This window comes from Vibrio sp. 10N.286.51.C3 (assembly GCF_003050065.1).
Classification (GTDB): Bacteria; Pseudomonadota; Gammaproteobacteria; order Enterobacterales; family Vibrionaceae; genus Vibrio; species Vibrio crassostreae.
This window is the reverse complement of sequence record NZ_PIGC01000018.1, coordinates 54,615-112,285: the sequence shown is the minus strand read 5'-3', so window position 1 is coordinate 112,285 and position 57,671 is coordinate 54,615. Positions and strand designations below refer to the sequence as shown.

Below are 57,671 nucleotides of genomic sequence, written 5' to 3'. Positions count from 1 at the left end.
GTACTGCGGAACTCTTCAATGTCGCGGTAAAGGTGATCGTAGATTTCTTGGCTTAGTTGAGAAAGGTTCATTTTCCTATCCATTCTGTTTCGTTAATGGATTATTTTATCCAAGCTCGGAATAGGGTGCTAACGCAAAGTCGAAGAAGTCGACTTTTATTCATTGGACCAATGAGGTATTTTGCATACAAACCGATTGATTATTATGTTTTCTGCCCTTTATTAGTAATAACCTCAATATTGGTGTTGTCATTTATCTCGTCAGCAGTGGGATCTCCGTTATGTACCAAGCCAGTGAAAGCGAAATTGTTATACGCCGTTTGTATCAAATCACCAATGATTATCGAAAGGGCTTCGATATTCAGATCGCTCAGCTGCTTATTATGGGGCTTGAACGCTTCAACCTTGATATTGGTATCTTATCGAAAGTCGATGGTAATTCTTATTTAGTTGAGCACTGCGTTACACCTGAAGGGGTAGAACTCAATAGCGGTGACACCTTCGATTATCGTTCGACTTATTGCGAAATTACTTGTAAATCGATTGGTCCTATCTGCATTGAGCATTGTGGTAAACACGATAAGTATGCGACTCATCCTGCCTATCAGTCTTTTGGTTTGGAGTCATACATTGGTATTCCCATTTTCGTTAATGATGAGCTTTATGGCACCTTAAACTTTTCAAGCCCAGAGCCTTATCATCGTGAGTTCAAAGAGTTCGATATCGACGTGATGAGGTTAATGGCCTCATGGATCGAAGTAGAGCTGGTTAGAAGACAACAAGAACGAAAACTCAAAGAGCTCAATGAGAAGTTAGAGTACCAAGCTATGTACGATCCTTTGACACATTTACCAAATAGACGTTGCTTGTTCAAAACGTTGAATGCGGAAGTCGAGCAGTTAAAAGGCTCTTTAGGAAAAGGAACCTTGGCAGTTGTCGACATCGATTTCTTTAAACAGGTCAATGACACTTATGGCCACCAAATGGGTGATGTTGTCTTAAAGAAAGTGGCGAACGTGCTAAGTAATAACACTCAAGAGGGTGAGTTTGTGGCGCGTTTTGGTGGTGAAGAGTTTATTCTTTGGTACCCAAATAAAACACCAAGTTGTATAGAAGATAAGTTCATGACTCTTTTGCAAGAGATGAAGAAAATCACGCTGGATAGAAAGCCTGTTACTATATCAATCGGTGCGTGTCATTTTGAGTTGAGTACAGGGGATACCAAAGGGGAAAGGATGTCGGCGTTAGATAAGCTAATCAAAGTTGCCGATGAATGTCTGTACATTGCGAAACAAAATGGACGAGATCAGTTTCTTTCTCGTCCATATCATCAAGAGCGCTCAGGAATATGAGCCAGCATGTTAGAGATTAACTGAACAGGTAAGGGAATAGCTTACGACGTTCTTCCGGCGTTAAAGACTCAACTCTCGCGATGTTGGTATCAGGAATCGCTTCAGGGTTAGGGTAGTGCTTCAACACCTTTTCCATACTCGCTTCACGAATCAAATGGTAAACCGGATACGGAGAACGGTTCGTTAGGTTTTCATCGTCTTCTGGATCTGCACCGCCAAAGCAATAGTCTGGGTGGAAGGTTGCCACTTGGTAAACGCCTTCCCAATCTTCTTGCTTGATCAGCGCTTCAATCCAATCAATGAACATGTTGTAATCGAAGAAATCTTGCAGCATGTTAGGAACCACAACCAGAGTCGTCTCTAGTTCAGCGACTGGTGTGTTATCTAACTCTACGAAATGCGTCATGATGTCTTCCAACAACGCTTCTTCCGTATTCGCTTCACTCACAAAGATCTTAATCTGTTTATTACGTTGTGGCTTGGCTGCAAATGGACACAGGTTTAGGCCAATAACGACATCGTCTAACCACTGTTTTACTTGGTCGTGGATGGTTTGAAGATCTGTGCTTTGAGTGTTCGACATAACAGGTTCCGAAATGAAATTTTGCGTAGGATATCAGAACGGACGTTAATCAAAAGCAATAATTGAGTTACAACCTCAGTCGTACTTATGCTTGTGCGAGTTTGGACGCCGATACTTGGCGCTGTTTTAACTGGTAGACCCAAGCAAATATCGCGACATAGAAGATCGAGCCACCTGCAATCACGCCATTCCAACCGAACAGTTGCCAGCAATATAGGAGTAAGAAGCCTCCTAAACTGCCACCTATGTAGTAGTGGACTAAGTAAAGTGCCGTTGCTGTCGCTTTGGCGCTCGGTGCTTTTTGGCTCACCCAAGAGTAGGCAAGAGTGTGGGCGAAGAATGCACCGCCACTAATCAATAACAAGCCAGCTAACATGAACGGGACTTTATCGACGGCAGAGATTAGCATCCCAATCAGGCTAATACATACGCCCATCAATATACCGTTTAACGGATCAAAGCGAAGTGTCCATTTGTTGGAGAGCTTAGAGCTTACCGTTCCGGCCAAGTAACATAGGAATATAAGCGAAGCTAAACCCACTGGCACAGAGTGAGGCGCAGATACTAGCCTAAAGCCCATTACCGAATACAGGTTAACGAACAACGCGAAGTTAGCACCACCAATCAACATCGCGAGCCACAAGGTACGGTTTCTTAAGTGCATCACAACCGAGCGGTTATGATGAAAGAACAACCCTTTCTGTGGTTTGAAGTTTTGTTGTTCAGGCAATCTAAAGGCGATATAGAGCGCGCCAAGCAAAGATCCGACAACGAAAAACAAAACCGTTGCGTGCCAGTCGAAATAATCCGTAATCAAGCCACCCAATACACGCCCGAAGATGCCACCTAAAGAATTAGCCGCAATATATCCTCCAATCGCGACTGCGAATGCTTTGGGTGATAACTCTTCGACCATATAGGCAACCGCCACGCCCGCAAAAGCAGCGACTGCGATTCCCATGAATGCTCGGGCAATAACAAGTTGCAGTAGAGTGGTTGTGAACACCATGCTCAGCCCGATTAGCGGGATAGCAAATAAGCTGAACAGAATGATGGGTTTTCGACCGAAGGTTTCAGAAGCGATCGCCCAAGGCACCAAGCTGATGGAAAGCCCAAGTGTTGTCGCGGCAAACAGCCAGTTGATTTGAGTTTCAGATACTTGGAAGTGCTCCGCCATGTGCGGCAAGATTGGCTGAAAGAGGTAAAGGTTACAGAAAATGATAAACGAGCCAATCGCCAATGATTGGGTGATGCGTTTGTATTGAGGACTGCCTTTATCAAACATTTACGTTGTGCCTGCACGAGTTAGTAAGCTATTTGTGAACAAGTTATCAGTACAAGTGCAATTAAAGAAATATATTAAAAATATCACCTCTATATATTTAATATATCGCCATGCTTGAATCAAAACCACTTCGACATTTTCTGGCTGTTGCGCAGTTTGGTAACTTCACCCAGGCCGCCAAAGCGCTGCATATCGCACAGCCTGCATTGAGTATTTCTATTAAAAAACTCGAACAGACGCTTGAGTTGATTCTCTTCCGTCGAGGAGATAAATCCGTAACATTAACGGAAGAGGGAAAAGTATTGTTCGAACACGCCAAGAGGATTGCTCAACAGTTCGATGATGCTCAACTCGCAATGGACGAGTTAAAGGGGTTGGAGAAAGGAGAAGTGCGGTTAGGCGCTCCAAGCATGATGGGGAGTTACTTTTTCCCACAGGTGGTGATGGCATTCAAGAGCCAATACCCGAACCTAAAACTGACGATTATAGATGCTGGTACTGCTTCGATTCGTGAAATGTTATTAAACGGTGAGCTTGATATCGGCGTGATTAATCATGAAAACGTGCCTGACGACCTCGAAACTGATCATCTATTGAGTTCTGAAATGTTAGCCGTCGTTGGTAAAGATCACCCATTGGCAACGCAAGCATCCATCACCTTTGAAGAGTTTTTCGCTCAAGAACTCATCATGTTCAAGTCGGGTTATTTCCACCGTGACTTTATCGATGCGACCTGCAAAAAGTACAACCTAGACATGACCATCGCGTTCGAAACCAACTTGCTCCCGATGATTCTTTCTATAGTGAAGCGAGAGTTCGCCATTACCGCACTACTCAGCTTAGTGACAGAGTACGAGGAAGATGTTGTCGGCGTGCCATTCAAAGACCCTGTGAAACTGAACCTCTCTTTGGCTTGGAGAAAGGAAGGATATCTTTCGAAGGCAGACAGAACCTTTATTGATTTCGTGAAGCGCTATGTGTGATTAAGTCAGATATAAATAAACAAAGCCCGAACATCCTTGGTTGGACATTCGGGCTTTGTTTGTAGAAATATAAGTCTCTAAACCACGTTATGTGTTCTTTGAGTTATACATCTTATCGAAGTTCTTCTGATTCCAACCGACCATCACTTGATCGCCGATCTTAAGCACTGGGATAGAGCGAGCACCCATCGCCTGTAACTCTTTACGGCCACGCTGCATCTTTGCATTCGTCAGGCGGTAAACAATTTTCTTAGAGTCTAAATACCTTTGGGCATCCTTACAGTGCGGGCATTTGTCTGCGACGTACAATACAACACGTTTCATTTTTTCATTCTCTTGGTGAATCTCGTTAAAGTGTAACGAATCCTAGGTGATTAGAAAAGTGTGATCAGTTACACTATGCGGCTCAATTTTCAAGACCACAACGTATTGTCGTGGTGTAACTTGTACGGTCTTTCAGCATGCATCCTTCTTTACGCTATATTCAAGGCTATCCTAAGCACATTCTTGATCCTGTGACTCAACTTGTCGAGTCGGGTAAATTGGTGCCTTGGTTTGAAGCTCGCTACCCAAAGAATCATGAAATAAAAAGCGAGAAAGCCCTGTTTGACTATGCGATTGAGATAAAAAATCGCTACATGAAAAAAACACCACCGATCAGCAAAGTGATTTACGACGGCAAGATACACCTAATCAATAATGCGTTAGGTCTTCATTCTTACGTTGCGAAGAATCACGGTGGAAAGATCAAATCAAAGAATGAAATTCGTATTGCCAGTGTTTTTAAAAATGCACCAGAACCTTTACTTAGAATGCTGGTGGTACACGAACTGGCGCATATCAAAGAGAAAGAGCACGACAAAGCCTTTTACCAACTATGCTGTCACATGGAACCGGAATATCATCAACTTGAGTTGGATGCCCGTTTATTCATGATGTATTTAGATTTAAAGAAGTAGCCCAATGAGCCAATCACAAAATAGAAAGACGCTAAGCCTGTCGAAAAACAGTACTTCATCAGCAAAAACAAAAGACAATCAAGCTGATGTTAAGCCAAGTACAGCTAAGCCAAGCAGCGACAAGCGTATTTCTACAAAGAACACATCAGATAAAAGCCGCAAGAGTAGTGCACCGAAAGGTACGGGCAATAACAAAGCAAAGCGACCTTTTGCAAAAGATAGCAAAGGGAAGCAGGGCGCGAATAAAGGATCATCAAATAAGGGTTCTTTTAATAAAACGGCTTTTAACAAGAACGCAGCTCAGAAAAGACGTTCTTCTGAAAAACCTCAAGGTGGATTACACCCAAGAAACCAGCACACTGGTCGTTATGACTTTGAGTTGTTGGTTGCCTCGTTGCCTGAGCTAAAAGAGCACCTGATCAAGAACCCAGTAGGAGAAGACACCATTAACTTCTCTGATCCATTGGCCGTTAAGCTGCTCAACAAAGCTTTGTTAGCACACCACTACGGCGTTAAACATTGGGATATTCCTGCTGGTTACTTGTGCCCGCCAATTCCTGGGCGTGCAGACTACATTCACAGAGTGGCCGACATCCTTAATAGCGATGGCCAAGGCGAACCATATAACCACGCGTCTGTGAAAGCATTAGATATTGGTGTTGGTGCAAACTGTATCTACCCAATCATTGGCACCACGGAATACAAATGGCGTTGCACAGGTACAGATGTTGATCCTGTTTCCATCAAAACAGCGAACTTCATTGCGGAAAGCAACGTTAATCTAAAAGGTAAGATCCGAGCTCGCCTACAAGCTGACTCTGAATCTATCTTTAAGGGCGTGATTAAGGATAATGAACGTTACGATGTCACTATTTGTAACCCTCCATTCCACAGCTCCCTTGAAGAAGCGGAAAAGGGGTCACAACGTAAACTGGATAACCTAGCGGCGAACCGTGCTAAGAAGGCAGGTCAGTCATTTAAGCCAGAAACGAATAAGAAGCCAGTTAAGTTAGATAAATCAACTAAGCAAGATAAACCAACCTTAAACTTTGGTGGTCAAAAAGCCGAGCTTTGGTGCCCGGGTGGCGAAGCTGCTTTCATCATGAAAATGGCGAGAGAGAGCCAGCTTTTTGCTACTCAAGTTTTGTGGTTTACGACATTGATCTCTAAGAAAGATAACGTCGATATGGTTCGTTCAGAGCTGGGTAAGCTACGAGCTAAACAAGTGAAAGTTGTCGAGATGTCGCAAGGCCAGAAGGTGAGTCGTTTTATCGCATGGACCTTTATGGACGATGAACAAAGACAAGAGTGGATCGCGCTTAAGTAACGACTGCACTTAATTAAGATATTAAGTCGAAATTATGAACGGGCTTGTTGTTAACGCAACAAGCCCGTTTTTTGTGTTTTGCATATTCGCTAAGCAGAAAGCAACTCATCTAACTTACTCTGATATTTCTGCTCTAGGGCTCTGTTCCCGGCTTTGTTTTCGAGATCGACCAAGATTTGAAGTGATGGAATTTGATAGCCATAACGCTGGTGGAATTTGAATAAACGAAGTCGAGCCTCATTGTAATCGGCTTCACTTACTTCGATTTTAGAAAGCTGTAATATCGACTTTACTCGATTTGGGTCATGGTCAATGGCGCGAGTGAAGTAGTACTTCGCTTGGTCAGTATTGCCAGCCTTAAATGCGCAAAATGCCGCGTTTTCATAACTTGCAGACACCAAGTAGTAGTAGGGTTGGTCGATGGCTCGATTGAAGTACTTGTCGGCTTGTTCGTATTCGCCCTGTTTACACAAAAATGTACCGTAGTTGTTCAATACATTACCGTTTCTAGAATCGAGACTGAGTGCTTTGCGGTAAGTGGTTCTCGCTTCGTCTACTTCGCCCACTTGTTCGTAGTAATGCGCCATTGAAAGTCGAGCACGGTAGTAGCTAGGTGCGTGCTTGATAGCCAGCTCAAGATTTTCACGCGCTCTTACCATATTGCCTTGTCCCATATAGCCCAAACCTAATTCGATTCGAGATTCAGACATCGCAATAGGATCGCTTTCAATTTTTGGTGGTCCTTCAGTGACAGAGACGCAACCGACCAACGAAAGCGAGGTGAGTAGTACCAAACTTGATAACGAAAGGGGGCGGTGCAACGAAATCGGATTTGAGAATGACGGCTTGGCAGGCATGTGAAGCTCCTTATGAACACCAACCCATCATATGAAATCAAACCCATTGAAGTGGTAAATCTATTATGGAATGCGACTCAACCACCATAAAAAAACCGCGTCCAATTTGGAGTCTTATCAACAACCTATTGAACACGGCTTTATGTGTTTGTGAATCGGAAGAGAGAACTTAATCGTCTTTGGTAAAGTTGTCTTCGCTGAAATGCTCCAGATCATAAGGCGTTTGTTGGTAAACGCAGTAGTTTAGCCAGTTAGAGAATAACAAGTGGCCATGACTACGCCAGCTTGCAACAGGCTTGTTGTCTGGATTGTTGTTCGGGTAATAGTTGATTGGAATAACAGGCTCCATGCCTTCACCTAAATCACGAATGTATTCATTGTGAAGTGTATGGGAGTCGTATTCAGGGTGGCCCGTTACAAACACGTTTCGTTTATCTTTGGTCGCTGCTAGATATACACCCGCAACATCAGAAGTCGCAAGAACATCAAGGTCGGTATGTTCAGCTAAGTACTCTTGAGAGAAGTCCGCATAGCGAGAGTGCGGTGCCAAAAATGTATCGTCGAAGCCACGCAGAATAGGATGGTATGGGTTATGTATCTCGTGGTTATAAACACCAGACAGCTTCTCTTTACGAGTGCGTTTTGGCAAATCATACAATAACTTCAAACCAGCCTGAGCCGCCCAACATACGTATAGCGTTGAAGTAACGTGCTTGTTTGCCCATTCCATGATGGTTTTCAGGTGATCCCAGTAGATAACATCTTCAAATTGAACCAAGCCAAGCGGCGCGCCAGTGATGATCAATCCATCAAAGTTTCTTCCTTTGACCATTTCAAATTGGCGGTAGAAGTTATCAAGGTGTTCAGTCGGTGTGTTTTTGCTCGGTCGGTCATCAATGCGCAGCAGCTCTACGTCCACTTGCAATGGGCTGTTTGATAGTAGGCGTAAGAATTGAGTTTCGGTTTCAATCTTCTTCGGCATTAGGTTGAGGATCAAGACTCGAAGTGGACGAATTTCCTGTGTCGATGCTCTTGATAACGGCATAACGAAGATGTTTTCTTCACGAAGAACATCGGATGCTGGCAATTGGTCTGGAATGCGAATAGGCACAGCTTTCTCCCTAAGCTAGATATGTAGACGTCTATACATCTAAATCTATAGTAGTTTGATACGCTTGTCGATATGCAAAATGGATAGATGTAAATTATTTGTGTTTTCTATCAGAAGCAATCCACGGGCACAGAGGGGAGTCTCATAGCATTCAGTGGTTGTCTGAGTCGAGTGTAAGTACTTGGTTTTCGGATATTGAGCAAAGGCAGTTATCAGAGAAACTCGTTAGTATTTGAGATAAACTTGAGCTTTCGAATTAGCCTGTAAAGTGACAGATGAAGTTAATACTCATTCGAGGGTTGCCTGGTTCGGGCAAGTCAACAAAAGCCAAAACCTACGATGCGTTACACGTTGAAGCCGATATGTATTATGTGAATGAGCAAGGTGAATATCACTTTGACCCTAGACAGCTGCAACAGGCACATGAGTGGTGCCAAAACACGGCTGAAAATGGTCTAAAGCAAGGTTTTGATGTCGTGGTCTCAAATACCTTTATTAAGCACTGGGAAATGAAGGCTTACCGCCAACTAGCACGCAAATATAAAGCAGAATTGATTATCGAAGTCTGCCGAGAGCAATATGGCACTATTCACGACATCGAACCATCGGTGATTAAGCGTATGGCGAAAGATTGGCAAGAATAGCCTCGTTTTTCCTCTGCTTGCATGGCTGTATGGTAAATAGAATTAAATTAATAGAACAACTCCAAGGTAACGATTGAAATGGCAAAGCGCTCTGTTGTGGTCGACATGACTTCTTATGGTATCTATTCCACATGGGATTCCAAATCTAAAGATCTTCCAAAAATCCAAGAGTTCACCACCATCGTTGATGCTGAAATCGACGTGGAGTTTGGCTATATCCTGAATATAAAAAAAGCCAAAGGTGAGAAGATTCGTTACTGCATTTATCACCCGAACATCACCACAGACAAAGGTGAAGTGCTCGAACCGTTCGATGGTGAAGAGTATGTCGGCAACAATGATTGGGATTTCTACTTAGGTGACACTATCTGGGCACCTGTCTCGAACAAACTAGGAAAATGGCGTATGACGGTTGAGCTAAAAGGCAACATCATCGCCGACAAGACATTCGACCTAGTAGCAAAAGACGAAGGCCAATTCTGGAAGCGTAGGGGGTTTTAGGTTCGACCTTCCATGTTCACCTAAACAGCAAAAAGCCGAGCATCGTGATGATGTCTCGGCTTTTTTCATTGTGCTAGATAGAAGTGACTACCTAACTAATGGATTCGATTATTGCGTTACATAAGCCACAACAAACTCAGTTATAGCGACCATGTCTTTCACTGCAATGTACTCTTCAGTGGTGTGAACTTTCGCCATACCAGTAGAAAGGTTAACTGTTGTTAGGCCTTTCGCGTTGAAGTTGTTTGCATCACTACCGCCGCCAGTGCGTTTAGTGTTCGCTGTTACGCCAAGCTTCTCAAATGCTGATTTGATAGAAAGAATATGCGGGTGATCATCTGCAATAACGAATGCGTCGTAAGCACGAGTCGATTCGATTTCTACTTCAGCGCCGAACTGTTTCGCGCTTTCTTCGAATGTCGAGATCATGTGTTCAACTTGTGCTGTTAGTTTTTCACCGTTTAGAGAGCGAGCCTCAGCCACGACTTTAAGCTCTGGCATTACGATGTTAGTTGCTTGACCGCCTTCAACAATACCCACGTTTGCTGTTGTTTCTTCATCGATACGAAGCAGGTTCATCTTAGTGATAGCGTCTGCTGCCACTTGAATCGCACTGATGCCTTCTTCTGGTGCTAAACCAGCGTGAGCAGGGCGACCTTTGATCTTCGCAACGATTTTTTGTTGGCCAGGTGCTGCATTTACGATAGTACCGATCGGACCGCCTGTATCTAGCACAATAGCGTGCTCAGATTGGATGTAAGACATATCGAAGTTCAGAGAACCGAATAGACCGCCTTCTTCGAATACGGTGAATGCGATTTCAATCGTTTTGTGTGCTTGGCCTTCAGCTTGGATTACGCGAACCGCTTCCATGATAGCCGCAATACCAGACTTATCGTCACCGCCTAGGATCGTGTTGCCTTTTGAACGGATGATACCGTCTTCGATGATTGGCTCAATGCCGATACCTGGCGTTACTGTGTCCATGTGGCAGCTGAATACTGTGCTACCTGGAAGTGTGCCATCTAAACGTGCGTAGATGTTGAAACCGTTCGATACTTCTTCCGGAACTGCCAGTTTGTGTACGTCAAAGCCTAGTTCGCCTAGCTGCTCAGCCAGCGCTTCAGCGATGGCTTTTTCGTTGCGTGATTCACTATCGATTTTCACAAGATCACAGAAATGGTCGACTAGACGTTGTTCATTAATTTGGGTCATTGTTAATTCTCATTATGTTTCCGCTCGTTCGTCAGAAGTCACGGCTATAGGAACAGGAAAATCACTATAACGCCAATGTGCGAGATGAATGCCTGTGTTAAATCAAGAAAGTTGCCTGATTATGCTATTTAATTAGAAAAATCTTATTTATATCGTCGAGCTGGCAACATTTTAATCTGTCTAGGGCTCGGGTATAATGCGTTTCTAATATAGATAAACAGCAGTGATATGAGAATTCAATTTGGAACGGCCTTGATACATGAATAAAAACAACGTTTTAGGATCCTTTCTACTCGTTGTGACAATGAGTGCCGTACTCGGGCTTTATTTGTTGTACCCATTGCAGGACGACGACCTAAGTCATGCGCAATCAACGAACACTGCTGCTTACACCCCAGAAAACGAATTGGCTAAGTCCGCATATGGGCTCCAGTTAATCAAACTGCTTGAGCTATCTCGCGGTGATCCACTTCTCGCGCAACAAAAGCTTACTGAGCTTGCAGAAACTTCACCTGCAAAACCTTCAGCTATTTACCAAGCTTACCGTCTGATGATTCTGTCAAATGTCGCCCATCATCAGCAAGATACAGAAGCCGTCATGAGATACATTCAACAGCTTAAAGAATTGGCTGACCACAAAGATTTGTTGTGGTTGAAAGCCCAGTCGCTTGTTGAATTATCCATCGAGAATTTGAAAGAAGGTGAACTCGCTGCCTCTGAAGTTCAAATTCGTTCCGCAATCGATATAGCTGAGTCCATAAGATACGAAGAACTGTTGGTCAAAGCCTATAATACGGCGGGCGCCATCAATAACGTTCGTAACGACCTACAAGATGCTCAATACTTTTTCCATCAAGGGATACAACTTGGGAAAAAGTACCCAAAGCATATTTATAACAGCAAGCTCATGTCTAACATGGCATTGCTTTACATCTATTTGGAAGATTGGCCGAAAGCACTCAAGATCATTGAGAAAGCCAAAAAACTCTATTATCAAAGCGGATTACTCGAAGATGAGGCCATTGGTATCCTCTACATTAACGAAGCCTTCACCTATTTAAGCAGTGGCGATCTCGTAAAAGGTCGTATTGCTTATAACAAAGCGAAGCAGCTGAATAGTGAGAGAGTAAGTACGCGATACAAGGTTCTATTGCTCAGAACATACAGTGATGTATTGCTTGCGGAAGGGGAATTCCAATCAGCACTCAATGTGACGAATCGATGCATTCATTATCCTGGGGTCGAGAAATACACGCTTCAACATGGGCAGTGTTACCTCAACCGAGCGTTGGCGAAAGTCGGACTGAATAAAGATGATGATACCCTGGCAGATTTTCAACGCGCGTTCGACATTTTTGAAGTTGTGGGCAGCCGAAATTGGAAGGTACTCGGATTAAAAAGGCTGGCTCAATATTACGAATCAAAAGGTAATCTTGATAAGGCATTACACTATTACAAGCTATATTATAAAGCTAATAAAGCGCTGCTTTTTGACAAGCGCCAGAGTGATATCTTTCTTTTAGAACAAGACTTTGCGACTGCGACACTCGCGAAAGAAAACGAATTACTCAACACGGAAAAAGACCTGAATGAGTTGTTACTGCAGAAGCAGCAGCTTAGGAATCGAATCGTTGTCGCATTGATCATTATGGTGGGTATTAGCGCACTGTTATTGATGATTCGATTGCGTTCAATCCAAAAAAAGAACAGCGCCTTGTTAACCCAATCAACGACTTGTGAGCTTACCGGCTTGTTCAATAGGCGTTATCTCGAACAATTACTAGCTCAACCTATGCCATTCGGTCACACCCAATTTGGAATGAGTTTGGCGATTCTAGACCTCGATTTCTTTAAGAAAGTGAATGACACCTACGGGCATGATGTTGGTGATCAAGTGCTGGTGGAAGTGGCTAAGCGTTTAGGTCAGGTAGTACTTAAAAATGATGTTGTTGCACGTTGGGGCGGGGAAGAGTTCGTTCTGTTATTTTCAGGCTCTCAAGATCCAGAACAACAACTAGAAACCATCAGGCTAGCCATCGCCCAGCATCCCATTGATACTCATGCTGGAACGTTGAGTCTTACCTGTTCAATTGGTGCCACTATTAACATCGCTCAAGAGCAAGTTAACAATGGAACCTATAAGAAGTCGCTTAAAGCTGCTGACGATGCTCTGTATCAAGCCAAAGAGGCAGGTAGAAACCGCGTGGTTATCGCTGAAAGTTAATCTCTAATCTGGGAATAAAAAGCCATTCTGATCGTGGTTAGATAAGAATGACTTCTAGGCGATAATTTTGGTATCAGTGATAGATGAACGTATTAACTTACTTTGCGACGCCTTGCAGCATTTCAACCAGTTCGCCCTCTGTAGAAGGTTCTCTTGCTAGTTCAATAACAGCGGAAGCGCCACCTTTTAACATGTAAGCTCGAGTTCCGCAGTGGTCATAGTGGAACCACTTACCGTCTACACATACATCGGTATAACATCTTGGGTCTTGTTTGAGTTCCATATCAATTTCCCTATTAACATTTGCCTAACGTTTTTCAGACTAGTTGATCACAAGTTAAGGTAAATTGATCTAAATCAATCTAGAGTGTAATTGATGATTTGAATATCAAATAGGAGAGATGTGTCTAGCGTGGGAGCGAGCTCTCGGTGATTGCAGCGCTCAAAGGTCGTGATTCTGGTTGGTAACTCTCGCTCTTTTGCTTGCCAGGTGATGCTTTTCTACATACGCTAGCCACTCTCTTAATCCCTATACAGACTTGATTGTGTTGGAAAATGACTAATATCTTTATCGTTGTAATTGTTCTGGTTGTATTCTTTTACTTTATTCAAAAGTATGTGGTGAAACATGATGACACCAAAGACCATGCTTATCAGAAGAAAGGGGCGTTGATGTCGGCGCAACAGGCGACATTCTATAATGCGCTTAAATCCGCTGTGGGTAACCATGGGGAAGTGTTTGCCAAAGTCAGCATGTCGAACGTACTTGTTCCTGCTAAGACGAACAACAAGAAGAATTGGTTTATCGCCAACAACAAGATCTCTCGTAGTTACTTTGATTTTGTCGTCTGCGACCCACGAACGTTAGAACCCCGTGTGATCATCGAACTCGATAACGGTAAAGAGCTCAATAAAGGGAAGGTCGACCGCGAAAAGCTACTGATTCACGTCTGTAAATCGGCAGGTTTACCTTTGATTGGTGCTTCGATTAAACACAGCTACCAAGTAAGTCGTTTGAAGAGGTTACTTGCAGCGCACATTGATTTAATCGAACCATCCAAAGAAGTTCGATTTTGTAAGAAATGTGGTAGCCCGATGATCATTAAACTGGCAAGCCAAGGCGATTACAAAGGCCGACGATTCTTCACTTGTAGCCGCCAGCCTAACTGTACCTATACCGAAAACTACAACGTTGTATTCGATGTAGATGAGGAATAACGTAAAGCAACACTCAATACTTAGTGTGATGTAACTCAACTTTATTTACGTTTCACGTCTAAAAATTCAACGTATTGGTGCGAATAAGAGCAAACGGTTGATTCAAGTGTAATTTCTACTTGCGCCGCAATAAATCAGTCGTTAATATCTTCCTCGTTCTAAAGGAATGCGTCCGTAGCTCAGTTGGTTAGAGTACCGCCTTGACATGGCGGGGGTCGGTGATTCGAGTTCACTCGGACGCACCATTCCTTGTTTAGTTGTTATTGCATAACTATTGAGTTTGTCACAATGGTAGTAATAAGAAATTAGAACATCGCCCGCTTAGCTCAGTTGGTTAGAGTACTTGCATGACATGCAAGGTGTCACTGGTTCGAGTCCAGTAGCGGGCACCAAATTCGTTCTTTATGAACAAGCAGAAAGCCCACCTAGTGTGGGCTTTTTTGTGCCTGTAATTCCTCTCATAACTCCTATACAATCTGCCAGCTCTTATAAGCCCTGTATGTCTTGCCAGCCGGCGTTGTAGACTTAATGAGACTTCGTGTGTCTCTGCAATTTGGGGGTGAGTGTAGTCACCATCATCAGCCTTTCTTCTACTCATCAACATCGTTTGTATGAGGTTAACCGAAAGCTAAGTCGCCCCAGAGTGGCAAGATGCGGGTATTACCCTAAATAACCCCGTAGTGAGCTTGTAGACGACCGCTCGACAATCACTCTCGTAGATTTACTACCAAGCACTTAAATCTAGATTTCGCGATCAACAAATGACGAGTAAAGCGATAAATACTCTGAAGTTGTTTCTATCAATTAAATCGAAGCAATGAAAGGTTATAGCTGTCGTTAAGTTTTGATTGATGAGCTATAGAATAAACAAAATATAACGACGTCAATTATATTTATTATCTATGGATTGTTTCGGAACTATATCAAGATGTATGGCTTTACTCGTATTAACTCCGAAGCTGGCTAATGTACCAGAATGTGATTTCCAGATTTTAAGAGAACGTTATTGAGCTAAATCAGCAACAAATGTTTGTTTATATTGAGTACTGGTTTGTAGCTCCTTTTTGATCCACTGATTAAACAAGCTAAAGTCAGAATGTATTTGCCAGAAAAGTGATGCAATAACTCGTTTACCAAAAAAGTCAGGGTGATCGGTAATAACCTTAAGTTTATGTTCTTTGATATTACCTTCAATAAGAAACCCTGGTACAAAAGCGATGCCTTTTTGAGCTTTACATAAATCGATGATGGTTCCTAAATCATCCAGCCGCCATAGGTTATATGCTGCGATGTTAGACAAGTTAAGCAGCTCTTCACACCCGTCCATTAATAGCACTCGCTGTGACGATGCTTGAGACTTTAAGGTGACTAAGTCTTCATGAGCCACCCACCAGCAGTTAACGTGGAATAGCTCCTCGATATTGAAGTCGTAATTGGTCTTGTGGTACGGGTTACCCAACGCTAGGTCTATCTTCCCTTCGTTTATATAGTTACCTAACACAAAGCTGGGTTTCGTCACTACAAGTAAGTCGACATTCGGGAATGCTTCCGAGAATGCTAGTAGTGTCTTCTTTACGTTTTTATTGAACACCAATGGATCGATACCCACGCGGTAAACTATCTGGTCAGATATATTCATCTGCTGGGCAACGGTGATTAATTCCCGATATTTTGATACCACAGGTAAAGATAATTGGAATAGGCGTTCCCCTTTCTCTGTTAACCAGACTTTAGAGTGCTCTCTATTAAATACGTTGAAACCTAAGTCTGACTCAAGATTTTGAACAGCTGTGCTAACTGTTGACTGTGATTTTCCAAGCTTGCGTGCAGCAGAGCTAAATGAACCTTCTTCAACTACTGCTATGAACGAAACAATATTTTCGAAATGTAGTTTCATGATTCGACTAACCTTTGACACAAAGAAATTATATTTATTATTGTTTGTTGATTCGAAGAACAATAGCGTGATGATACTTGTATTTCAACAGGTTTTATAATGAATAATAAAGCCTAATAAATTATCAATTGGGTTATATCTAAAGGTTATATAAGTTGTATATAACAAAAAAGATTGAGCTGCATCTTACTTTTTCAAGTTTATAAATTTAAATTAATATAGATTTCCGACAGTGATTTTAACTGTAACTCATTGTTGATAAAAGATTTGTTACGTTTTCTTTTAATTTTAGTGTTTTTATTTTGATCAATTTTCGCTCTACCTATTGATAAAGTCGATAGGGGGTATTTTCCCCAGAGTGGGTGGGCTAATTATAATGGCGACGAATTTTCAACAGCCCTTATAGGAACAAATAATGATTACTAAGCTATACGTGAAAACAAGCATGTTTTTATCACAATTCAAGAACGATGAGCGCGGCGTAACTGCGATCGAATATGGTCTTATTGCTGTTGCAATGGCTGTGCTAGTAACTACAGCGGTAGGTGCTGATGGCTTCATTGGTAAGCTAGAAGGTGCTTTTGAAGATGTAGCTACGGCTATTGATACTGCTAGCAGCTAACATCAAGCCTTATTGGCTAATGTAGAAGATATCGAGAGATATTCATGCCAGACCTGTGTTTACATTGGTCTGGCTTGGTTAATTTACGATGTAAAATAAGATTTGTTTTAACCAAACTTAGGTGGTATTTCCAATTTTTAGTCATGAATTGTATTTAGTGACTTTGGCAATATTGAGTATATATGTGTCGGCTACTGATTTTCTCTATCGTAAGATACAAAATTACGCCTTGCTCGTACTACTCTTCTTGCAGTGTTTCATATCCCCATTAGATATCCAAATTATGAGTTTTTTACTGATGTTAGGTGGAGGACTTATTCTTTATAAGCTGATTTGGATTGGAGCGGGTGATATTAAATACGTCGTTATTTTGTCTCTTGCCATCCCTGTTGATGACTTATTATTGGCGTATATTCTGACGGCTTTTGCTGGTGGTATTTTAGCGCTTACTTATCTAATAAGTAAAAAATTAATAAGAGGAAATGCCCATAACCAAGAGGGTATTCCATATGGAATAGCAATTAGCATTGGATTTTACTTAGTAATTTTAACTCAATCTACGCCACATATATGAACCTCCAAAAAATGAGCACATTATGAGATCCCGACTGGTATTACTTGTGGCCATTGCTGCCTTAATCGTGGGTGCGCTAGGCGTTATCGACCTGTTCAAGAGTGAGCCCCAACCGAAAGTAGCGGCTGAAACGATCATTGAAAAAAATGAAGAACATGTTGCCGTTTGGATGACCACCAAAGCCTACGAAAAAGGGCGTGCAATCGACGCACAAGGTGTCGTCAAACAACAGCTTCCTTTAAGTGAAGCTTTAACGCTGGGTGTTAGAGAAGACGCTCAAATCAGCTTTGCTCCTTCCACTTTGTTAAATCGCGACCTTAACGCCAGTGAGGTGGTACTGCCTGAATATCAAGTGACACCAGGACAGCCAGGATATGTAGATCTTTTGATAACAGAAGGCATGACGTTATACCCACTTAAAGTCAGTGATAAAAACCTAATCAACGATTACATCCGACCAGGTTCGTACATCGATATTCTCACAGTGAGTTCTCCTAATGCCAACTTGGCTGGAAATATCGATAAACCAAAGCGCTTTCGAGGGGTGAAGGCCTCGATGTTTCTTAAAAATGTCAAAGTCCTCAACATCGGAAATGACGAAACTGGCGACAGTTCAATTACCGCTCGAGCGCCGAGTAAAGAGGACGGTTTGACTACGGTGGTCATCGAAGTTAAGCCTGATGAATTACCAAAACTCGCGCTAGCACAACGCACAATGCACATCGAAATTTATCGAAGCCAAACCTATACGCAACCTGAGGTCGCGGAGGTACGCAACATTATCGATAACTATACCGGTATTGCTGAGCTACGTGGTAATGAGAATAACTCTAGAGAGGCGTTGTAATGATGATCCATCACCGAATCAAACAAGCACTGCGTGTTTCCATCTTAGCAGCGTTGATTGGCTTACTTTCTATAACAAACACTTTTGCTGCCGATCGTTCCATTACGCTCAACGATGGTCAGCACATCAAATTCAAAAGCCCGATTGGTCAAGTGTTCATCAATAACCCTGATATCGTTGACTACAAAGTGATCAACGACAACACCTTGGTAGTCTTCGCCAATAGCATTGGGCAATCACGTTTAATTGTCTATGGAATTGACGATGAGGTGTTGCTGTCCGATCGTATTATTGTCGATTTGGATCTGACGGATATTAGACGCCAACTCAAATTTCATTTCCCTGACGCTAAGGTCAAGGTTCAGTCTGTAGGAGAGCAAGTCGCTGTCAGTGGCCTTGTTGATTCCGAAGCGACTCGTGACGACATCTATCGTTTGGTAGCGACTCTATTGGGACGAGAAAAAACCGAGAAATGGGAAAAAACTCAGAAGCTAGAATTTAAATCTGACAGCTCAAATTACGAAGAACCCGAAAGCATGGTATTTGCCCGCAATATGACGTGGGAAGGGATCATCGAACGTATTGAAGTTGCGACCACTCAACAGGTGAACGTCAAAATCTCAGTTGCTCAGGTAACGGAATCGTTTGGACAAACCGTTGGTGTTGATTGGAGTTCTGTGGGCTCAAGTGTTGGTGAATTTGTTTTCGACCAGTTCGATGCGGCAAACCTGAGCACGTTAATCACAGCGTTAGGCAATGATCAGATTGCTGAAGTTCTGGCTGAACCTAACTTAACCGTGTTATCCGGTGAGTCTGCAAGTTTCCTTGTGGGAGGCGAAGTGCCCGTTATCGTTACTACCAGTAACAATGTGAACATTTCCTTCAAAGAGTTCGGCATCAAACTCGACCTAACGGCGAAAGTGCTTAGTCAAGACAAGATCCGCATGCAATTAGCGCCTGAAGTGAGCGAAGTCGAAGGTTATGTTGAAGCGGCAGGAATCAAAGTCCCACAATTGGCTTCACGACGTGCCATGACAACCGTTGAACTTGCCGATGGCGACAGCTTCGTTCTTGGTGGCTTGATGAGCAGTGCTGATTTGGAAAAAATGCAAAAAATCCCTTTCGTTGGCGATATTCCTGTACTTGGTGCTGCATTCAGAAAAGCAACCACAGAAAGAAAGCGAACTGAGCTGATCATCGTTGCTACCGTGAATCTCGTCGAGCCAATTAAGCCGAAAGACATTCAGCTGCCTTACATCAAAAAGACCTCTACATTGGCGCGTTGGCTTAACGTCGAATGGGATGGCAAGTCGGTGACGTCATCTGATGCAACGATTCGCCTGTTGTCGCAAGGAGGGTTTATCCAATGAAGAAATTATTATTGATGGCGTTATTTACCACGTCACTTTTCGGCTGCGCCTCTGAGCAATACTTTGTCGGACAGGGTTCTGAAGCCTTGGTGTACAAAGAGCACCACAGTTTTGAGTTTGCGATGAAAAACCGCGCTGAAACGACCAAACAGATTACTGCTTTAATTCAAGATATTGAGTCGATGGACAAAGAAGCGACCTATGTCGTGGATTACAAATCTCCCCGCACCAAACAGATGTTGCAGGCGATCTTTAAACAATATCCTTCACACCTTATCGCGCCACAAAGAGTGACGTATCGAAGCGCTCAATTGTTGCCTACTGATCTCAATATTCAGGTGACGTTAACGCGTTTGAAGACTCAAGAATGCAAACCAGCGCAGATTCACGTTCGGTTGAGGCAGCAAGATTGCTTTGCTGAATCGATGCGTTTGAAGCAAGTGGCTTACAAGTCTCGTTTGGTAGGAGAGCAATAATGTTTGACCTAACGAAAGCATTAACAACCAAGGCCAAGCCAGTTCAGACCGGAGCGACAGGTGTTGCCGGATGTACATTGTTCTATCAATCTCAAGAGTGTTTAGACCTTGTTCAAGAAGTCTTTCGATTTGAAGGATGGAATGATCCTGCTTGTGTCAAAGCCAAAGCCGGTTTAACCAAACTGACAGAGCAACAAAGCAGCCACATTGTGATTCTAGAGCTTAATGAATCGACCAATGTGGTTGAAGACGCTAAATCTTTTGCCAGCAAACTACCCACGCATAAAGGGGTGGTTGTGATTGGTAAAGAGGATGCGATTTCTACGCTTCGTTCGCTTAAAGATATGGGTTTTTACTACGTGTTCTGGCCAGTGAATAAGCAGGAATTTGCTGACTTCTTGAACCACGTTAGTAAGAACCTTAAGACTTTCTCTGGTGTGAGCCAAAAACGTAAAGCAAAACGAGTCGCGATTGTCGGTTCAAAAGGCGGCGTGGGTGCATCGTTTCTATCAACCGAGTTGAGCTCACTATTATCGACACAAGGCTCGGACACGATTCTCGTCGATCATCAATATGCGGATACCAACCTTGATGTCTTGCTCGGCCTAAAAGACTTTAAGCCGAGAACCATTGACGAGTTCACCGCACCATTGCATGAAATGGATGAAGAAGGGGCGTTGAGTTACCTAATCAACGCTCGTAAGAATTTACGTCTGTTAGCGATTGATGGCGACATGAGTCAAACCGATGTTCTTAATTACAACCAAACCTTGTGTGACCTGTTAGCGCGTAACACCAATTTCATTATTGAAGACTTTTCGGGTTGCGTGGATTTCAAAGTTGAACCTCAACTCTTGGTAGAAAACTTTGATGTGGTTGTGTTGGTGTTGGATGCGTCAGTGTCTTCAGTAAGAAGTGCAAAACGACTGTTTGAAAAAGTCTCCAACTTGCAGCTTTCGTTATCATCGCGTACTCGTGTGATTACCGTGGTGAACTACCATCGTCCGGAAAACGCTTACGTTTTACAAAAGCCCGATCTGACTAAGTATTTAGGCGCAGAGGTTGATCTCGAAGTCGACTACTGTAAAGCGTTAGCGCACATCATTATTGATGGTAAACGCGGGCACAAGCATGACCGCCATATCAGTCGTTCTATGGAGCAATTGGTGAAGCTGATTAATGGTCAACCTATGGATCAGAAGGGCATGAATTCTTGGTTGAAAAAGGTGCGTGCTAAATGAGTTCTAACAAAGACTTATACCTCGCATTTCGTGGTCAGATATTTGAAGCCCTAGATGCAGAAGCGGTTCAGAAAATGAGCCGTCGAGACCTTGAATCTCAGATACAAGCGGCCGTTGACCTGTTAGCTAATAGCTACCAAAGACCGATCACGTCGATGATGAAGTCAGGCTTGGTGAAAAGCTTAATCGATGAACTGTTTGGTTTGGGGCCTTTGCAGCCTTTGGTCGAAGATCAATCCATTTCCGACATCATGGTGAATGGGCCAAACAACATCTTTTTCGAACGACACGGCAAGGTCAAAAAATCCGAAGTTTCGTTTGTGAATGAAGAGCAGTTGTTAGCCATAGCAAAGCGTATTGCTTCACGTGTTGGAAGACGAGTGGATGAGCTTTCTCCAACAGTCGATGCCAGGCTTGAAGATGGTAGTCGTGTGAATATTGTGATTCCGCCTATTTCATTGGATGGCACATCTATCTCTATTCGTAAGTTCAGAGAGCAGAAGATTGGCTTTGAAGATTTGATTGGTTTCGGGTCGATGTCTCCAGACATGGCGCGAGTGCTGATGATTGCTTCGCGCTGTCGAATTAATGTATTGATCTCTGGCGGTACCGGTTCAGGTAAAACCACGTTGCTCAACGCGCTGTCTCAATACATTGCTGAAGATGAACGCATCGTCACCATTGAAGATGCGGCTGAATTGCGCCTGCAACAACCTAACTTGGTTCGACTGGAAACACGTACCTCAAGCGTTGAACAAACCGGAGCAGTAACGCAGCGAGAGTTGGTTATCAATGCGCTTCGTATGCGTCCAGACCGCATCATTCTTGGTGAGTGCAGGGGCTCTGAAGCGTTTGAAATGCTGCAAGCCATGAATACGGGTCACGATGGTTCGATGTCTACATTGCACGCCAACACGCCGCGCGATGCGATTGCTCGTGTTGAGTCTATGGTGATGATGGCGAACTTAAATCAGCCTCTGGATGCGATTCGAAGAACGATCGTCAGTGCCGTTCAGATGATTGTTCAGGTTAACAGGCTACGCGATGGGTCTCGTAAGATCACGAGCATCTCTGAAATCGTGGGCCTTGAAGGTGAGAGCGTGGTGATGGAAGAGATTTATCGCTTTCGTTATGACGATGCGCATTACGGAGAAACTGTTAAAGGCGAATTCGTCACCGACGGCATTATGCAACGATCTGAGCTTGTGAAAAAAGCGCAATTTTTCGGGCTCTATGATGAGCTGATCGCCGCGTTTAAGGGGGCATAGTATGCTTTGGATTTCATTAATCCTATTTGCGTTTGTGCTGCTTTTGATCCGAGATTCAAAGGTCAAAAAGGTCTACCAATTTTTCAATATCGAAGAAGCGGAAGCTGAAAACTTTAATGCGATTAACGTGAAGTCATTGGTGCGCAAGCAAGGCTGGCAAAAATTCAAAGATTCCATCTCACCAACATTAATGGTGTTGGGCCCGAGATCGTCGTTGTACATCGCCTTATATATAACGGGCAGTCTTATCGCGTCTTGGTACATCGTTACTGATCTACTATCAATCACCAATTCTTGGCTGGTACTGGGTTCATCTTTGATGTTTACCTTTTTCGGCTATCGTTTTCTGGTCACAAGAAGGCGTCGAGACTTTGAGAATACGTTCCCTGATGCGTTGAATATCCTAATGAGTGCCGTCACTGCGGGTGACAGTTTAATGCAAGCCATCAGTTATGTGGGTGATGTGATGCACAACCCCATTGGACGCGAGTTCAAGCTAATGGGAGAGCGACTGAAGCTAGGTGAGTCTCCAGAAGTGGTGCTTCAACGCTCATGCAAAAACTACCCGTACCCAGAGTTTCTGTTCTTTACCGTGACGATCAGGGCAAACATCGCTCGCGGGGGGCAACTAAAGGGCGTGTTAGCTCGTCTGATTAGGGTTTTGGTTGACTCTCGAACACTTGAGAAAAAGAAGATGGCGATGACGTCGGAAGCCCGAATTTCAGCCAAAATCGTTGCAGCCATTCCTTTGATTTTTATGATTATTCTCAACTACGTTAATCCCGCTAATGTGGATTTTGTTCTCTATGACCCAGAGGGAAGAATCATATTGTTTTACGTGTTGGGTAGTGAGCTTTTTGGTTTGTTCATTGTTTGGTTATTAGTAAGAGGAGTACGCGCATGATGTTACTGGCCTCCCTTATTGTGCTGTTCTTTTCGTTACTCTTTCTAATTGTCGATTCGATTCGTAAAGAGCAACGACATAAGAAAGTTGCGCTCTATATTGGAGACGATGCTGTTCGTGCACCTTCGCGTGTAAACCGATTTTTTGTTCGTTTTGGTAAAGAGCATCGACACGAGCTCGAGCAAAAGATGATCGAGGCGGGCTATTACAACACCGAATGGGCGAAATTTTATTTCCCTGCCAAGTTATTGGTATTGGCGTTGATTTCAGGGTTGGTGCTGTTGGGGGATATGACATCAACTAACAAGTTGCTCATCGTTATTTTCTCGCTGATTGCCGTCATCGTCGTGCCAGATACCTTGCTTCAAATGCGACGCAAGATGTTGATCAGTAGAACCTCAGCTCAACTGCCGTATTTACTCGACATGATGTCGGTATGTGTGCAAACCGGTATGACGATTGAAGCCGCATTGGTCTATTTGGGAATAGAGTTGGCTGAGTTTGACTCAGACCTTTGTTACCAAATTAAGCGCACATCGGACTCGGCGAAAATACACGGGCTGGAAAAGGCGCTCAATGATCTGAGTGAACGCATCCCAACGCCACCAGTACGAAGCTTTGTGTTGACGATTATCCAAAACCTGCAATACGGAACATCTGTGGCGAGTGTGTTAAGTGATCTCGCTGAAGACATGCGAAAAGTCCAGATTCTTACGGTCGAGGAAAAGGTGGGTAAGCTCTCTGCCAAGATGAGTGTGCCTTTGATCCTCTTCATCATGTTCCCGATCGTTATCCTGATTCTCGCGCCGAGCATCATGCAAATGACATTGAGCATCTAGGGAGAATTACTAATGATTGGAAAACGTATCGGTTTCATTTTGCTCACGTTGAGTGTGTTGGCGGGGTGTCAATCGGCACCGTCACAACAAGACTTGCAGCTCGCTGACGTCACTAGCATGGAAAAAGTGAAGAACTATGATGGCTTGATTAGTTATTACAAATCCCAGCTAGAGCAAGGCTTCGAAGATCCAGAGGTGAAAGAGAAACTGGCTTGGGCATATTTCCACAAAGGAGATATCGAATCGGCTGACTTCTATGTTCAACACTTGCAAAAAGAGGGGGTTAAAAATCCCAACTTGTATCAGTTAGAAGGGCAAGTGTTTGATGCAAAAAATGACATTGAAAGTGCGATTGCTGCGTATGTAACTTCTATCGAGGCAGGAAATAGAACAGGGCAAATTCACGTCTTGCTTGGTGTGTCTTACACCAAAGTTGGGAAATACGATGAAGCACAACAAGAGCTCAACCAAGCACGTTTACGCGGTTATGACGATGTCGTCGTTAAGAACAACATCGCAATGATTCAAATGGCTAATGGCGAGTACCAACAAGCGATTCAAACATTGGATCCGGTTTTAAAAGAAGACCCAGCGAATAAAACCGTTAAAGCTAATCTGGCTATTGCTCTGATGAAAACTCAGCAAATTGACTCGGCCAAAAAGTTGCTCAAAGGTGACTTCTCAGCAGAAGAGATTCAGAACATCGCTGCTGAATTGACTCAATTGGGAGTTAATGATGAAGCGTCTTAACAAGCAGAAGGGCGTGACGGCGATTGAGTTTGTATTAGGTGCGCTTGTTCTGTTTTTTGCCACCTTTGCGATCTTCGAATCGAGTTACCAAATCTACGTTGTGAACATGACCGAGTATTCGCTGAGAGAAACTATCAGGAATACCAAAATCTATGAAGGTAAAGGGATCAACGAACAGTACGAGAATAAGTTTAGGTCGTTAATTGAAGACGATGACAACCTGTGGAGTTTCTTAATTGATAGCTCTCGTTTTTCTATCGCGGGTCAGTACTTCAAAACCTATGACGACTTTATCGCGAACAGGGGACACTCAGATCAAGGCTTGAACTTCAACTATGACTTGGCAGAAATTACAGTGACTTACCGCTACACACCCGTAATTAAACTGACCGGTGCCGTTGACAGAGATATCTCACGCACCATGGTTTTGAACTTAGAGCACGAGGGGTGGAAAGATGATGCTCCGTAAGCAATGCGTGCTTTCCAAAAGACGCCAGCAAGGCTCGTACACCATTGAGTTAGTTTTCATTCTTGTGGCCTTATGGGGCGTTTATCTCTTTGGGGCTGACTTGAGCTATCAATTGCTCGCACGTGCCAAGCTTGATCGATCCAGCTTTGCCTTAGTCAATGTTATCAAAGAGCGTACTCGTTATTTTGAAGCCGATGTGTTGGCAGGAACGAACCTATCTGTGACCAACGCAGAGTTAGAAGACATGACGAAAGTAGCAAGCCGAATGCTCAATACACCAGTAGACAATGTGGCCATCAAGATTGAAGCGTTGACCAATAAAACGAATGTCGCTGAATTCTCAACCAGCAAGTATCGAAGCTTAAATTGCCAAACCGATTCGATTCTCGAGCATGCGGATCTAGCGCCTGTAGAAAAGGGGGTTGTGTATCCATTGTACCGAATCAGTCTTTGTGAAGAGGAAAGCTCTTGGTTCAAACCCTTCTTCAACGGTGGTAGCAGTACCACGGTTAAGATTGGCTCTTCTTCAATAATGCCAGGGAGATAATGAAATGAAAATGCAGCATGGGCGTCAAATCAATCGCCAGCATATCAGTCTCCAAAGACAACAAGGGGTTGCCGCGGTGTGGATGGGCTTATTGCTTGTTCCAATCATGGGCATGACCTTTTGGGCGGTTGAAGGCACACGTTATGTTCAAGAGACCAGTCGATTACGAGATTCCGCAGAGGCTGCAGCCATAGCAGTGACTATTGAAGATCAACCGGATCAGGCCCGTGGATTGGCGACCAAGTATGTCGAAAACTATGTTCGAGACATCAAATCAACCAACCTTTCTGCAGACCGTTTCCACCAAGCGGAAGACGAGGGTGCTGGGGTTCTTGAATACATCCAATACACAGTGAATGCCAAGACGACACACGACTCTTGGTTTGCGAGTAGCTTTATCCCGTCTTTTGATGAGCAGCAAGACCTGGCGGGCCGTTCGTTAGCGAGAAAGTACCCGGTGTATCTTGGTGATAACAACATCGACATTGTTTTTGTGTCGGACTTTTCCGGTTCAATGAACGACAGATGGGGTTCAAATCGAAACAGAAAAATCGACGATTTGAAAACCGCCATCGATGAAATATCAAACAAGATCCTTTGTACGTCGATTAACCAAGACTATGTCGATGGAGAGTGGAAATACGTTTGTGATGAGCCCGGAGAAGATACCACCGGAGACAAGCTGCTTAACCGAGTTGGCTTTGTGCCATTTAACGTTCGAACGAGGGAAATCGTCTCGGGTAATAGAGCCAACGCGACAAGCCAATTGAGCTACAAAGATAACTATAAAACCAACGTATCGCCTTATTCTTACAACGATGTTAACTGGGATTACTGGCGTACCTATTCGCAAGATTATGTGCTTGATTGTGCGTACTGGAAATCATATTGCCCAAACCCAAAATCGGACAATCAAAAGTACGCCAAACGTATCAAGGATGTGATTAATCAAGATAATTACTTGGTTGCAGATGTCTACAACTACGTTGATTTCCCGAGTTCAGTCTCGACGATGTTTACTGATAAGTCGGGGTTACAGCCTGATTTCTATGGTGTGAGTGGAACTCGTCTATTTAACGCGCATGGTTCTTCCGATTCATCGCAGTTTTCCAACATTCGCCTATCGAACAAGCTTTCAGACTTGAATCCGATTAATTCGATGTGGGCAGATGGTGGTACGGCTGCTTTTCAAGGCATTTTGAGAGGTTCTCAAGTTCTCCATGACGGTGACCCGAACAGTTCCGATCAAGACGAACAGCAGGCTTATAACAAAAAAATCAAGATGCTGCTCATTTTAAGTGATGGGCAGGAAAGTCCTGATAACGGCATCCTCAGAGGGTTAGTCGACAGAGGTATGTGTGACAAAGCAAGAGAAGAGATACCGGGCTTATACATAGGTGTTATTGGTATCGATTTTCGAGCGTCCCAACAGAGTGGATTTCAAGACTGTGTTGTCGATCCAAATGAAGACATTATCGATGTATCTAACCTAGATGAATTGATTGAAAAGATAGAAGAACTCATCCGTAAAGGCTCAAAAACAAGCGGAATCACTAAGTTGTACTAGAGGAAAATATGAAAAAGTTAATGATCAGTTCAATCGTCCTATCGACATTGCAACTTAGTTTTATCGCTAATGCGGAAGAAGGTATCAACGTTTATTGCGACACGGCATCCAGTGAATATCAGCATAGTGTAAGAGTTGATGATGTCGTCGGCATCGCACAGCATAGACAGAGCTTTCTACAAATAGAGCAGCCTTCTGATAGCAACGAGTTGAAGCAAACTTTGGCCAGTCAATCTAATCTGGGGATGAATCAATCGGGATGTAAGACTTGGATCAGTAATCAAGAGCGTCAAGGGTTGTTGGCCCGTCTTCATTTTGGTTTTGATCAACACAACTTAACGCCGATGGGCAGCAAAGCATTGAGTCAATTAGCTGGTGAGTTAAAGACTAACGGCAGTTCAATTACGGTGGATGGCCACACCGACAGTACAGGCGAAGAAGGTTATAACCAAGCGCTCGGCCTACAAAGAGCGCTTACGACGTCGGATGGCTTAATGGCCGATGGTGTCGAGAAAAACCGTCTTGTTATTCGTTCATTTGGTGAAAGTGAACCTATTGCCTCTAACTCAACCGCAGAGGGTAGAGCCAAGAATCGACGCTCAGAAATTTGGGCCTCTGCGAACGATGCCACTGAACTAGAAAATTGAGATGCACGATTGGGGTTGGTTGTTACTTAGTGCTTGGTTGCAGCTTAGTACTAGGTAATAACCGCCCTAGAACATCGCTCTTGGGGTTTTTGTTACAACGTATACTAATGAATATTCGATTAAGTTTAACCGTCTGATACTAAGTAAATATTAATGCTTTTTGATAAGTTCTCTTCTGAAGGGATGCAAAGAAATATCGATGTCGATACTTGGGTATCTATATTGGATAACATACGAGACATAATGGACGCATCGAATGCGGGCATCATCATGATCTCTGATTTGAGTTGCTCTGGTTCTGAGAGTGTGTGGAGCTCCTCAAACATATCGTGTAACCAACATAAGAGCAGAATTAGCTGTTTTTGTGAGTATGTGCATAACGAAAATCGCACGGTCTATTTGAGTGGTTATGCTGGTGGCGAATCCGCCTCTGCAACAGGAATAGATGCCTATAAGTCTTTTTGCGGCGTTCCTGTTAGGGATATAGATGAAGAAGTGTTTGCGGTGCTCTTAGTGTTTGATTTAAGCCCAACAACATATACCGAAAGCCAAGTTAACTTGATTGAGAACATATCGACTCTATTGCGTTCTGAAATCCTATTAAAAGAAGAGAGCAGGATTTTATACAAAAACAGTCACTTTGATATCATGACGACGCTGCTTAATCGAAGGGGCTTTTTCCATGAATTCAACAAAGCAAACATCAGCGATGGAGAGGTTGTTTGTTTGTATTTCGACTTGGATAATTTGAAGTACATCAATGATACGTATGGTCACTTCAAAGGTGATGATTACATATCTGGATTTGCGTCATGCATTAAAAACAATTCAAAGTACAACACTATATCGGCGAGAGTCGGCGGTGATGAATTCATCGTCGTCATACACTCAGAAGAGCCGGGTTTTGCTCGTGAGTTGGTCAAAAAAATTCACACTGAATTCCATGATTTCATTGAAGGCTTTCATTGTGATGATGAGGTTTCACTCGGCTTTTCATATGGTTGTGGTATTGCTGATTCTCGAAGCTTCAATATTATTAATCTAATAAAGTCGTCCGATGAAAACATGTACCTTAATAAGAAAAACAAGATTTAGATGTTTGTGCAGACGTTAAAAAGCCCACTAAATGTGGGCTTTGATGTAGATGCTGATCGTAGCTTTCTAACCTAAGCTCGAATGATCATTTGCTCGCGTTCAGGACCTACCGATACCATCACGATTGGCACGCCCATCAACTCTTCGATGCGAGTTACGTAATCTTGTGCGGCTTGAGGAAGGCTCTCAAACGTGCGGCAACCCGTGATGTCTTCGTCCCAGCCTGCCATATCTTCATAAACAGGCTTTAGCTCAGCCGTTTGTGGCCAAATTGGGTTCTCAGTATGTTCACCTGAGTATGCGGTACAGATCTTAAGTTCAGATAGACCAGACAGGCAATCGATCTTAGTCAGTGCGATTTCCGTTGCGGCTTGAAGGTCAACACCGTTGCGAGTTGCTACCGCGTCGAAGTAACCCATATCACGTGGGCGACCCGTCGTTGCACCATATTCGTTAGAGCTTTCGCGGAAGCTGTCTTGCTCTTCCATTGCGGTTACAAGCGTACCAGTACCAACAGACGAGCTGAAAGATTTAGCAACAGCAATAACACGCTCAGGGCGAAGGGCAGGTAGGCCACTACCGATACCCGCGTAAGCTGCGGTTACATTAGAAGAAGTCGTCCAAGGGTATTCACCGTAGACAAGGTCGCGACCTGCGCCTAACTGAGCTTCAAACAGTAGGTTCGCGTCTTGCGATTGCAGTGCTTTTAGCGGCTCAGTTACGTTGCAGATGAACGGGCGCCAAGCTTTAGTCACTTCAAGTAGCCATTCTGTCATTTCAGAAGCGCTCTGAGAGAAGTCACATTGAGGGTATAGCGCTTTAAGTTGAGGCATCTTCCAATCAAGCATGAATTGAATGCGCTGCTCTAAAATCTCAGGCTGATTCAGCCAGCCCACAAGAATTCCTTTCTTCATCACACGGTCGCCGTATGCAGGTGCAATACCTTGACGTGTTGAGCCGTAAGCGCCATCGCCTAAACGCTCTTCTTCAAGTGTATCTTCAAGAGCGTGCAAAGGCAGACACAGTGTCGCACGATCTGAAATTGCCATTTTTACTTTGATGCCAGCCGCTTGTACTTCTGCAATCTCTTCAGTTAGCGCCGCAGGGCTGATCACCATGCCAGGGCCAAGAACCGCTGTACAGTCAGGATTAAAAATACCACTAGGAAGTTGGTGCAGTTTGAATGTACCGAAGTCATTTACCACAGTATGACCTGCATTGTTTCCACCTTGAAAACGAATGCTAGCAGAAGCTTGGTCTGCTAAAAAATCGACGATGCGGCCTTTGCCTTCATCCCCCCAGTTTGCGCCCACAACAACGATAGATGGCATAATTTTTCTCCTAACTGATTGAGAAATCATGTTAGGCCTACAAAGTGGATAAGAGAAATTAATTATCTTTATTATCTTGATAAGGATTCCATATATCCTTAAAGTCTTAATCTACCAATGATCGTCATTCCAGAACCGAGGTATCTGGAATCTCAAACCACAAGCGAGATTCCTTACCATGTTCGTTCCTCACTGTAGGGAATGACGGATGGAGCATTCTTTACTTTTAGGGAATGATATAAGTGACACGAGAGAGAGGACATGATGCTCGATATTAATTTGTTGAAGACGTTTGTGACGCTTGCGGAGTACAAGCATTTTGGGAAAGCGGCTAATGCACTTCATATGACGCAACCCAACGTAAGTTTGCACCTAAAACAACTAGAACAACAAACACGTATAAAGTTGATTGAGAGAAGCCCATTTCAATTGACTCAAGCGGGTGAGCGACTATTGGAAACAAGTCAAAGAACGTTACTTGAACTGCAAATTTGTCAGGCCGATCTCAATGCCATTAACGACCTTAAAATCGGGACGTTAACTATTGCCGTGAGTGACATCATTTCTCGATTTTTGTTGATTCGCCCGTTCCAGAAGTTTAAAGCGCAGTATCCCGGTATTGATCTTACGCTATTGAATACCACGTCATCTCAAGCATCGAGTTTAGTTAAAAATGCTCAGGCGGATATTGGCTTTGTTATCGCCAAAGAACAGCACAACGAGTCATTATATTTCACTAAGCTTCAAGAGCTTTCTTGGTGTGCACTTGGCGATGGGTTTGATATCCAAGATTCTGATGCAGAGCTCACTTTGATTCTACTAGGCCATGATACGAGAACACGTGACTTCATCGATGAAGGTTTACCAAGTTTAAACCTACCCAATCACAGAGTCATGGAAGTAGGGAGCGTAGACGCTCAAATCGATTGGGCAGAAGCCGGTTTTGGTGTGGCGATTGTCCCTGAATTTGCAATATCAACCAAGCAACATCTGAAATCAAAAGTCACACCATTGGCGAACTTTTCTAGTACGAGCCTTGGCTATATTGTGAGGCAGAATCAAGTCTTGTCGAAAGCGACCAAGCAGTTGTTAGGATGGGTGAATGATGAGATTAACCTGTTGCAAAACCAATAATTCCATCGCTAAGTCAGATCGATCTAAGCCCACCTCGTGTGGGCTTTTTTGTGTCGGTAAATCACCGTTCTTGCTCAAAGCAATAGGCTACAGAAATAACTTAAATCTCTCATCATCCATTCCTTCTGTAAATCAGAGCCTTAAAATTCATCGTTGACAAAGTTTGATTATCAAACTAAATTCCAATCAATTGCTTTGATTGTCAAACTACTTGTCAATCAAAGTTCTCTTATTGAGAAAGATCGTCTAACTACTAACACAATCTAAGGACGCCATTTTGAGTTTTCCAACACGCCATCAACACAACTTCTCTTCACACAATCAACAAGGTGAAAAACGTACTTTCTACGTTCTCTTGTTAACTGTCATCACAATGGTTGTCGAGATTATTGCAGGTACTATTTATGGTTCTATGGCGCTACTTGCTGATGGCTGGCACATGGGAACGCATGCAGCAGCGTTTGGTATTACCTTGTTCGCATACCGTTACGCCAAGAAGCATGCTGACAGTGAACGTTTCTCTTTCGGTACCGGCAAAGTGAGTGTGTTAGGCGGGTACACCAGCGCGATAGCGTTGGGTATTGTGGCGTTGTTGATGCTGGTGGAGTCAGTACATCGCTTGTTCAACCCGCAAGCGATTCAGTTTAACGAAGCGATTATTGTTGCGTGTATTGGTTTGACAGTGAATGTAGTGAGTATGTTTTTGCTAGGGGATCATCATCATGATCACGGACACTCTCATTCTGAACATAAGGGACACAGTCACGATAACCAACATGATGGGCATCATCACGATCACAACTTGCGTGCGGCCTACATGCACGTCTTGGCCGATACATTGACTTCTCTGTTGGCGATTGTTGCTCTACTATTTGGTAAGTTTTACGGTTGGAACTGGTTGGATGCCGCAATGGGTATGGTTGGTGCGGTTGTGATTGCCAAATGGACAATGAACCTCATGAAACAGACAAGTCCAATCTTACTCGATCAGAATATTGACGATGAGTACCGCAACGGCATAACTGAAGCCTTAGCTCCTTATGCCGCCGTAACCGACTTACACATGTGGAAGGTGAGCGGGCATCACTACTCAGCGGCGATTACTCTTGAATCAAACAGCGATAAAAGCGTCCCTGAATATAAACAAATGCTCGCCAAGTTTGATAAGATTAATCATCTTACTCTCGAAGTGCACTCAAACGGCCATGCAAAATATAGAACAGCTTAATCAAATACTGACTGAGTTCTACGATAAAATGTCTTCGTGGGAGCAATCCGTTGTCAAAGAAACGGGTTACTCCTTAGCACAAGTACATACCATCGAAGTGCTTGGTATGCATGGTGCGTTAAGAATGAAAGAATTGGCAGAAAAGCTTGGCATTACTACTGGCACACTTACTGTTCAAATTGAGAAGTTGGTTAAGGCAGAATTGATTGAACGCCATGAACACCCAACGGATCGTCGTGCGATTGTGGTGGCTTTGACCGATGAAGGTCAGAAGATCCATGTTCACCACAACCAACTTCACTTGAATTTGGTTAATGAGCTGACGCAAGACATCGAAGAAGACGAGAAAGCGGTGTTATTGAAGTGCCTAACCAAGATGGTGAAAGCGTTTTAGTCGGCCTTAAGTTCGCAGCATAACTTATTAGCCGCAAAGCGATTGATTAAGAAATCCAAAAATGGACCAGACTCGAATTGAGTAGGTCCATTTTTTTCGCCGTTTACGCTCAACGTTACAATCACCAATCGATGGGTTTCCCGTTTAAAAAAACAAGTCAAAACCTCTAATATTACTCTTCGCTCGTGCTCCTCTGGTGAGCCAAAAAATTGTCACTTCTAACCTCAAGGTCAATAATGGTACAAAGTGTTTTAATTCAAAGTCTTACATAGCAAGCCATTCAGGGCTTCACACTCCGTCAAATAGCTGTCTCTCACTTTTATCATTCAACTAATGTACATGTAATCGATTTGTGTTATTGATAAAATTAACTTTAGTTGGCTATTTCATTTGCTGTTTAAATGCAATTGAGAACGTCATCGCTAGTGGACTTAGAAGCCACAGTTTTAGACGCTCATTATCGATATAAAAACCATAACAATAACCAGATCGCACGAGTTGAATATCCATTCTTTGATGCGACTCATTTAGATACTCATAGTTAATTAGTAAAGACGAGCCATGTATATGAATATAAAGAAAAAGCTTTATTCGTTGGGGATGTTCTCCATCGTCGGTATGATTTCACTGCTGTTTACTACATCACAATTTGCAGACACCACCGCTCAAATGAGCGAAGCCAAACAACTCACAAAAGAACTTGAAGTACGACTGCTCAACCTTCGCCGTAACGAGAAAGATTTCTTACTGCGTAGCGATATGAAATACCTCGACAAGTTTGACGTAAACTACAACAAATTCTTAGCGTCTGAATCTGAGCTCGACGTCGTGCTGAAAGATTTGGGCTTAGCCAACAGCACACACCTACGTGAAGACATCGAAACCTACCACACCAGCTTTGTTAACCTAGTAAAAGCGAGCGAAGTTTATGGGCTAGCACGTGACAAAGGCCTGTTAGGGGAGTTTCATGTTTTGCTAGATAACATCAGTGCGACAGCCAGTGCTGAACAAAAAATCGAGCTTTACCTGTTCAATGACTTAATTGAAAAGGGTGAGTTCGATCCGAGTGTTCTTTCTATTACTTCTAACGCTGGAAGCTCAAGTGCTTTGATAGATGCTGCGCGTCAAGTGGTTGAACAGAAGCGAGTGATCGGTTTAAAACATAACGAAGGCCTGCTAGGTGAAGCCCGCTCTGGTTCACACGCTATCGAAAGTCAGTTTAAAGAATTCTCGGCGGTGCTAGACCAACAAACGCAGCAAGAGATGGACAAACTATCGCTGATCAACAACATCCTTTGCGTCACGTTGCTTGTGTCGATCATTCTGTTCAGCTGGTTAATTGTCCGTTCTATCATCGGTAAAATTGAGTCGCTGCTATCAGTGATTCGTAACATTGTTGACTCTAACGATGTGTCTATCCGTTCAACCGAAAATGGCAAAGATGAACTTGGTACACTAGGCGAGTACTTCAACCAACTGTTGGATCAACTTGAAGGCTTGATTGCGGCGTCTCAGTCAAAATCTCTGCAGCTAACTCAAAGCACTTCTAACATGCATGATGAGCTTGAATCGGTGATTAAACAGTTCGAAGTTCAAGCAAACCACACCTCGACAATGACAACGTCAGTACAAGAGATGGTACTTACCATTGGCGAGATCTCTGAAAGCACATCGGTTGCTGCAGAAGGTGTTCATCAAGCGAAAGTGAATGCTGACAAGGGCCGCGAAGTGGTTGTCGCGACCATCGATAATATTACTCAGTTGTCTGAACGCCTTTCAAGCAGCCAAGATTCGATTAGCTCACTGAACCATCATGTTGATCAAATTGGCGATGCAGTAAACATCATCCAAGGCATTGCAGAACAAACCAACCTATTGGCATTGAACGCGGCGATTGAAGCGGCACGTGCGGGTGAACAAGGTCGTGGCTTCGCGGTGGTTGCAGATGAAGTACGAGCGCTGGCAAGCAGAACGCATCAATCAACGACTGAAATTACCAGTGTAGTCACGGCAATTCAGAGCCAAATGAATGCTTCGATGACCGAAATTGGTGAGTGCAATCAACAAGGTCAATTAACACTAAAAGATTCAGAAGAGCTTGATGCAAGCCTACAGCTGATCTTAAGTGACATGGAAAGCATTCAAGGCAACTCTGAACGTATTGCTTCTGCAATTGAAGAGCAGGGCGCAGTAATGGCGCAAGTAAGCGACTCAATCACTGAGCTGAACACTATCTCGAATGATAATAACGCTTCGGCGCAGCACTGTTTAGTCGAAGTGGATAAAGTCGCTGAGCAAGCAAACGATATGGACCAAGCTGTCGCGCAGTTTAAGACATCTTAGAATCAACCTAGTTGCATTAAAGAAGTGCAGCCAAACAACTCAAGCGAAAGGCGCGGATTATCTGCGCTTTTTTGTACCTAATGGATAGGCAAGTTCATGAACAGATAGAAATAAGAATAAGGCATTCCAAAATAGACTTAAGTATCTGTGATATATAAGTAAAATAATGACAGACTATCGAGTAAACGAACGTACTGGCGCGTTCCTGACAAACGGTTAAATCTATAGGAAGAGGGATAACATGCACTACGACGTATTCAATGGAGATGCAGACGGCATCATCGCTTTGCTGCAACTGCGCCTAAATGAGCCAAAAGAAACTGTACTGATCACTGGTGTAAAGCGTGATATCAAGTTGGTTTCTCAAGTGGTCTCTAAATTGGCGGAGCAGGGCGATCAAGCGGATGTTGCGTCTGTTACGGTCCTAGATGTATCGATGGAGAAGAACCTTCCGGCTTTACACTCGTTACTTGAGGCCAACGTTGAAGTGTTCTATTGCGACCACCATCGCACAGGCGATATACCTCAGTCTAAGCATCTTGAGACTTTAGTTAATACGGCACCTGAATGTTGCACCAGTTTGTTGATAAATCAGAAGTTAAAGGGTGAGTATGTTGCGTGGGCCATTGCTGCTGCCTTTGGTGATAATTTAAAAGCGGTAGCTTCACAATTAGCGTTAGAAAATGGCTTTGACCGATCCCAAACTGATTTTTTGGAAGAACTGGGTACTCTCATTAATTACAACGGCTACGGCTCGTCACTGAGTGACTTGCACTTCACGCCAATCAAGCTTTACCAAGCTCTCTATCAATATCCGAATCCGTTTTCTCTCCTAGATGACAAAGGTTCAGTTTTCTATCGTCTTCGTACAGCTTATCAAAGTGACAACCAACACCTATCAAACCTAGGACCAATATATGAGAGTGAAGTCGCGCGTGTGTTTGAATTGCCAAGTGAGACTTGGGCAAGGCGTATTAGTGGTGTCTTTGGCAATGAAATCGTTAATCAAGACCCAGGCCGAGCGCAAGCAGTGTTAACTAAAAACCAAGATGGTGAATCTTATACTGTGAGCTTGAGAGCGCCGTTATCAAATAGAACGGGTGCAGACGAAATTTGCTCTAGTTTTGAAACGGGGGGGGGAAGAAAAGCAGCAGCTGGCATCAATCAACTCACTGAAGAAAATAAGATGAATTTTATTTCATCAATTGAGAGTTATTATTCACAACTGGGCAATTGTATCGATAGTTAACTCTCGATCTGAAAACTGAAAATACAATAATTGTCACCTACATTTTTGGTTGTTCGTGTACACATCTAGCATATGTATAGCTAATAAATCTAATCAATTTTAGTGATATCACTCGCAATGATAAATCTCCGTCAGGCCAGTAAATCCGAGGGTTTCTAGACCTTTTACTCTTATTCTCAGCCCAGGGTGTCCACTTTGCTATTTTTACATATTCACCTTAATTACCCGAGTGAATTAAGATTGTGGATTCATTTGTTCCACCAATAATTAAGCCCAATAAAGCAATGTTTTAGCATTTTAATTTGAATGAAAAGTCAAAATCATATTGATTCTTATATTCAATCTGTGACTTAAAATCACAAGTTAAATCAAAGGTCACCTTTTCTAATAAATTCCATTACTTGTCTATAAATATTCATGGCTAAAATGAATTGATTCGGTTGTGATGGGCACAGCTGTTGAGTAAGGAAATGGAATTGATGTTGAAACGTAAAGCTCTGCAATTAGCGGTATCTTTCGGAATGGCCGCAATGTCTGGCGCTGTTTATGCGAATGGTTCAGATATGACGAATCCAGATTCTGGTGTCGTAGTCGGTTATTGGCACAACTGGTGTGATGGTGGTGGTTACCAAGGTGGCAATGCGCCTTGCGTAACATTGGACGAAGTGAACCCAATGTACAACATCGTGAATGTGTCATTCATGAAAGTGTACGATGTTGCTGATGGTCGAATCCCAACTTTTAAACTGGACCCAACCATTGGGCTGTCAGAGCAACAATTTATTGACCAAATCTCAGAACTCAACAAGCAAGGTCGTTCTGTCCTGTTAGCTCTGGGTGGTGCAGATGCACACGTAGAACTAGAAACCGGTGATGAAAGAGCCTTTGCTGATGAGATTATTCGTCTGACTGAGCGTTACGGATTCGATGGTCTGGATATCGATCTGGAGCAAGCCGCGGTAACCGCAGCCAACAACCAAACTGTTATTCCTGATGCGTTAAAACTGGTGAAAGACCATTACCGTGCTGAAGGCAAAAACTTCCTCATCACGATGGCGCCTGAATTTCCGTACTTAACGTCTGGTGGTAAATATGTACCATACATCGACAATCTAGAAGGTTACTACGACTGGATTAACCCTCAATTCTACAATCAAGGTGGCGATGGTATTTGGGTTGATGGTATCGGTTGGATTGCACAAAACAATGATGAATTGAAAGAAGAGTTCATCTACTACATTTCTGATTCTCTAATCAACGGTACTCGTGGCTTCCACAAGATCCCACACGACAAGTTAGTGTTTGGTATCCCTTCGAGCATTGATGCTGCAGCGACGGGCTTCGTGCAAGATCCTCAAGATCTTTACGACGCATTTGAGACCTTAACGACTCAAGGCCAACCTTTGCGTGGTGTAATGACGTGGTCTATCAACTGGGACATGGGCACCGATAAGAACGGCCAACAATACAACGAACAGTTCATCAAAGATTACGGCCCATTTGTTCATGGGCAAGTGACACCGCCACCGGTTGAAGGTGAGCCAGTGCTGAAAGGCGTTGAAAATGCGCGTGTTCTTCATGGCAGCGCATTTGACCCTATGGAAGGCGTAACTGCAACAGACAAAGAAGACGGCGATTTAACGTCTTCAATTGATGTTGAAGGATATGTTGAAACAGCGGTTATTGGCACTTACGTTCTGACGTACCGTGTGAAAGACAGTGACAACAACGAGACAACCAAAGCAAGAACGGTAGAAGTTTACAGCCAAAAACCAGTATTCGATGGCATATCTGATACGACAGTAATACTTGGTTCTGCATTCGACCCAATGGCAGGTGTGACGGCGAATGATGCAGAAGATGGTGACCTAACGAGTTCTATTACACACACTGGCAGTGTCGATGTGAATGAAATGGGCAACTACTCGCTTGTATATAGTGTGACAGACAGTGCGCATCAAACCGTCACTGCTGAACGTAAAGTGTCTGTGACTGACGGTTCTAACTGTGCTGCTGCATGGGATGCCGAAACGGTTTATGTTGAAGGCGACCAAGTGTCACATGACGGTTCAACGTGGGGATCTGGCTGGTACACTCGTGGCGAAGAGCCGGGAACGACAGGTGAGTGGGGCGTTTGGAGAAAGGTTTCAGATTCTTCTTGCGGTGGTAACCCTGAGCCGGGTACAGATCCTGAACTTGAAGTTTCGGGTCTCCAGTCTGAATACGCACCTGATAACGGTGATGTCCGCTTGGATCTGACACTAACGTCAAACGAAGCAATGGATGTGACTGCAATGGTGTTAAATAGTGCAGGTATTTTAGTTGAACAGACTAAAGTAAACCTCGTAGATAGCCAAACAATCACCATCGTTTTGAATGACGTAACTGACGGCCAATACTCACTTGAAGTAGTTGGTACTGCTTCGGATGGTGAAATGGTCATGGTGAATAATTCGTTCTCTGTGAAAGACGGTGGTGGTGGTACACCACCTCCAGGTGATTACCCTCCATATGAAGCGGGCACAAACTACGCAGCAGGTGACATTGTAGTGGGCAGTGATAATGGTTTATATGAATGTAAGCCTTGGCCATACACGGCTTGGTGTGCAAGCGCATCTTACGCTCCTGCAGAAAGCCAATACTGGCAAGATGCTTGGACAAAGCTGTAAGCTAAGTTAATTGTGTACTAGAAACTAGAAACTAGAAACTAGAAACTAGAAACGATCAAAGAGAGGCCATGTGCCTCTCTTTTTTATTGCTTAAACGAAATGGAATCATGGGCTCATTTTCATTGTTGTCACACATAATGGCTAAGTCGATAGAGGACTTTGCTTTAGATAAAAATAAGAGTGATTATCAATTGTATTAATGGATTGATAGATGCACTATGCGCACAATGAATTTTCAATTTTGTGAATATCTAAATAATGAATCTAGCGCAAGTCGACCTTAACCTCTTAGTCATCCTTAAGCACCTTTTAGAAGAAAAGCATGTGTCCAACACGGCATTGGCACTCGATATGAGTCAGCCAACGGTGAGTCGTTCGCTGCAAAAACTGCGCACTGTATTTAACGATGATTTGTTGGTGAGAGCGGCTTATGGCTATGAATTGACGCCAAAAGCGGAAGCGATCAAGCAAGATCTTAATTCTGTACTTACGCGCTTAGAAAAGCTGGTTCACGGAGACGTATTTGAACCTCAGACTAGTGACAATACCGTTCGCTTTTTTGGCTTGGTTCCTCAGGTTTCTCACTTATTGCCAAAAGTCGTGGCACAAATTCGAAAACAAGCACCGAACATGGTTGTTGATATTGACTCCATCCCTAAACGTCACTTCGAACCTTTGTTGTCGGGCGATGCGCACTTCGTGTTGTCAACGCATGAACCGTTAAGTTCTGAGCAGAATCTGTATCGAATGTTCGTTATTAGCCGTGATTATCGCTTATTGATGAGCAAAGACCACCCGTTGGCAGACAAAGAGATCACAGTCGATGATTTACTTAACAGCCAACTAGGCCAGATCTCGCTGCAAGGTGACAAAAAACTCTCCATTGAAAATCGCTTTAAAGATTTAGGCTTGATTGATAAGCAGCGCCAACTATCGATTCCGATTCAGCTGTCTAATTTTAATATTGCTGCAGATATCGCTGAGACGACTGACATCATCTTTCACTTACCGACACCGTTTGCCACACAAGCCGCTAATCAAAGAGATTTAATTTGTAAACGCGTACCCAAAGCCATCAGAAGCCCATCAGAAGATGTGTATCTATATTGGCACAAGCGTTTCCACAATGATCCTATGTGTCGATGGGTTCGCAATCTATTTAAAGAGATATACACCTGATTTATCTGGATGGTGAATGTGATTTTAATAGTGCCATTGAAATGAATATATCTTTGTTTTGTTATTTGAAAGGTGAATAACGAGAATCAATTTTTGGTATGAAACTTTCGTTGATAAGAATGGTACTAGGTTGTTTAATGCAAACCATTATCATTACCAATCACATATAAGAATAAATATCATGTCTGAGAGATCTCTTTTGATTCGCAAACCTCTTTTGGTTCGTAAACCCCTTTCGATCGCAGTCGCTGTTATTTGTACGTCACTTTCAGCTAACGTGTTAGCGCAAGAAGAAGCGCAAGCAACAGATGAGCAAATGGTAGTTACGGCAACTCGTACCGAAATGGCACTAAAACAAGCGCCTGCTTCAATGTCGGTTATCACTGCACAAGACATTGAAGACAGCCCAGGTATTACCTTGGCTGACATCGTTGCTGAATCAACCAGTGTTGAGTCTGACTTCGATAGCACACGTGCTGGTCGTCAGATGATCTCTATTCGTGGTATGGATTCTGATTATACGCTTATCATGGTAAATGGCCGTCGTCTCAGCTCGGCAAGTGCCATCATCCGTGGTAATGACTTCGACCTTTCTACTATCCCAGCAGATTCAATCGAACGTGTTGAAATCATCCGTGGCCCAATGTCTGCACTTTATGGTTCAGATGGTATGGGCGGTACAATCAACATCATCACTAAGGCTCCAGAAAATGATTGGAGCTCTACATTGAGCATGGACACTTCATCGCCGCTTGATGGTGATGGGGGCGAAGAGTACTCAATGGGCTTCACAACGTCTGGTGCATTGATTGAAGATGAGTTGTTCGCTCGACTTTCTGTTAATCAAACAAGCCGTAATGCATGGCAACCATATTCTGGTACACACAGTTCTGGCTACGACCGTTCAGACGTAACAGCTCTAGAAGAACGCGACACGCTAAGCATGCTTGCAAGCCTGACATGGCACATGACAGATAACCAAACCATCGATTTTGATTTTGGTTACAGCGATGACGAACGTGAATCAGCGGCAGAAAGTGCGAAATCGGTTATTGAGTCAGACACTCGTGTCGTGCGTCACAGCCAAGCAATTACACACAGTGGTTTCTGGAGCTGGGGTGATACTCAAGTTCGTTATTCGCGCGAGAACGTGACTGATAACGATGCAGCCGATCTAGGCAATAACTTCAGCAGCGATATCGAAGAGCTCACTCAAATTGTTGAAGCATCTGCTACCACTTACCTTGGTTACAGCCACACGCTGACATTTGGAATGGACTACCAGTTAAGTGAACTAACTAACAAAGAAAACCTATCGAGCGGAATGTCGGAAGCATATCAAGGCGCATTGTTTGTGCAAGACCAATGGGTCATGACAGACAGCCTAACCGCAACGTTCGGTGGTCGTTTGGATAAACACGAACTGTACGGCGAAGAGTTCAGCCCACGTGTGTACTTGGTTCACCAAACAACGAACGACCTAATCATTAAAGGTGGTGTAGGCAAGGCATTCAAGGCCCCAACATTGACTCAAAACCAATCTGACTACACAGTTTCAAGCTGCAAGGGTGGTTGTGCGTTGGTGGGTAATGAAGATCTAAATCCAGAGACAAGCATTAACTACGAACTTGCGACGGTATACACACAGCCACGTTGGAATGTAGAAGCGGCGTTATTCCGCAATGAGATTAATGACCTTATCGAAAGAACACAAGGTTACTGCCCGCAAGGTGGTGATTGGAACGAAAGTGCTCTTCAATGTGAAAACCCTGACGGTACACCAACGGGAGATTTGGGCGCGAAGACGCACCAAAACGTGTCTGAAGCTATCATTCAAGGTGTTGAGCTTGGCGGTATGTACCAAATCTCTGACGAGTGGGCCGTTTCTGGTAACTACACTTACCTAGATACAGAAGACAAGTCGACAGGTGAAGAGCTACTTGAGCGTTACAAGCATTCAGGCTTTGTGAAACTTAACTGGAACCCAACTTACGATCTAAGCACTTTCGTGAGTGCACGTTACCGTGGCGAGCGCCAGATTGACAGCGACCTAACGCAAGACGCTTACACAACATTGAACATCGGTACGGTTTACAATGTGAATGACTCAGTACGACTACGTGCAGGTATCTCAAACCTAACGGATGAGTCAGTATCAGATGAGTTAGAGTACATTGGTTATGTTGAAGAGCCACGTACCTACTACATAGGTATGACCGCTGACTTCTAATCAATCTGTGTTTGATTCGGTAGGTAGATACATATAAAACAAAGAACCCACATGACTTAACGTCGTGTGGGTTCTTTTGATTTGGGCGCTCGTAATTGAGTGCACATAGGTATCGAAGAGTGTTAGATTTTTACACAAGTGACAAGAGCATTGCCGGACTGAGTATCCCAAGGAATCAGCTTGTCGTAATCGTGCTCGAAGATATTAACCTCAAAGTAGGGCTTTAATATCTCGATTAACTCCTTAAACGAGAATGCCACCATCGGGTGTTCATCATTCCAAACTTGAGTTTCACCTGCAGTCGTTTTTTCGATACTAAGCTTTAGCGCTTGCTTATCACCGTGACCAGAGTAGTACCACCCTGAACGGAAGGTAAAGTCATCTTGTTCTTGGTTTGTGGTGTGTCGAACAAACAGATCATTGCTGATCTTATCTTTATCGACAACGTTAAAGCAGAACACACCGCCTTGTTTTAGCGCTTTGTGAACGCTAGCAATGCACTCTTTTAACTTCTCGATGCCATCGTTGTAGTGGATCGAATACAAGAAACAAGTAATAAGATCGAACGGCTCAGAGACTTCAAAATTACTCATGTTCTGAACAGAAAAGCTGGCTTCAGGGCAGCGTAGTTGAGCGATATCTAACATGGGTTGGTTTAAGTCAAGCCCGTTACTTTGATAACCATAATCAATAAAGTGACGAACGTGTGGGCCAGTACCACAACCGAGGTCTAGGTGAGTTTTTCCTTCATTTCCAAAAATCTGATGTAGCCTACGAACGCAGTGACTTTGCGCTTGGTAGTCAATATCAACACACATTAAATCATAGTAACCCGATAGGTCGGTATAGAGCGCGTTGGCGGACATGTTTGCCTGCAGCATTTGCTGAAAAAATTGGGGTGGCGCATCATATACCGAAATGTGGAATTCGCAATAAAATATTCAACATGCTCATGCACTTTAATTCCAACTTTGTTACTAACTAAACACTGATGATTCACTGTTAGGAGTATGGAAAAATATCATCAAAGCGAGATAGCTTCAGCCGTTACGAACACGCTTCGATACAAACCGATTCATTATTTATTGAAACTTGGTTTTTGCCGTTTGCTTTTGCTCTATAAAGTGCGTCATCGGTGACTTTAATGAGAGTATTGACTGAGTTCGAGGAATGACAAATATATCGACTGGTCATTCCAATACTGACACTGGACCTAAACGGACGGCGATTAGCACCAATAAAAATATGTTGATTAAATGAATGACAAATACGTTCACCAATGATTTGGGTATACGCAGGTTTCGCATTAGGAATGAACACAATAAACTCTTCACCACCCCAGCGTCCCACTACGCCATGGAGCAATTCAACGTGAGTTTTTATAGTGTCAGCTAAGTGCTTAATGACAGTGTCACCAACGGTGTGACCAAACTGATCGTTTATCAACTTAAAGTCATCAATGTCAATCAACATACAAGACATTTCGATTCTCTGATTCATTGGCTTCTTTATCCAATCATAAATCGCCCGACGATTGAGTGCCTGCGTTAAGTCGTCATGCATAGCACGATGCAGTAATTCTTTTTCCAACAATACTTTATCTGTCACTTCTTCAAGAATGACTTGAATGGCGTCTTCACCTTCCCAGTTAATCACGTTGTCATAGAGATTGAAGTATTTGTAGGAGTCATCAAAGCAATGGTTGGTAACCACGGAACTGAAGTTGGGTGTGTTGCCATTGAGAATGCTCTCGTAACGTCTGATTGCAATTGGTCGCTCTGCTTCAGGAATGATTGAAATGATTGAATCCATCGCAAGCACTTGCTCAATGGATTTGGCACCTTGTTGTTCAACCCAAGCTTGGTTAACCATCAAAGGTTTGAAGTTTCTATGAATCAAAATGCCTTGCTTCGATGTACTGAGTAGCTTTCTATACATACGATCGGTTTCGTGGCGTTGACGTTGCGCTTCTACCACAGAGGTGATGTCAATGATGTTCACTTTAAGAGCGGGCTTGTTATTCAATTCAACAATGTTCGATAAGCAAAATATGGAGATATTACGGCCATGAGTGGGAATGTCTGTGTACAATTTTCCTTTCTTAAGCTTGCCTTTTATTGCTTCTAGATAGCGTTGCTTGACTAGATTTTGGTAACTATCAGGTACCAAGGCATATACAAAATCAACATTGCGTAATAACTCACCACGGTTTTTATAACCAAAGATTTGAGCGATCTCGTTGTCGACATCAACAACTCGATGATCTTGAAGTGTCATACACCCTTGTGCTGAGTCGAAGTTTTGACAGGCCAAAGTGGTGGTTAAATCTAGTTGAATACTCATATCTACCGGATTACTTATTCGTTAACTGAAATAGGTTTTTCTCACTCGATGTAGCGACCCCAAGGTCTTTGCGGAGCTCTTTTATGACGAGACTAGATTGGAAAATTATGGTATCTAGGTAAACTAAGTGTGACATTTAAAATTTTATGATAAATCAGTAATTTTACTGGTTTTAACCCAGTTCTTGAAAAGGAAACAATTCAGGAAAGTAGATCAGTAATTAAAGCTAAATAAGCGAGCTAAACAAGGAAAGTTAAGACAATGGAATCAGCACCAAACGCAAAGGACTCTGTGGAAATCGGTACTTCAATAATCATCAAGCTTGATGACTTATCGGGTGGGGAAGTAATAGGCTTACTAGAAGAGCATCTCGCTGATATGTACGCAACATCACCACCCGAAAGTGTTCATGCTCTGGATCTGGATGGGCTCAAGTCGCCAGAGATTACCTTTTTTAGTGCTTGGAAAGACAGTCAATTGCTTGGGTGTGTTGCGATTAAAGAGTTAAATACCCAACACGCTGAACTCAAATCGATGAGAACCTCACAGTTTGCTCGAAAGTCAGGTGTTGCTAGCCAACTTTTACAACATGTATTGGATACCGCAGCCATTCGCAAGTATCAGACAATCAGTTTAGAGACAGGTTCAGAAGACTACTTTAAGGCGGCGCGTAACCTGTATGAAAAGTTTGGCTTTGGATACTGTGAACCATTTGCAGATTATATATTGGACCCGCACAGCCAGTTTATGAGTATCGAATTGTGTTAGAAGTGACTACATCGCAAAAAGAGATTCCCTATCACGTTCGTTCCTCACTGTAGGGAATGACGGAGGGGGTGTACCTCGCTTTAGAGAATGACGGGGTTGTAGCTTCTGTAGTCAGAAATAACGAATACAATATTCACGCTATTTCCTCTCGTCATTCCAGGACTGGGGTGACTTTATTCCCCAGCGTCATTCCAGAACCGAGGGACGAGGTATGTGGAATCTCTAACCGCAAAGAGAGATTCCCTATCACGCTCGTCCCTCGCTTTAGGGAATGACGATTATACGGTCAATGACCAATGGCTAAAACGTTAGCGAGTTTCTAGCTCTGCGAAAATAGCTTCAGCATCCACAATACTTCCTGAGATAGAAAGTGTGTTGAACGGAACCAAATCCTCAGGGCTAGAAGGCTTTTTAACTAACAGCTCTGGGTAGACTTTCGATTCGCCCATCAACATTGCCTTAAGCTCTTTGACGGATAGGTCAGGGTAGCGAGACCAAACTAATGCCGCGACGCCGGACACGACAGGTGCAGCCATACTTGTGCCACTTTTCGAACCGTAGGTGTTTCCCGGAGTGGTTGATAAAATGCGGTACCCAGGTGCAAACACATCAACTGATTTCTGGCCGAAGTTACTAAAGCTCGCCACTAACGTTTCGTCGGCATATTTTGCTGATGCACCCACATCTAACCATGTTGAAATAGGCTTTGAACGGTAGTGCTTCGCGTAGCGGTTTGGAAAGCTTGGTTTGATGTCGTTATCGTTACGGCTGTTCCCCGCAGAGTGAACGATCAAAACGCCTTTACGAGCCGCGTAACGGAATGCGTGGTCGACGATGTATTTACGTGGCGAGTAGCTTTTACCAAAGCTCATGTTAATGATCTTCGCGCCATTATCGACGGCGTAACGCACTGCATTGGCAATGTCCTTGTCCCGCTCATCGCCATTTGGCACCATACGTACCGCCATGATTTGAGCATGATCTGCCACACCATCAATACCCACTGAGTTGTTACGCTCTGCAGCGATGATTCCAGCAACGTGTGTACCGTGCGAACCAACAGGGCCTTTCACATCGTTGTTGCCGTAGCCTTTTTCCCAAGGGTTCGAGATGTCATCCCAAACAATATCGCCACGCGTGTCGAGCTCTAAGTTAAGGTGGAAATCCAGAGAGTCTTGGTAACGGCTACGACGTGATTCCAGATATTCAAATGAATACCATGAATCAAACACACTCAAAAGCCCTTCAGCTGCAGTAACGACGCTAGCATTCTCACTATCTAACAGTGTTTTCAGACCGTTAGTAGAAAAGTCTTTTTGATCGACGAACTGAAGAATCTGTTCTTTGAACTCATTGGCTTGGTCAGTTGCTGTCGTTACACGATTCAACGCATCTTGGTCATCTTTTAGAGACGACAAGTAATCGGATTCAACATCTTGATAATACTCACGTTTCTTACGCGGAATCCAATGTCCGTTCTCTTTTAACTCAAGGTACTTTTTGTATTCTCTAGTGACTTCTAGTGTGTCTTGGTTAACGTTAATGCCTAACGAGTTACCCAAAAAGTTCCAGCCGTGGACATCGTCAATGTAACCATTGCCATCATCGTCAATCCCGTTGTCTGGGATCTCGTCTTCATTGGTCCAAAGTTTGTTTTTGAGATCTTCGTGTTCAACGTCGACACCTGAATCAAGAACGGCAACGATGACTGGTTGTGGTTGAAGAGGGGGCATCAAGTAGTCATATACCACATCAGAACCCACACCCTGAATTCTTGTGTAGCTTGCCGTTAAGTTAAACCAATCACCGCGCTGTTCATCAGCGTTGCTCATCATTCTCATTGAGAAAAATGAAGGTAGAATAGTTTCTCGCGAGTAATCCTCAACAATTGTCCCTTTTACATCTTGGATGAAAGGTGAGTTGGCAGGTTGTGGCTCTGGGCTACTCTCATTAAGAGCCGAGGCAGATACTTGAGCCGAAGCCATAATAGCTAAAGAAAGCGTGGTAAGTCTGTGTCCGTGATTCATCTGTGTTGCATCCTTATCATTGTGAGACTGAATAGTTGTGCGACTAGAACTGACTCCTTAGCGAAGCTTTATGAAAGCACGCAGTCAGTTCTGTGAGAGGGAAATGCCCGCTCAAAAGCAATCAAAAGATAATATGCAATCAGACTTGTATCATTCGTTTGATCAATGAAATGGTAGGAAGGTCTCACTGTGATCGATTTTAAAGTCTCAAAGTTTGAGCTAAACTCTATTAATAAAACCAATATTTATAAAATTAAGAATTGGGATTAAAGGTGTTTAGAATCAATTGATTAGTATGTTAATTGCAGGGGGTGGTTTTGGCTCTCACTCAGCTATTGAAGTGCTTTTGAAAGAGCCAAGATCAAGGAGCTTAGTCGTCGTGAGAGCTAAATTCAAAGTTTCCGTTGACGGCAAAATGGTCTGAAAGGTGCCAACTTCCCCAAGTGTCAGAGCTCAACCTTTGATGAAGCTTGACCGTATTAGTATTACTTGTTGCTCGTCTATGCACTCTGCTAACAAAAACGTAATCCAGATACTCTACATCAGCGCCACCTGAATACTTATAAGCGGCATACGGGTTAATCGTCGGGTCAAAGGTTGCATTGGTGTAGCCTCTGAATTCTGGAGGATCAACATCCAACGTAGCTAGCATTAGAAGGTATTCCACGAAGTCGCTATTTTTATCGATATTGAAGTCTCCAGCATAGATAACCGCTTCGTTGGAAGGTATGCCTTTAGTCAGCATAAAGGTTCGCATCAGCCCTAGCTGTAAGCGTCTTAGTCTTTTGGCCGCAGGCGTATTGAATGATGCTAGGTGCGTGTTGAATATATGGTATATCTGACCATCTTTGTCGATTTTTGTGTAGACGACGCCTTTATCTGCGTAACAATCAGTCCCGGAGCAGTGTTCAAAAACTATACTGTCGGTTTCAATAATTGGATAGCGACTAAAAGTGACTACGCCTCCGTCGTACATCGCACTAGTGCCACCTCCTACTACCTCTGTTCTAAATGCATATTCCTCTGCTAGAGCGTTGAATAGGATCTCTCGGTCTGAAGAAAAAGCTTCTTGAAGTGTGAGTACGTCATATCCGGAGAGAGTGTGGTCCAAGACACTTGCACGACTTGTAATGTTTGATGATACGCCGGGGAGCATCCATAGGTTATATGACCCAACGTTCAAGGTATTTGGGTCTTGATCAAAATCATTGATCGTATGTTCTGAGACTACAAATTCAACGTCGTCGAAACCTGACGTGTATATAGCCTTAACACCGAACTCAGAGTGATATCCATCTTGGTTATAACGATGAAGAATATATGGGTTGTAGTCGGTCATCATCCCTTGATCTTTATACCCATAAGACAACGTTGAGCCTGAACCGTGACCAACTAACCTAAGTTGACTTACAGGTTCTTGCGGCTTAGGTTCCCAAGAACCTTCGTTTGTTAATCGTGAAATTGTTAGGAAGTAGTCATACGTTGCGCCATTAACAAGCCCATAATATCGATTAAAATCAGCTACTTTAGCTTTTTGATAAGGCCAAATAACTAAGTCATTTTCAGTCAACCTGTATTGGTAACCGTTACTTACGGGTTCACTGGAGTCTATCGAAAAGTTTATTAATATGGGTTTGTCGGTGCGGTTTATATAGTAAAGTGATGTTGCGAGTGCTTGGCTGGCTATTGCCCAAATTATCAGTGTTGAACACAGCTTTTTAATCATGTTTCTTCCTTTGATTACATTCCTAAAATCGAAAACAGAAAGTAGCCCTGGTATGCATTCAGTTGCAAATTAAAGATTTTGGTTTTGTGCTGTGTAACGCGCATGTGATCATATTGTAAATTTTATGAAAAATTACTCTGTTTTATAGTAACTTATGATTATTCTAACCGATTCGAAGTACATTCTATGACGACTTATTTTGCTGGCTTCTCTCTGGGGCTTTCGCTAATCCTTGCGATTGGTTCTCAAAATGCGTTTGTTTTAAAGCAAGGTCTAAAGAATCAACACGTATTGGCAGTTTGCGCTGTATGTGCAATTTCTGATGCCTTACTCATTAGTTTTGGTGTAACAGGCTTCGGCGCAATCGTTAAGCAATTCCCACAAATTGAGCAGTTCGCCCGTTATGGTGGGGCTATCTTTTTGGGTGTCTATTCATTCTTAAGCTTCCGCTCAGCATTCACTGAAAATCACGCCTTAGAAGCCACTGCTGAAACCAAAGACTCATTAACTAAAGCGATGGCGATGTGTTTGGCGTTCACTTGGTTAAACCCACATGTTTATTTGGATACGGTTGTTCTATTGGGTTCTATTTCAACGCAATACCAACCGAATCAAATGTTGTTTGGTGTTGGTGCAGTATCGGCGTCGTTTGTGTTCTTCTTTTCACTTGGATATGGCGCACGCTTCTTGGCTCCAATGTTTAAGAACCCGAGAGCATGGAAGGTGTTGGAGTTTGTCGTCGGCATGATCATGGCGTCTATTGCAATATCTTTGATCGTTTAGCCGCTCGTAATTAGGCATTCAAACATATTATCTAAAGTTCCTACCGAAAGTGACGACTTAAAGTGACTGCCTTTAGTTGCCTTCGTATTTAATTATTTCCACAAAAATGGAATTATTTTTCGTCTTTCGGTTTTGGCGTTCGTCTTAGGGGTACAAATACAAATTAATGACCTAATTCGGAGTAAACCATGATTAAACTTGTTAGCTTTAAAAACTGCCCATTCGTTCAACGTGTAATGGGTGCTTTGGTAATGAAAAATGTCCCATTTGAAATTGAATACATTGAGCTAAACAATAAACCTCAATGGTTCCTAGATATTTCGCCAAACGGACAAGTGCCAGTATTGATTACAGAAAATGACACAGTTCTGTTTGAGTCAGATGCAATTGTTGAATACTTAGACGATAAATATGCGCCGATAGAAGAGGTGTCTCCAGAGCAAAAAGCACTAGATCGCGCTTGGTCTTATCAGGCAAGCAAACATTACATGCCGCAATGTGGAACGATGGGCAGTAAAGATAAAGAAACCTTTGAGACACGTTTAGCGAATCTTCAAAAATCCTTCCAAAAGGCCGAGAACAAGCTTGGTGACAGCGACTTCTTTAAAGGCGATTACATCTCTAACGTCGACATCGCTTGGCTACCACTGTTACACCGAGCGTCAGTGATTAAAGAAGGCTCCGGTTTTGATATGCTTGAAGGCTTTCCGAAAGTACAGAAGTGGCAAGCGGCGCTGATTGAATCTGACTTGACCGATAAAACCGTTCCTGCGGACTTTATTGAGAAGTTCAGCGGCTTCTATTTAACGAATAACTACTTGGCTAGTCTCGCTGAAGTTCGTTAATAATATAGATTAAATTGAAATATAATTTAATAGCAGGTCGTTCCAAATAAATACCCTCCCAAAATTAAACTAATTCTTCTCTTTATATCTTTTATTGTAAAAAGAGAGGAGCAGGATGAGTTTTTATATTTAGGCGTGAAGATTTAGGTTGTTTTTGAGAACGAGTAACAATTTAGTTAGTGCTGTAACGACATGATTATAAACAACTTAATTTTTATTATGCTCAGGTTTACTATCAGGTTTATACGTATTTTAGTACTCGTTACGCCGCAGGAAATACATCTGTCTCATAAATAAGACTGGATTAAATATCTATGATTGTTCGTTTGATGACCTAAAAATCTTGTGATACCTTCTCATTCGCTCCTCAAATGAACGGTGTTTTATTATTCATTAGGAGTTGATTATTTAATTTATTTTAAACAGTAGCGCAACAGGTGAAATAGTGTCGGAAACTATTGGCGGTTGATCAACGTTGCTGTAGGACAGACAAAAAAAGGGTATTTTCATGCTTAAATCATCATTTCTATTGGGCCTAGTTGGCTTAGTTTCACTTCCTACACTTGCTGCCGGTATTGAGGGCGGTCCATACATTGGCGCAGGCCTTGGTGTGTATCAAGACTCAGACACTGACGGCGCAGGTAATTTAGATGCTGAAAGCATGGGGTACAGCCTTTACGGTGGTTACCAATTTAACCGTATTGTTGGTATTGAACTTGGTTACACGGATTACGCTGACTACGAAAAGTTTGGTACTAAGCTGCTTTCACCAACGTCTTTGTCTGTTGCAGCAAACGTAGGTTACACATTTGATAATTCAATTCGTCCGTTTGTAACCGCAGGTCTGAGCTACGTAGATTTGAACTCTAGCAACAGTGCTTTTTACGGTGACGATTCTGGTGCAGGTTTCCATTTTGGTATCGGTGTGGAATACAACCCAGTGGAGAACTTAACGCTTCGCCTGATCTCGCAAGCAGATGCTGTGAACATAGAAAACTACGCTTATATCAATGGCAATAAAGTTCGTCTAAGCAGCAAAGATGTAGCATTTAGCACAGTAACACTGGGTGCTTCGTACAATTTCTAATGGCTTCTGTTAAATAGCTTAAAGCTAAAGCTATGGACACCTAAACCGCTCTAACGTTGAGCGGTTTTTTTATGTCAAAAATAACGATTGGTCACGCTGTGGGCGGAGTTGGTCCAAAGCCTGAAATTAGTTGGTTTTCACAAGCTTATAAAAGGGAATTATGTCGACTATTTTGGTAGATTAAAGGTATTACCGACTTCCAGTGAGCAGCAATGAAGATTCTTCACACGTCCGATTGGCATCTTGGCCAAAACTTCTACAATAAAAGCCGTAAGAATGAACATGAACGGTTTTTACAATGGTTACTTGAGCAAGTTACAGAGCACGACATCGACGCGATCATTGTTGCTGGCGACATTTTCGATACCAGCACACCGCCGAGTTACGCTCGTGAGATGTATAATAAGTTTGTGGTCGATTCGAACAAGATCGGCTGCCAATTGGTGTTGTTAGGTGGAAATCACGATTCAGTCTCTGTGCTTAAAGAGACCCAACAGTTACTCAAATACATGGGTGCAGACGTGATTCCTAATACCAATGAAGATCATGCGACTCAGGTTGTCGAACTAAAAGGCAAGAACGGCGATGTAGAAGCGCTGGTTTGTGCTATTCCTTTTATTCGCCCTCGCGATGTGTTGACCAGTCAGGCGGGTGTCACCGGTGTTGAGCGCCAAAAACAACTCGGCGAAGCGATTAAACAGCACTACCAAAGTGTTTATGATGCCGCTGTAGAAAAACGTGCGACGTTTGAAAACAGAGAGCACATGCCGATTATCGCTACGGGTCATTTAACGGCGATGGGTGTTCAACAATCGGATTCTGTACGCGACATCTATGTCGGCAACCTTGATGGTTTTGCCGCTGATGGCTTCCCAGACGCAGACTATATTGCACTTGGTCATATCCACCGTCCACAAGTGGTGGCAAAGCGTGAATACATTCGTTACTGCGGCTCACCAATACCATTAAGCTTTGATGAACTTAAATCTCAAAAGCAGGTCTGTGTGGTTGAGTTTGTTGAAGGCGAGCGCACCATTTCTCAATTGCCAGTTCCAACGTTCCAACCCCTAGCTGAAATCAAAGGCGACTTGAGCGAGATCGAATCTCAACTGAATCAATATATAGGCTTAGATAGCGACCAAAGCGTGTGGTTATCGATAGAAGTGCAAGCGCAAGATTACTTGTCGGATCTTCAAGAGCGTATGCGCACACTAACCGAAGGTTTGAATGTGGAAGTGCTTCAATTGCGCAGAGCAAGAGAGCGTCGCAATCAAGCATTAGAGCAAGAGTCGGCAGAAACGCTGTCAGAATTGAGCCCGATGGACGTGTTTACGAAGCGTATTGCCTTAGAAGAATTTGAAACCGATTCTGAAAAAGCGCGTTTAGAGCGCATGACGGTGAAGTTTAAACAAGTGATGGTTGAAGTGTCTGAGAGCGCTCAAGCGCCAAACAAAGTAGAAGAGTAACCAGTATGAAGATTTTAAGCCTAGAATTTGAAAACCTGAACTCTTTGAAAGGGCGTTGGAAGCTCGATTTTACCCAATCACCGTTTGCGGAAAATGGCCTGTTTGCGATTACTGGCCCAACAGGAGCGGGTAAAACCACCATTCTTGATGCGATTTGTTTGGCGTTGTTCCACCGCACGCCACGTTTGAAGAGTATCGCCAAAGGCAACAATGAATTAATGACGCGTGGCACGGGTGAGTGTTTCGCTGAGCTGGAGTTTGAAGTGCAGGGCAAAACGTACCGCTCGAACTTCCATCAAAAGCGTGCTCGCGGAAAACACGATGGCGCATTACAAACGCCAACGTGTGAGTTTGCTGATGCTGACACCGACAAAGTCTTAGAGACCATGCTGACCAAGAAAACCAAGTTGGTGGAGCAGGTAACCGGTCTCGATTTCTCACGCTTCACCAAATCCATCATGTTGTCACAGGGTGAATTTGCGGCATTTCTTAATGCCAATGCTAACGACCGTGCAGAGCTACTTGAAGAGCTGACGGGAACAGAAATCTATAGCCTGATTTCCGAGCGTATCTACGATCATTTCAAGTCTAGTGAGGAGTCGCTTAATCACCTCAAAGCAAAAGCTGAGGGTGTGAGTTTGCTGTCTGAAGAGCAAATCCAAGAGCTAACCGCAGATCGAGAAACGTTAGAAGCCGAGCAGAAGCGTTTGTCTGAGCAGTTAAAAGAGTGGCAAGCGCATCTAAGCTGGTGGAAAGACGTGACCAAAGCTGAGCAAACTATTGCGACCAGCGAACACGATCTTAAAACAGCTCAAGATGAACTAGACCGTAATCAACCCTCACTCGAGCGTTTAGCAAACAGTGAACCGGCTGAAAAACTGCGCCCAATGCACAAAGATTTAAAGCGTTGCGAACAAGAGGTGAGCACTACTCAAGCTCACTTAGATAACAGCATCAAGTTACTTATTGTTCGTGATGAAGAAAAGCAAGATGCGCAAACGAAACTGACGCAAAGCGGTGTGATTGTCGAACAGGTTAAACGCGAGCAACAAGATCAAGAGAAGATCATTGATCTAGTGCGTCCGCTAGACAACCAAATTACCGTGCTTAAAGATAAACAAACTGTGGCCGTTAATGCAGCGAATACGCTGAACGAGCAACATACTCAGCAGCGCAATCAACAGGCTGTTATAGTCCAAAAAACAGAGGCACTGAAGCAACAGGACCAACTCAGCACTGAGTACCTAAATACACATCAAGCTGAGCAATATTTAGAAAAATACTTAGGCCAGTGGCAAGCCAAAGTTGAACAAGTTCGTACCCTAGAGCGTCAGCATTCAGAACTACTAAACTCAGCGAAGCAAGCTTTGTCCGCAGTGGATGCTCAGCAAGCGACTATCAAAACTGCTCAAGAAGTAAAAGTAACGCAAGACAAAGCATTAGCAGAATCGGTTGTGTTAGAGAGTAGTGCAAAACAACAGTGGGAAGCATGGCAAGGCAACACTAGCGAACAAGTGTTGAATGCGCAAAAAGACCTGCTGGAGTTCTGGAATCGTAATACGCACTCGTTATTGGAAATTAATCGTGGCTTCCTAAATGCTCAACAACAGTTGCACGCGAAAACACAGGCACATCAAACTAACAATCAGTTGGTCGACAAACTTTCGAAAGAACGTGAAGTGCTGGTGAATCGATATAAAGAGAAAGAGACGTCTCTTGAGCGATTAACGCGTTTGATTGATCAAGAAGGCGAATTAGCGAAATACCGTGCAGCTTTAGAATCTGGATCTGAGTGCCCACTGTGTGGTTCAACAGACCATTCGATCGAGCAGTCGCAAGATATTGCAAATCTGGTCTCGCAAAAAGATCGGGAAAACCTAGAGTTGGCAGTCATTAAGAAAGAAGGCCAAGAGCATCGTCAGCAATTAGATTCTCTTGCCCCTATGATTGCAGCGCTTAACGATGACATCCTGCGTGCACAAGCGGATATTCAACAAGCCCAACTGAATTGGCAAGGCATTGTTGGTAAGCTTCAACAGGGCTTATCAGATTTCGCTGGCACGGCTCCAGAGCTAGCTCTGCTAACGATTAACGATTTAGGCAATGAAGCTACGGTCGCGACCTTTGCTCAGCAGTGTGAACTTCAACTAAGTCAGATCTCGCAGCAACTGAAAGCATTGGGTGATGCCAAAGCGCACTATGCGGAAGCTGAGAAACAACGCTTGTCTGTAAGTGTTATGGCTGACAAGGCGCAATCTAACCTTGAGTTGGCCGAGCAACGCTTAGCTGATCTGAATAAGCAAAACCACATTACAAACGAACAAGTAGCTAAGACAGCTCAAGCGAAAGATCAGCTATGGCATTCGTTGAAAGAGAGCATTGTTCAAACCGCTATCGAAGCACCTGAACTTGAACATATCGATGATTGGTTTACTGCGAAATCACAAGCATCAAGCACATGGCAGCAAACCAAACAGCAACAGGCCGATATTGAGAAGCAACTGATTACTCAAAATGCCGAATTGAAAACCTTAGATGACAAGCTACGTAGCGCAGAGAAAGAGCTCGCGACACTGACGCAAGAGAGTGAGTCTCTAGTGTCAGAGCTCACTCGTGTAACTGCCGAAAGAACAAAGTTATTTGGTGACAAAGACATTCAAACCACCAGTAATGCGATGAAGCAAAAAGTCACTGAAGCGGTTAGTGTATTTGATGCCGCTCAGTTGGTGCTTAACCGTTGCGAACTTGAACATCGAACTGAGCAAACTAAACACACCAGCTTCTCTGAAGAGCTGACCAGCAAGCAGTCAAATAACACACAAGTGTCGAATGCTTGGTTAGAAGCGCTGAAAACTAGCCCATTTGAAGGAGAGGCTGATTTTGAAGCAGCATTATTAGACGAAGAGGTTAGAACTCAACTTCAAAGCCAGAAGAAGTCTATAGATGAAGCGATTGTCAGTGCACAAGCTAGGTTGAACACTGTCAAGGCGACGGAGGTGGAGCTACAAAACCACGAAAATGCTAAAACATGGCAAGAGCAAGACCAACAACAAGTTGAACTTGCGACGACTGAATGCCAAAACGCACAACAAAGTCATGCAACAAAGATCGGCGCGATTTCTGCCAATCTTGAAACTGATAGCCAGAACCGCAGCAATCAGCAAGATCTGTTCAAGCAAATCGATGAGCAACAAGTCGAGTTTGATGATATCTCACGTCTTAACTCGCTTATTGGTTCTAAGAACGGCGACAAATTCCGTAAGTTTGCCCAAGGTCTAACGCTGGAAAATTTGGTGTACCTTGCGAATAAGCAGTTGCAGCGTTTGCATGGTCGTTACGAACTTAAACGTAAAGCCGACGATGGGTTAGAACTGCAAGTGCTGGACACATGGCAGGGCGATGTGATGCGTGACACTAAGACGTTATCAGGTGGCGAAAGCTTCTTGGTGAGTTTAGCGTTGGCATTAGCGCTTTCTGATCTTGTCAGCTACAAAACCA

Annotated in this window: 51 protein-coding genes and 2 tRNA genes (2 of these 53 cut by a window edge); 39 read left to right on the top strand and 14 right to left on the bottom strand. The window is 43.4% G+C overall.

What is annotated here, in order from left to right:
* Window positions 1-71, bottom strand: the 5' end (the start) of a protein-coding gene (locus tag CWO27_RS18410) for a nucleoside triphosphate pyrophosphohydrolase family protein (protein ID WP_048658535.1). 505 nt of this gene lie to the left of the window's left edge; the window shows 71 of its 576 coding nt (coding positions 1-71); its start codon is at window positions 69-71; the stop codon falls past the left edge of the window.
* 209 nt (window positions 72-280) lie between these two features.
* On the opposite strand from CWO27_RS18410, the gene CWO27_RS18405 reads away from it, so the two are divergent.
* On the top strand, window positions 281-1,351 hold the full coding sequence (locus tag CWO27_RS18405) for a sensor domain-containing diguanylate cyclase (RefSeq protein ID WP_102433236.1): 1,071 nt from the start codon (window positions 281-283) through the stop codon (window positions 1,349-1,351).
* 16 nt (window positions 1,352-1,367) lie between these two features.
* Here the strand turns inward: CWO27_RS18405 and CWO27_RS18400 are convergent, their stop codons facing one another.
* Together CWO27_RS18400 and CWO27_RS18395 are read right to left on the bottom strand one after the other, a co-directional pair.
* Complete coding sequence (locus CWO27_RS18400; RefSeq protein ID WP_017096948.1) at window positions 1,368-1,934, bottom strand: DUF1415 domain-containing protein; 567 nt, start codon at window positions 1,932-1,934, stop codon at window positions 1,368-1,370.
* Between the two features lie 85 nt (window positions 1,935-2,019).
* Window positions 2,020-3,219 carry an MFS transporter gene (locus tag CWO27_RS18395; RefSeq protein WP_102433237.1) on the bottom strand — a complete coding sequence of 400 codons (1,200 nt, stop codon included), beginning with the start codon at window positions 3,217-3,219 and terminating at the stop codon, window positions 2,020-2,022.
* Between the two features lie 110 nt (window positions 3,220-3,329).
* On the opposite strand from CWO27_RS18395, the gene CWO27_RS18390 reads away from it, so the two are divergent.
* The gene (locus CWO27_RS18390; RefSeq protein WP_102432251.1) at window positions 3,330-4,202 is read left to right on the top strand and encodes a LysR family transcriptional regulator; all 873 of its coding nucleotides are present in this window, start codon (window positions 3,330-3,332) and stop codon (window positions 4,200-4,202) included.
* Between the two features lie 87 nt (window positions 4,203-4,289).
* Here CWO27_RS18390 and CWO27_RS18385 read toward each other — a convergent pair whose 3' ends face one another.
* A complete protein-coding gene (locus CWO27_RS18385) occupies window positions 4,290-4,526 on the bottom strand; it encodes a glutaredoxin family protein (protein WP_016786183.1) in 237 nt (78 codons plus the stop codon).
* Between the two features lie 137 nt (window positions 4,527-4,663).
* On the opposite strand from CWO27_RS18385, the gene CWO27_RS18380 reads away from it, so the two are divergent.
* Together CWO27_RS18380 and rlmF are read left to right on the top strand one after the other, a co-directional pair.
* Window positions 4,664-5,161: a YgjP-like metallopeptidase domain-containing protein gene (locus CWO27_RS18380; protein ID WP_004734935.1), complete on the top strand. Its 498-nt coding sequence runs from the start codon at window positions 4,664-4,666 to the stop codon at window positions 5,159-5,161.
* A gap of 4 nt (window positions 5,162-5,165) precedes the next feature.
* On the top strand, window positions 5,166-6,488 hold the full coding sequence (gene rlmF, locus CWO27_RS18375; RefSeq protein ID WP_102432250.1) for a 23S rRNA (adenine(1618)-N(6))-methyltransferase RlmF: 1,323 nt from the start codon (window positions 5,166-5,168) through the stop codon (window positions 6,486-6,488).
* A gap of 89 nt (window positions 6,489-6,577) precedes the next feature.
* On the opposite strand, the gene pilW is transcribed toward rlmF, so the two are convergent.
* Complete coding sequence (gene pilW / locus CWO27_RS18370; protein ID WP_048658542.1) at window positions 6,578-7,345, bottom strand: type IV pilus biogenesis/stability protein PilW; 768 nt, start codon at window positions 7,343-7,345, stop codon at window positions 6,578-6,580.
* A 169-nt stretch (window positions 7,346-7,514) separates the two neighbouring features.
* Window positions 7,515-8,456, bottom strand: coding sequence for a homoserine O-acetyltransferase MetA (gene metA / locus CWO27_RS18365; RefSeq protein ID WP_048658543.1), 942 nt, complete (start codon window positions 8,454-8,456; stop codon window positions 7,515-7,517).
* Window positions 8,457-8,731: 275 nt separating this feature from the next.
* Here metA and CWO27_RS18360 point away from each other — a divergent pair, with 275 nt between their 5' ends.
* Window positions 8,732-9,100 (top strand): ATP-binding protein, encoded by a 369-nt coding sequence (locus CWO27_RS18360; protein WP_102530324.1) that lies wholly within the window; start codon window positions 8,732-8,734, stop codon window positions 9,098-9,100.
* A gap of 78 nt (window positions 9,101-9,178) precedes the next feature.
* Window positions 9,179-9,601: a DUF3859 domain-containing protein gene (locus CWO27_RS18355; protein WP_048611912.1), complete on the top strand. Its 423-nt coding sequence runs from the start codon at window positions 9,179-9,181 to the stop codon at window positions 9,599-9,601.
* A gap of 108 nt (window positions 9,602-9,709) precedes the next feature.
* Here the strand turns inward: CWO27_RS18355 and CWO27_RS18350 are convergent, their stop codons facing one another.
* Window positions 9,710-10,816: a M20/M25/M40 family metallo-hydrolase gene (locus CWO27_RS18350; protein WP_019824125.1), complete on the bottom strand. Its 1,107-nt coding sequence runs from the start codon at window positions 10,814-10,816 to the stop codon at window positions 9,710-9,712.
* 259 nt (window positions 10,817-11,075) lie between these two features.
* Between CWO27_RS18350 and CWO27_RS18345 the strand changes: the two genes are divergently transcribed.
* On the top strand, window positions 11,076-13,040 hold the full coding sequence (locus tag CWO27_RS18345; protein WP_107899333.1) for a diguanylate cyclase: 1,965 nt from the start codon (window positions 11,076-11,078) through the stop codon (window positions 13,038-13,040).
* Window positions 13,041-13,137: 97 nt separating this feature from the next.
* Here the strand turns inward: CWO27_RS18345 and CWO27_RS18340 are convergent, their stop codons facing one another.
* Window positions 13,138-13,323, bottom strand: coding sequence for a hypothetical protein (locus tag CWO27_RS18340; protein ID WP_048658547.1), 186 nt, complete (start codon window positions 13,321-13,323; stop codon window positions 13,138-13,140).
* A gap of 272 nt (window positions 13,324-13,595) precedes the next feature.
* Here CWO27_RS18340 and CWO27_RS18335 point away from each other — a divergent pair, with 272 nt between their 5' ends.
* The 3 genes from CWO27_RS18335 (at window position 13,596) to CWO27_RS18325 (ending at window position 14,650) form a co-directional block, all read left to right on the top strand.
* Window positions 13,596-14,258, top strand: a complete 663-nt coding sequence (locus tag CWO27_RS18335; protein WP_048658548.1) for a DUF2726 domain-containing protein — start codon at window positions 13,596-13,598, stop codon at window positions 14,256-14,258.
* Between the two features lie 168 nt (window positions 14,259-14,426).
* Window positions 14,427-14,503: transfer RNA gene (locus CWO27_RS18330), tRNA-Val, on the top strand.
* A 70-nt stretch (window positions 14,504-14,573) separates the two neighbouring features.
* A tRNA-Val gene (locus tag CWO27_RS18325) sits at window positions 14,574-14,650 on the top strand.
* A gap of 611 nt (window positions 14,651-15,261) precedes the next feature.
* Here CWO27_RS18325 and CWO27_RS18320 read toward each other — a convergent pair.
* Entirely contained in the window at window positions 15,262-16,155 is an 894-nt protein-coding gene (locus CWO27_RS18320; protein ID WP_048658585.1) for a LysR family transcriptional regulator, read from the bottom strand.
* A gap of 415 nt (window positions 16,156-16,570) precedes the next feature.
* Between CWO27_RS18320 and CWO27_RS18315 the strand changes: the two genes are divergently transcribed.
* The 15 genes from CWO27_RS18315 to CWO27_RS18245 all read left to right on the top strand — a co-directional run bounded on the left by CWO27_RS18315 (window position 16,571) and on the right by CWO27_RS18245 (window position 29,371).
* Window positions 16,571-16,777, top strand: coding sequence for a Flp family type IVb pilin (locus tag CWO27_RS18315; RefSeq protein ID WP_017080668.1), 207 nt, complete (start codon window positions 16,571-16,573; stop codon window positions 16,775-16,777).
* Window positions 16,778-16,925: 148 nt separating this feature from the next.
* Window positions 16,926-17,351: a prepilin peptidase gene (locus CWO27_RS18310; protein WP_102433452.1), complete on the top strand. Its 426-nt coding sequence runs from the start codon at window positions 16,926-16,928 to the stop codon at window positions 17,349-17,351.
* Between the two features lie 22 nt (window positions 17,352-17,373).
* Window positions 17,374-18,198: a Flp pilus assembly protein CpaB gene (gene cpaB, locus CWO27_RS18305; protein ID WP_048658586.1), complete on the top strand. Its 825-nt coding sequence runs from the start codon at window positions 17,374-17,376 to the stop codon at window positions 18,196-18,198.
* Window positions 18,198-19,568, top strand: a complete 1,371-nt coding sequence (locus CWO27_RS18300; protein ID WP_102433436.1) for a type II and III secretion system protein family protein — start codon at window positions 18,198-18,200, stop codon at window positions 19,566-19,568. The genes cpaB and CWO27_RS18300 overlap by 1 nt, the downstream gene beginning before the upstream one ends.
* Window positions 19,565-20,044, top strand: a complete 480-nt coding sequence (locus tag CWO27_RS18295) for a hypothetical protein (RefSeq protein ID WP_048664893.1) — start codon at window positions 19,565-19,567, stop codon at window positions 20,042-20,044. Before CWO27_RS18300 ends, CWO27_RS18295 begins: the two co-directional genes overlap by 4 nt.
* Entirely contained in the window at window positions 20,044-21,285 is a 1,242-nt protein-coding gene (locus tag CWO27_RS18290) for an AAA family ATPase (protein ID WP_107899332.1), read from the top strand. Before CWO27_RS18295 ends, CWO27_RS18290 begins: the two co-directional genes overlap by 1 nt.
* A complete protein-coding gene (locus CWO27_RS18285; protein ID WP_048664894.1) occupies window positions 21,282-22,553 on the top strand; it encodes a CpaF family protein in 1,272 nt (423 codons plus the stop codon). The genes CWO27_RS18290 and CWO27_RS18285 overlap by 4 nt, the downstream gene beginning before the upstream one ends.
* 1 nt (window position 22,554) lies before the next feature.
* On the top strand, window positions 22,555-23,457 hold the full coding sequence (locus CWO27_RS18280; RefSeq protein ID WP_048658591.1) for a type II secretion system F family protein: 903 nt from the start codon (window positions 22,555-22,557) through the stop codon (window positions 23,455-23,457).
* A complete protein-coding gene (locus tag CWO27_RS18275; RefSeq protein WP_107899331.1) occupies window positions 23,454-24,296 on the top strand; it encodes a type II secretion system F family protein in 843 nt (280 codons plus the stop codon). Before CWO27_RS18280 ends, CWO27_RS18275 begins: the two co-directional genes overlap by 4 nt.
* A 12-nt stretch (window positions 24,297-24,308) precedes the next feature.
* A complete protein-coding gene (locus CWO27_RS18270; protein WP_102433439.1) occupies window positions 24,309-25,046 on the top strand; it encodes a tetratricopeptide repeat protein in 738 nt (245 codons plus the stop codon).
* Window positions 25,033-25,515, top strand: a complete 483-nt coding sequence (locus CWO27_RS18265; protein WP_048664896.1) for a TadE family protein — start codon at window positions 25,033-25,035, stop codon at window positions 25,513-25,515. Before CWO27_RS18270 ends, CWO27_RS18265 begins: the two co-directional genes overlap by 14 nt.
* Window positions 25,505-26,062 (top strand): tight adherence pilus pseudopilin TadF, encoded by a 558-nt coding sequence (gene tadF / locus CWO27_RS18260; protein WP_102433440.1) that lies wholly within the window; start codon window positions 25,505-25,507, stop codon window positions 26,060-26,062. Before CWO27_RS18265 ends, tadF begins: the two co-directional genes overlap by 11 nt.
* A 10-nt stretch (window positions 26,063-26,072) precedes the next feature.
* Window positions 26,073-27,629: a TadE/TadG family type IV pilus assembly protein gene (locus tag CWO27_RS18255; RefSeq protein ID WP_102433453.1), complete on the top strand. Its 1,557-nt coding sequence runs from the start codon at window positions 26,073-26,075 to the stop codon at window positions 27,627-27,629.
* 8 nt (window positions 27,630-27,637) lie between these two features.
* Window positions 27,638-28,276 (top strand): OmpA family protein, encoded by a 639-nt coding sequence (locus CWO27_RS18250; protein ID WP_102433441.1) that lies wholly within the window; start codon window positions 27,638-27,640, stop codon window positions 28,274-28,276.
* A 153-nt stretch (window positions 28,277-28,429) separates the two neighbouring features.
* Complete coding sequence (locus CWO27_RS18245) at window positions 28,430-29,371, top strand: GGDEF domain-containing protein (RefSeq protein WP_107899330.1); 942 nt, start codon at window positions 28,430-28,432, stop codon at window positions 29,369-29,371.
* A gap of 71 nt (window positions 29,372-29,442) precedes the next feature.
* Here CWO27_RS18245 and CWO27_RS18240 read toward each other — a convergent pair whose 3' ends face one another.
* Window positions 29,443-30,702, bottom strand: a complete 1,260-nt coding sequence (locus CWO27_RS18240) for an adenylosuccinate synthase (RefSeq protein ID WP_102433443.1) — start codon at window positions 30,700-30,702, stop codon at window positions 29,443-29,445.
* Window positions 30,703-30,963: 261 nt separating this feature from the next.
* On the opposite strand from CWO27_RS18240, the gene CWO27_RS18235 reads away from it, so the two are divergent.
* The 8 genes from CWO27_RS18235 (at window position 30,964) to CWO27_RS18190 (ending at window position 43,128) form a co-directional block, all read left to right on the top strand.
* On the top strand, window positions 30,964-31,836 hold the full coding sequence (locus CWO27_RS18235; protein WP_048658616.1) for a LysR family transcriptional regulator: 873 nt from the start codon (window positions 30,964-30,966) through the stop codon (window positions 31,834-31,836).
* A gap of 277 nt (window positions 31,837-32,113) precedes the next feature.
* Window positions 32,114-33,064, top strand: a complete 951-nt coding sequence (gene dmeF, locus CWO27_RS18230; protein ID WP_102433444.1) for a CDF family Co(II)/Ni(II) efflux transporter DmeF — start codon at window positions 32,114-32,116, stop codon at window positions 33,062-33,064.
* Entirely contained in the window at window positions 33,042-33,458 is a 417-nt protein-coding gene (locus tag CWO27_RS18225; protein ID WP_102433445.1) for a MarR family winged helix-turn-helix transcriptional regulator, read from the top strand. Before dmeF ends, CWO27_RS18225 begins: the two co-directional genes overlap by 23 nt.
* Window positions 33,459-34,076: 618 nt before the next feature.
* Window positions 34,077-35,801, top strand: a complete 1,725-nt coding sequence (locus CWO27_RS18210; RefSeq protein WP_102433454.1) for a methyl-accepting chemotaxis protein — start codon at window positions 34,077-34,079, stop codon at window positions 35,799-35,801.
* 241 nt (window positions 35,802-36,042) lie between these two features.
* Window positions 36,043-37,050: an acetyltransferase gene (locus tag CWO27_RS18205; RefSeq protein WP_102433446.1), complete on the top strand. Its 1,008-nt coding sequence runs from the start codon at window positions 36,043-36,045 to the stop codon at window positions 37,048-37,050.
* 479 nt (window positions 37,051-37,529) lie between these two features.
* Window positions 37,530-39,719, top strand: coding sequence for an immunoglobulin-like domain-containing protein (locus tag CWO27_RS18200; RefSeq protein WP_107899329.1), 2,190 nt, complete (start codon window positions 37,530-37,532; stop codon window positions 39,717-39,719).
* Window positions 39,720-39,977: 258 nt separating this feature from the next.
* Entirely contained in the window at window positions 39,978-40,898 is a 921-nt protein-coding gene (locus tag CWO27_RS18195) for a LysR family transcriptional regulator (protein ID WP_029226004.1), read from the top strand.
* A 181-nt stretch (window positions 40,899-41,079) separates the two neighbouring features.
* A complete protein-coding gene (locus CWO27_RS18190; RefSeq protein WP_107899328.1) occupies window positions 41,080-43,128 on the top strand; it encodes a TonB-dependent receptor domain-containing protein in 2,049 nt (682 codons plus the stop codon).
* Between the two features lie 122 nt (window positions 43,129-43,250).
* Here CWO27_RS18190 and CWO27_RS18185 read toward each other — a convergent pair whose 3' ends face one another.
* Entirely contained in the window at window positions 43,251-43,994 is a 744-nt protein-coding gene (locus tag CWO27_RS18185) for a class I SAM-dependent DNA methyltransferase (RefSeq protein ID WP_055318724.1), read from the bottom strand.
* A gap of 181 nt (window positions 43,995-44,175) precedes the next feature.
* Window positions 44,176-45,471: a sensor domain-containing diguanylate cyclase gene (locus tag CWO27_RS18180; RefSeq protein WP_102433449.1), complete on the bottom strand. Its 1,296-nt coding sequence runs from the start codon at window positions 45,469-45,471 to the stop codon at window positions 44,176-44,178.
* 261 nt (window positions 45,472-45,732) lie between these two features.
* On the opposite strand from CWO27_RS18180, the gene CWO27_RS18175 reads away from it, so the two are divergent.
* Entirely contained in the window at window positions 45,733-46,239 is a 507-nt protein-coding gene (locus CWO27_RS18175) for a GNAT family N-acetyltransferase (protein WP_102433450.1), read from the top strand.
* Window positions 46,240-46,547: 308 nt separating this feature from the next.
* Here CWO27_RS18175 and CWO27_RS18170 read toward each other — a convergent pair whose 3' ends face one another.
* Together CWO27_RS18170 and CWO27_RS18165 are read right to left on the bottom strand one after the other, a co-directional pair.
* Window positions 46,548-48,266, bottom strand: a complete 1,719-nt coding sequence (locus CWO27_RS18170; protein WP_102433451.1) for a S8 family peptidase — start codon at window positions 48,264-48,266, stop codon at window positions 46,548-46,550.
* Window positions 48,267-48,636: 370 nt separating this feature from the next.
* Window positions 48,637-49,992, bottom strand: a complete 1,356-nt coding sequence (locus tag CWO27_RS18165; protein ID WP_102431776.1) for a sphingomyelin phosphodiesterase — start codon at window positions 49,990-49,992, stop codon at window positions 48,637-48,639.
* A gap of 186 nt (window positions 49,993-50,178) precedes the next feature.
* On the opposite strand from CWO27_RS18165, the gene CWO27_RS18160 reads away from it, so the two are divergent.
* From CWO27_RS18160 to CWO27_RS18140, 5 genes are all read left to right on the top strand, one after another.
* Window positions 50,179-50,775: a LysE/ArgO family amino acid transporter gene (locus CWO27_RS18160; protein WP_102431777.1), complete on the top strand. Its 597-nt coding sequence runs from the start codon at window positions 50,179-50,181 to the stop codon at window positions 50,773-50,775.
* A gap of 188 nt (window positions 50,776-50,963) precedes the next feature.
* Window positions 50,964-51,620: a glutathione S-transferase family protein gene (locus CWO27_RS18155; RefSeq protein WP_102431778.1), complete on the top strand. Its 657-nt coding sequence runs from the start codon at window positions 50,964-50,966 to the stop codon at window positions 51,618-51,620.
* A 508-nt stretch (window positions 51,621-52,128) separates the two neighbouring features.
* Window positions 52,129-52,707: a porin family protein gene (locus tag CWO27_RS18150; protein WP_102431805.1), complete on the top strand. Its 579-nt coding sequence runs from the start codon at window positions 52,129-52,131 to the stop codon at window positions 52,705-52,707.
* Between the two features lie 212 nt (window positions 52,708-52,919).
* Complete coding sequence (gene sbcD, locus CWO27_RS18145; RefSeq protein ID WP_107899326.1) at window positions 52,920-54,173, top strand: exonuclease subunit SbcD; 1,254 nt, start codon at window positions 52,920-52,922, stop codon at window positions 54,171-54,173.
* A gap of 5 nt (window positions 54,174-54,178) precedes the next feature.
* Window positions 54,179-57,671, top strand: partial view of an AAA family ATPase gene (locus tag CWO27_RS18140; RefSeq protein ID WP_107899325.1) — the 5' portion only. The gene runs 224 nt beyond the window's last position; only the first 3,493 of its 3,717 coding nucleotides appear in the window; the start codon lies at window positions 54,179-54,181; the stop codon falls past the right edge of the window.

What these genes read in the sequence shown, in the direction of transcription:
- CWO27_RS18250 (WP_102433441.1), top strand. Translation starts at nt 27,638, where the DNA reads ATGAAAAAGTTAATGATCAGTTCAATCGTCCTATCGACATTGCAACTT.
- CWO27_RS18275 (WP_107899331.1), top strand. Translation starts at nt 23,454, where the DNA reads ATGATGTTACTGGCCTCCCTTATTGTGCTGTTCTTTTCGTTACTCTTT.
- CWO27_RS18400 (WP_017096948.1), bottom strand. Translation starts at nt 1,934, where the DNA reads ATGTCGAACACTCAAAGCACAGATCTTCAAACCATCCACGACCAAGTA.
- CWO27_RS18315 (WP_017080668.1), top strand. Translation starts at nt 16,571, where the DNA reads ATGATTACTAAGCTATACGTGAAAACAAGCATGTTTTTATCACAATTC.
- CWO27_RS18340 (WP_048658547.1), bottom strand. Translation starts at nt 13,323, where the DNA reads ATGGAACTCAAACAAGACCCAAGATGTTATACCGATGTATGTGTAGAC.
- CWO27_RS18395 (WP_102433237.1), bottom strand. Translation starts at nt 3,219, where the DNA reads ATGTTTGATAAAGGCAGTCCTCAATACAAACGCATCACCCAATCATTG.
- rlmF (WP_102432250.1), top strand. Translation starts at nt 5,166, where the DNA reads ATGAGCCAATCACAAAATAGAAAGACGCTAAGCCTGTCGAAAAACAGT.
- CWO27_RS18150 (WP_102431805.1), top strand. Translation starts at nt 52,129, where the DNA reads ATGCTTAAATCATCATTTCTATTGGGCCTAGTTGGCTTAGTTTCACTT.
- CWO27_RS18210 (WP_102433454.1), top strand. Translation starts at nt 34,077, where the DNA reads ATGATTTCACTGCTGTTTACTACATCACAATTTGCAGACACCACCGCT.
- CWO27_RS18380 (WP_004734935.1), top strand. Translation starts at nt 4,664, where the DNA reads ATGCATCCTTCTTTACGCTATATTCAAGGCTATCCTAAGCACATTCTT.
- CWO27_RS18360 (WP_102530324.1), top strand. Translation starts at nt 8,732, where the DNA reads ATGAAGTTAATACTCATTCGAGGGTTGCCTGGTTCGGGCAAGTCAACA.
- CWO27_RS18205 (WP_102433446.1), top strand. Translation starts at nt 36,043, where the DNA reads ATGCACTACGACGTATTCAATGGAGATGCAGACGGCATCATCGCTTTG.
- CWO27_RS18290 (WP_107899332.1), top strand. Translation starts at nt 20,044, where the DNA reads ATGTTTGACCTAACGAAAGCATTAACAACCAAGGCCAAGCCAGTTCAG.
- CWO27_RS18185 (WP_055318724.1), bottom strand. Translation starts at nt 43,994, where the DNA reads ATGTCCGCCAACGCGCTCTATACCGACCTATCGGGTTACTATGATTTA.
- CWO27_RS18180 (WP_102433449.1), bottom strand. Translation starts at nt 45,471, where the DNA reads ATGAGTATTCAACTAGATTTAACCACCACTTTGGCCTGTCAAAACTTC.
- CWO27_RS18350 (WP_019824125.1), bottom strand. Translation starts at nt 10,816, where the DNA reads ATGACCCAAATTAATGAACAACGTCTAGTCGACCATTTCTGTGATCTT.
- CWO27_RS18175 (WP_102433450.1), top strand. Translation starts at nt 45,733, where the DNA reads ATGGAATCAGCACCAAACGCAAAGGACTCTGTGGAAATCGGTACTTCA.
- CWO27_RS18405 (WP_102433236.1), top strand. Translation starts at nt 281, where the DNA reads ATGTACCAAGCCAGTGAAAGCGAAATTGTTATACGCCGTTTGTATCAA.
- tadF (WP_102433440.1), top strand. Translation starts at nt 25,505, where the DNA reads ATGCTCCGTAAGCAATGCGTGCTTTCCAAAAGACGCCAGCAAGGCTCG.
- CWO27_RS18320 (WP_048658585.1), bottom strand. Translation starts at nt 16,155, where the DNA reads ATGAAACTACATTTCGAAAATATTGTTTCGTTCATAGCAGTAGTTGAA.
- CWO27_RS18295 (WP_048664893.1), top strand. Translation starts at nt 19,565, where the DNA reads ATGAAGAAATTATTATTGATGGCGTTATTTACCACGTCACTTTTCGGC.
- CWO27_RS18390 (WP_102432251.1), top strand. Translation starts at nt 3,330, where the DNA reads ATGCTTGAATCAAAACCACTTCGACATTTTCTGGCTGTTGCGCAGTTT.
- CWO27_RS18190 (WP_107899328.1), top strand. Translation starts at nt 41,080, where the DNA reads ATGTCTGAGAGATCTCTTTTGATTCGCAAACCTCTTTTGGTTCGTAAA.
- CWO27_RS18265 (WP_048664896.1), top strand. Translation starts at nt 25,033, where the DNA reads ATGAAGCGTCTTAACAAGCAGAAGGGCGTGACGGCGATTGAGTTTGTA.
- cpaB (WP_048658586.1), top strand. Translation starts at nt 17,374, where the DNA reads ATGAGATCCCGACTGGTATTACTTGTGGCCATTGCTGCCTTAATCGTG.
- CWO27_RS18345 (WP_107899333.1), top strand. Translation starts at nt 11,076, where the DNA reads ATGAATAAAAACAACGTTTTAGGATCCTTTCTACTCGTTGTGACAATG.
- CWO27_RS18255 (WP_102433453.1), top strand. Translation starts at nt 26,073, where the DNA reads ATGCAGCATGGGCGTCAAATCAATCGCCAGCATATCAGTCTCCAAAGA.
- CWO27_RS18195 (WP_029226004.1), top strand. Translation starts at nt 39,978, where the DNA reads ATGAATCTAGCGCAAGTCGACCTTAACCTCTTAGTCATCCTTAAGCAC.
- CWO27_RS18335 (WP_048658548.1), top strand. Translation starts at nt 13,596, where the DNA reads ATGACTAATATCTTTATCGTTGTAATTGTTCTGGTTGTATTCTTTTAC.
- CWO27_RS18270 (WP_102433439.1), top strand. Translation starts at nt 24,309, where the DNA reads ATGATTGGAAAACGTATCGGTTTCATTTTGCTCACGTTGAGTGTGTTG.
- pilW (WP_048658542.1), bottom strand. Translation starts at nt 7,345, where the DNA reads ATGCCTGCCAAGCCGTCATTCTCAAATCCGATTTCGTTGCACCGCCCC.
- CWO27_RS18155 (WP_102431778.1), top strand. Translation starts at nt 50,964, where the DNA reads ATGATTAAACTTGTTAGCTTTAAAAACTGCCCATTCGTTCAACGTGTA.
- CWO27_RS18235 (WP_048658616.1), top strand. Translation starts at nt 30,964, where the DNA reads ATGATGCTCGATATTAATTTGTTGAAGACGTTTGTGACGCTTGCGGAG.
- CWO27_RS18280 (WP_048658591.1), top strand. Translation starts at nt 22,555, where the DNA reads ATGCTTTGGATTTCATTAATCCTATTTGCGTTTGTGCTGCTTTTGATC.
- CWO27_RS18245 (WP_107899330.1), top strand. Translation starts at nt 28,430, where the DNA reads ATGCTTTTTGATAAGTTCTCTTCTGAAGGGATGCAAAGAAATATCGAT.
- CWO27_RS18160 (WP_102431777.1), top strand. Translation starts at nt 50,179, where the DNA reads ATGACGACTTATTTTGCTGGCTTCTCTCTGGGGCTTTCGCTAATCCTT.
- CWO27_RS18355 (WP_048611912.1), top strand. Translation starts at nt 9,179, where the DNA reads ATGGCAAAGCGCTCTGTTGTGGTCGACATGACTTCTTATGGTATCTAT.
- CWO27_RS18200 (WP_107899329.1), top strand. Translation starts at nt 37,530, where the DNA reads ATGTTGAAACGTAAAGCTCTGCAATTAGCGGTATCTTTCGGAATGGCC.
- CWO27_RS18285 (WP_048664894.1), top strand. Translation starts at nt 21,282, where the DNA reads ATGAGTTCTAACAAAGACTTATACCTCGCATTTCGTGGTCAGATATTT.
- CWO27_RS18170 (WP_102433451.1), bottom strand. Translation starts at nt 48,266, where the DNA reads ATGAATCACGGACACAGACTTACCACGCTTTCTTTAGCTATTATGGCT.
- CWO27_RS18240 (WP_102433443.1), bottom strand. Translation starts at nt 30,702, where the DNA reads ATGCCATCTATCGTTGTTGTGGGCGCAAACTGGGGGGATGAAGGCAAA.
- CWO27_RS18225 (WP_102433445.1), top strand. Translation starts at nt 33,042, where the DNA reads ATGCAAAATATAGAACAGCTTAATCAAATACTGACTGAGTTCTACGAT.
- CWO27_RS18165 (WP_102431776.1), bottom strand. Translation starts at nt 49,992, where the DNA reads ATGATTAAAAAGCTGTGTTCAACACTGATAATTTGGGCAATAGCCAGC.
- sbcD (WP_107899326.1), top strand. Translation starts at nt 52,920, where the DNA reads ATGAAGATTCTTCACACGTCCGATTGGCATCTTGGCCAAAACTTCTAC.
- CWO27_RS18300 (WP_102433436.1), top strand. Translation starts at nt 18,198, where the DNA reads ATGATGATCCATCACCGAATCAAACAAGCACTGCGTGTTTCCATCTTA.
- CWO27_RS18385 (WP_016786183.1), bottom strand. Translation starts at nt 4,526, where the DNA reads ATGAAACGTGTTGTATTGTACGTCGCAGACAAATGCCCGCACTGTAAG.